The sequence below is a fragment of the Streptomyces sp. NPDC001100 genome, assembly GCF_053598575.1.
On record NZ_JBSFKO010000004.1, the window covers coordinates 31841 to 88711 of the forward strand.

The window sequence follows — 56871 nt, forward strand, 5'->3', positions numbered from 1 at the left end:
GTGCCCCTTTGGGGTGCTGTCGGGCTGGTCGCGCCCGCACGGCGGGGCCGCACATGGATACCGTCCCGTGCCCCTTTGGGGTGCTGTCGGGCTGGTCGCGCCCGCACGGCGGGGCCGCACATCGATGCCGACCCGCGCCCCTTTGCGGCGTTGTCGAACCGCAGTCGGATCGGTCGGGCACCCCCGTCGGACGGCCGTTCGAGGTGCGACCCGTGAGGGTCCCTCGATCGGGTTAATGCCCCGCTTTCTTGCTCAACGCCCCTTAAATGGACCGGGTGACCACGACCGACCGCCGTACGGCGTTGCGTGCGGGTGCCGGGCTCGTCGCCGGGGGCGCTCTCGCCGCCGGATGTGCCACGACCGGCCCCGCCGCAGCCCCCGCCGCGCCCGCCCGCGCCCCCGCCGCCAAGGCGACCCCGCTCCCCGCCCCCGCCCCGCGCGCCTTCTCCCGGCAGCCCGCGCAGATCACCCACGGACCCCGCGACCGACCCCGGATCGCGCTCACCTTCCACGGCCAGGGCGACCCCAAGATCGCCACCGCGCTCCTCACCGAGGCGGAGAAACACGGCGCGCGCGTCACCGTCCTCGCCGTCGGCACCTGGCTCGACACCCACCCCGAGATGGCCCGCCGCATCCTCGACGGCGGCCACGACCTCGGCAACCACACCCAGCGGCACATCGCCGTCAACACCCTGTCCGAGGCCGAAGCGCTGGCCGAGATCACCGGCTGCGCCGACCGCCTCAAGCGGCTCACCGGCTCGATCGGCACCTGGTTCAGGCCCTCGCGCGCCCCGGCCGCATCCCCCCTCGTCCAGCGCCTGGCCCACCGCGTCGGCTACCCGCACGTGCTGTCCTACGACGTCGACTCCCTCGACTTCACCGAGCCCGGCGCCCCGGCCATCACCCGCAAGGTGCTCGCCGAGGTCCGCGACGGCTCCGTCGTGAGCATGCACTTCGGGTACGCCGGCACGGTCGCCGCGCTCCCCGCCGTACTGCAAGAACTCGACCGCCGCGGACTGCGCGCGGTGACGACCACGGAGCTGCTGAGCTGATGCGACCCACCCCCCTCACCCGCGCCCTGGTCACCGGCGCCGCCCTCGCCGCACTGGCCGCCCTCGCCGGCTGCGGCTCGCAGAACCACGCCGACGAGGCCCTCGGCACCAAGGCCGCCCTCCAGCCGCAGCAGGAGAAGAAGGCGGTGGCGCAGGGGCTGCCCGGGATGCCGCCGGTGCTCGACCCGGCCGACGTGTACGCGGCCGACCGGCCCAACAGGCTCTCTCCGGTGGTCAGGGACTTCCCGTCCCGGGTCTACGTTCCCAACACCGGCTCCAACACGGTTTCGGTGATCGACCCGAAGACGTACAAGGTCATCGAGACCATCCCGGTCGGGGTCCAGCCCCAACACGTCGTCCCCTCCTGGGACTTGAAGACCCTGTGGGTCAACAACGACCGGGGCAACACCCTCACGCCGATCGACCCGCGAACGGGGAAGGCGGGCAAGCCCGTCGACGTGCACGACCCGTACAACCTGTACTTCACGCCCAACGGCAAGTACGCGATCGTGATGGCCTCCCTCGACCGGCAGTTGGTGTTCCGCGACGCGCACACGATGAAGACGGTGAAGGCGGTCCCGGTCAGCTGCTACGGCGTCAACCACGCCGACTTCTCCACGGACGGCCGCTACTTCATCGTCTCCTGCGAGTTCAGCGGCGAACTGCTCAAGGTCGACACCGAGAAGATGAAGGTGATCGGGCAGCAGAAGTTGCCGTTCCACGGCTCGATGCCGCAGGACGTCAAGATCTCGCCCGACGGCAAGCGGTTCTACATCGCCGACATGATGGCCAACGGCATGTGGGTGCTCAACGGCGACACCTTCGCCAAGCCGGACTTCCTGCCCACCGGCAAGGGCTGCCACGGTCTGTACATCAGCCGGGACTCGCGCGAGATGTACATCTCCAACCGGGGCGAAGGCTCCATCTCCATCTTCGACTTCACCAAGAACAAGCTGACGAAGAAGTGGCATCTGCCGCACGGCGGCAGCCCCGACATGGGCGGTGTCTCCGCCGACGGCAAGGTCCTCTGGCTCTCCGGCCGCTACAACTCCGAGGTCTACGCCATCGACACCCGCACCGGCACCCAGCTCGCCCGCATCAAGGTCGGCGGCGGCCCGCACGGCCTCGCGGTCTACCCGCAGCCGGGCCGCTACTCGCTCGGCCACACCGGCATCTTCCGCTGAAGTCGGATTGAAATGCGGTCAGTTGGACACGCCCTGTACGGGTGATGATCCACAGTCCGCCGCCGTGGAACCGGGATCGTGCCCCGCATGATCACCCTGCATCTGCGGCGGCGGGCCGCTGCCGCCGTCCTGTCCCTCGCGGCCGTCCTCGCCACCACCGCCGCGACCACCCCCACCCACACGGTCCGCACGCCGGTCCGGGCCGCCGCGCCCGCCTGCCCCCTGGTCGCCGACCCCGCGATGGCCGCCGCCGACGACCGCGTGGACATCTCCCGCATCACCCCGGACCCGGTCTGGCGCACCACCTGCGGCACCCTCTACCGCAGCGACAGCCGCGGCCCGGCGGTCGTCTTCGAGCAGGGCTTCCTGCCGAAGGACGTCGTCGACGGGCAGTACGACATCGAGAAGTACGTCCTGGTCAACCAGCCCTCGCCGTACGTCTCGACGACCTACGACCACGACCTGTACAAGACCTGGTACAAGTCGGGCTACAACTACTACATCGACGCCCCCGGCGGCGTGGACGTCAACAAGACCATCGGCGACACCCACAAGTGGGCCGACCAGGTCGAGGTCGCCTTCCCCGGCGGCATCAGGCGGCAGTACATCATCGGCGTCTGCCCGGTCGACAAGAAGACCAAGACCGAGATCATGAGCGACTGCGAGAGCAACCCGTACTACCAGCCCTGGCACTGACGCTCAGGGCGCGCCGAGCAGCAGCGCCTCCGCACCCACCGGACGGTAGCCCGCCGCCAGGAACGCCCGCATGCTGCGGGCGTTCCCCGGCGCGACCTGCGCCCACAGCGGCTCGTCGGCCAGCTGCCGCGCGGCGGCCACCAGCGCGCGCCCCAGCCCCCGTTGTCGTACGCCCTCCTCGATCTCGACCGAGACCTCAAGCCGCCCGGCGATCCCGCGCCCCATCACCACCACCCCGCCCTCCGTCGTCCACGCGCGCACGTCGTCGCGCCGGCCGCGGGCGTACACGATCCTCGGGTGGTCGCCGTCCGTGATCTCCTTCAGCGGGAGCGGGGGTTCGCCCGGCAGCGGGGAGCCCACGAGCATCGCGTCGACGGTCTCCGCCGTACGGCCCGTCCGGTCGAGCAGGGCCGCCAGGAACCGCGGGTTCATCGGCGCCGCGAGCGCGTCGCAGGGCACGGCGGCCAGGGTGTCGTGGACCCACCGCGGATCCTCGTCCGTGAAGACCACCGCGTGCGCGGTGAAGGCGAGCACCCCCGCGTCCCGCTCGGACGCCTGCGGCACGACGGTCGTACGGCCGTCCGGCGGTGGGAAGACACCCCGCGCCGCCGCGTCGAGAATGTCCCGGAGAGTCTCCATCACCGTGCTCCTCGCGCTCCTTGAGTCTCCACCCACTGGAAGGCCCACACTCACGACATGATCGACGACGGCACCGCACTGCTCACCATCGGGGAGCTGGCCAGGGCCACCGGACTGACCGTGCGCACCATCCGCTACTGGTCGGACGAGGGCGTCCTCACCCCGGTGACCCGCTCCGCCGGCGGCTACCGGCTCTACGACGCCGAGTGCGCCGCCCGCCTCGAACTGATCCGCACCCTGCGGGAGTTGGGCCTCGGCCTGAACGACGTACGCAAGGTGCTGGCGGGCGAGACGACGGTCGCGGAAGTGGCCGCCGCCCATGTGGTGGCGCTGGACGCGCAGATCCGTGCGCTGCGGGTGACCAGGGCGGTGCTGTCGACCGTGGCGCGACGCGGTTCGACCGCAGAGGAGATGACGCTCATGAACAAGCTGGCGCGGCTGTCGGCAGCCGAACGCAGGCGGATCATGGAGGAGTTCGTGGACGAGCTGTTCCACGGCCTCGACACCGTGGATCCCTCCATCGAGGAGCGGATGCGCACCATCGCGGTGGACCTGCCGGACGATCCGACGCCCGAACAGGTCGACGCCTGGGTGGAGTTGGCGGAGATGGTGCAGGACCCGGAGTTCCGGGCGCAGATGCGGGCCACCGTCGAGTTCAACGCGTCGGACCAGGAGCGCGCCGCCGTGCGCGGCCGGTCCACCTGGTTCCCCATGCGCCTGGTGCAGCTGGGTGCGGAGGCCCGGCAGCGGGGCATCGCCCCCGAGTCGCCGGAGGCGGAGGCGATCGTACGGGAGGTGCTGGGGGACGGCGGCGATCCGGCCGTCGTGCTCGAACGGATGGAGTCGGCGGCCAACCACCGGCTCGCCCGGTACCGGGAGTTGCTGTCCACGGTGAAGGGCTCCGGGCCCGCGGGGGCGCACCGCGAGGAGTTCGCGTGGGTGGTCGCCGCACTGCGTGCTCGGGCGGCCGGTTAATCTGGCCTCCGTCAACAGGCAGTAAAGCGTTACGAAGGGGCGGATCCGGTGGCGGACATCGAGGAAGCACGCAAGCATTTCCAGCGGATCGACACGGACGGTGACGGCTTCATCACCGCGGCCGAGTTCAAGACCGCCCTGGCACAGGGAGGCGACTGGAACGTGACCGAGTCGGTCGCCGAGGCCATCATCAAGACGCGGGACCTCAACGGGGACAAGGTCCTGTCGTTCGACGAGTTCTGGGCCCACCTGAACAAGTGACCCGGGAGTGACCCGAGCAAAAGGGGCGCCCGTCCTTCGGTGGACGGGCGCCCCTTCCGTTTTCCGCCTGTTAGCGTGCGCCGATGGAAGATCTGGGATCCGTGCCCTGGCCGCCCGAGCCGATCAGGACCGAGAGGCTGCTGCTGCGTGAGTCCGAGGCGCGGGACCGGGCGGTGTTCGTCGAACTGCTCGCCTCGCCGGAGGCGCACACCTATCTCGGCGGTGCCCGGCCGCGGGCCGAGTTGGAGCAAGAGGTGCCGGCGATCCCCGCCCGGTGGCCGGGGGCCTTTGTCGTCGAACTCGACGGGGTGATGATCGGGCACATCCTCCTCAGGCGAACGACGGCGACGGGGCACAGCCGGCCGGCCGCCGTGGGGAAGGCCGACCTCGGCTATCTGTTCCTGCCGCGGGCATGGGGATTCGGCTACGCGGCCGAGGCGTGCGCGGCGGCACTCGACTGGCTCGACGGCGTGCTTCCGGGCGAGCCGGTGATGCTCACCACCCAGACCGCCAACGCCCGCTCGATGCGGCTCGCGGCGAAGCTGGGGTTCGTGGAGGTGGAGCGGTTCGAGGCCTGGGACGCCGAACAATGGCTCGGTCTGCGGCCTCCGGTCGTCCCGTCCGGTCACCCGTACGGCGGCGGGCCGGAATAGCGGGCGGCCACCCGGAGTTCTCGCACCCAGAAGCATGCGTGTGCATGGATTCCGGATCGGCGAAGGGTCTGTCATGAAGATCGGCATCATCGGCGCGGGCAACATCGGCGGCAACCTCACCCGGCGGCTCACCGCACTCGGACACGACGTCTCCGTCGCCAACTCGCGCGGCCCGCAGACACTCACCGCACTGGCCGAGGAGACCGGCGCGACCCCCGTACCGGTGGCGGAGGCGGCGCGCGGGGCCGAGGTCGTCGTGGTCACCGTCCCGCTGAAGGCCGTACCGAACCTGCCGAAGGGCCTGTTCGACGACGCGGCCGAGAACGTCGCCGTCATCGACACCGGCAACTACTACCCCGGCCGCGACGGCAGGATCGCCGCCATCCTCGACGACGGCCGCACCGAGAGCCGCTGGACGGCGGAGCAGATCGGCCACACCGTCATCAAGGCCTTCAACGGCACCTACGCCCAGGACATCCTGGACCGGCACCGCCCCGCCGGCGCCCCCGACCGCCTCGCGCTCCCGGTCGCCGGCGACGACGAGGCGGCGAAGCGCGTGGTCAGGGCCCTGATCGACGACCTCGGCTTCGACACGGTCGACGCGGGCAGCCTGGACGAGTCCTGGCGCCAGCAGCCGGGGACGCCGGTGTACGGCCTGCGGGAGGGCGTGGACGGCGTCACGAAGGCACTGGCGGACGCGTCACCGGAGCGGACGGGCGACTTCGGGGGCTGACAACTCCCCATGTCCTCTACGGTTGTTGCCGGACCGCGGTTCGGAGCCGAGGGAGGACCCGGTGGAGGCCGATGCGCTGCCCCGTGTCGACGAGCACGCGACGGTGGTCGCGGCGGGCGTCGACGAGGTCTGGCGCGCCCTGACCGAGACGCTGGACCGCACCTTCTCCCGCCCTGGGCCGGCCCGTTACGCGCGGCTGGTGGGGTGCGCCGACCGTACGGCCTCCGGGCCGCGCCCCTTGGCCGAGGGCTCGGTGTTTCCCGGCTTCCGGGTGGTCGGCGCGGTTCCGGGCCGGGAGCTGGTGCTGCGCGGCTCCCACCGGTTCTCGGCCTACGCCTTCGTCTTCCGGCTCGACGAACTCGCCCCGGGGCGAACCCGGTTGACGGCCGAGACCCGAGCGGTGTTCCCGGGTCCGGCCGGCGCCGTCTACCGCCTTCTCGTCATCGGTAGCGGCGGCCACGCGGCCGGTGTGCGCCGCCTGCTGGCCGGGATCCGCCGCCGGGCCGAGTGAGCCTCAGGCGCTCTTGGCCCACGCCTGGAGGGCCGCCTTGCTCGCGAAGTCGGCCACGTCCTTGTCGTGCGGGTCGGAGGTGTACTGGTGGAACTTCCAGTCGGCCTCGATGCGGGGCTTGCCCGCCGTCGTGTAGTCGGCGATCCACAGGCCGTCGCCCGCGTAGGAGGTCTTGTCGATGTTCAGCCAGAAGTTGCGGTTCGTGTAGAGGACCACCCGGTTGTCCGGCCGCAGTGCCTTCACCTTGCGGATGAAGCTGTCCTTCTCCGCGTTGGAGGCGTGGGTGCCGTCGCCGGTGGTCTCCCAGTCGACGGCGAGCAGGTCGCCTGCCTTTTCGGGGGCCTTGCTCACGAAGTACTCCGCCTGGGCCGTGATGTCGCCGGGCCAGAGGAAGTGGTAGAAGCCGACGACCAGTCCCGCGTCACGGCCCGTCTTCGTCTGGGCGGTGAGTCTCGGGTTGACGTACGAGCGGCCCTCCGTCGCCTTGATGAAGACGAAGGAGGAGCCGGTCGTGCTGTACGCCGTGGACTGGTACGCGCTTACGTCGATGCCATGCAACATAGGGGGACTTGTGCCCTGTCCCCGGCATCCGGAACCTCAGCTTCTGGTGGCCACCGACGACAGGACCGAGGCCGATTTCGCCGACCAGTCAGAGGTGATCACACTTGCGTGATCGGCGGCCAACAGTGCCAATTTCGCGGCTGCTTCCGCGTCCGTGGGGGCCGTCGAGGAGATCGCCGGAGCCACCGCGTACGCGTCCGTCATGATCAGGATGTAGTGGTTCGTGGAGTAGAACGACGTGTCGTAGCCGTTGTTGACGTACGTCGCCGCGTCCCCGTCGAAGAACACGAACCAGGGGCGGATCGAGGTGTCCGAGGTCCAACGGGTCGATCGCGGATCGCCGTTCGCCGCGCCGAGTACGGCGGGGAAGGCCTGCGCCTGGGAGATCGTGCCGGCCGCGTACAGGTCGCGCAGATGGTCGCCGTACTCCTGGTCGGTCCAGTAGTGGTCGAAGGGGTTGGCCTGCTCGACCGTGCCCGGGATCAGTTCGAAGATGAACTTGCCCCTGAGGTCGTCACGGGAGGGCCACGCGTTCGCCTTGGCGGCCGCGTCGAGCGTGGAGTACGAGGAGCCGAGCAGGTCGGAGGGCTTGTAGACGCTGCTGCCGAGCTTCTGCGAGACCAGGGTGTCGAACGCGGTCGGGCCCAGGCCGATGGTCTGGTTGAAGCCCACCTTCATCTCGACCTTGACGATGATCGGCGCGTGGTCCGGGTGCAGGGCGTTCCAGGCGGCGATGTTGTCCAGGCAGCTGCCGAGATCCTGGTTGCGGTCCTTGCTGTACAGGTCGGCCGGTGTGCTCGCGTACTCGCAGTTGTTGTCGTTGGCGAACAGGTCGCTGTGGCTGACCCGCCACCGCTTGCTCAGACTGTCGACGTAGACGTCGAGTTCGAGCAGCGAGGCCCCGGAGTCCAGCGCCTGCGCCCAGTACGTGTACTTGTCCTTCTCGTACGCGTTGTGCGTGCCGATCGTCGTCGTCTCCGAGAACTTCGGCGCCGCCGCGTGGGCGTTGCCCGCGGCCCCGGTCATCAGCAGCCCGGCCACGCCCAGCAGCGCCGCCAGCCGTCTTATCGCCTTCATGGGTCAAGTCCCCTTCGCCGTCGCCTAGTTGGAGCCTTGGTGGCGGCAGCAGCGTAGGGCGAAGCGGTTACTCCCGGGTAGCCCCGGGAGGAACATCGGCTTCCGCTGGGGCGGGAAGGATGGTTATCGTCCCTCGGGTATTGTGTTCTTGCATGCGAGAATCATATTCTCGCCGGATGAATCGTCCTGGCCTGGAGTTCGCGCTTCGCTTCGACTTCCGCAATCCCGAGTCGGCCGGTACGTCCATGGCGGACCGGTACGCGGCGGCCCTGGACATGGCCGAGTGGGCCGACGGGCTCGGGTGTACGCGGATCACCGTGTCCGAGCACCACGGTTCGCCGGACGGCTATCTGCCCAGCCCGGTCCAGATGCTCGCGGCGATGGCCGCCCGCACGGAGCAAGTCCGTTTCCTGGTCGCCGCGTTGATCGCGCCCTTCCACGATCCGCTGCGCCTGGCCGAGGAGTTGGCGGTGCTCGACAACATCAGCCGGGGGCGCGTCGATGTGATCGTCGCGGGTGGTTATGTGCGCGAGGAGTTCGCGATGTTCGGGGTGCCGATGAACGAGCGGGCCGGGCGGGTCACCGAGGTGGTGACGACCCTCAAGTCGGCGTTCACCGGGGAGCCGTTCACCTACCGGGGACGCACGGTGCGCGTCGCGCCGGTGCCGTACCGGCCGGGCGGTCCCGCCGTGCTGCTGGGCGGCAGCAGTGAACCGGCGGCGCGGCGGGCGGCCCGTATCGCCGACGGGTTCGTGCCCTCCGTGCCCGAGGTGTGGGAGCACTACCGGGACGAGGTCGGCAGGTTGGGCCGGCCCGACCCCGGGCCCAGTCCCATCGGGCCGAACCCGGTGGTCGCCCTCGCCGAGGACTCCGACGCGGGCGGGGAGCGGATGGCGCCGTACTTCCCGCACGAGACCAACGCCTACGGGGTGTGGCAGGCCCAGGACGACGTGGTGGCGCCCTTCCGTACGGCAGAGGGGGCGGCGGAGTTGCGGCGCGGCGAGCAGTACCGGGTGCTGACGCCCGAGGTGTTCGTGCGTGAACTGAAGGCCGCGCCAAGGCGGTTCACCCAGTTCCATCCGCTGTGCGGGGGCATGCCGATGGAGTTGGCGTGGTCGAGTCTGCGGTTGTTCGAGGGGGAGGTGCTGCCGGCCTTCGGTTAGGGAGCCGTGGCGGATCGTGCGCCGGGGCGACAGTGGGTCGGTGCGGGTCGGTGCGGGTCGGTGCGGGTCGGTGCGGGTCGGTGCGGTGCGGGCGGTCGATCCGTGCTGCCCGGCCCGATCAGTCGCCCTCTTCTCCTCGGCAACCGATCCCGACGCCGAGGGCGACGACTCCTGGCGCGGAACAGTGTCGCTGCGCTGGGTCCTCATCCACATGGTCGAGGAGTACGCCCGCCACAACGGCCACGCGGACCTGCTCCGCGAGTGCGTCGACGGCGCGATCGGCATGTGAGGCCGGGACAGCCGCAGAACTAGGGCGCGGTGCTTTCGCGGAGGGTCCGGCGGTCGGTGTGTTCGGTGAGGACCTCGGTGAGCTGCCGGGTGGTCGCGCGGGCGACGCGGGGTTCGGTGGCCGCGTAACTCGTGTAGGCGTTCAGGCCGGTGGCCAGGGCCCAGCCCATGCCGCGGGTCCAGGTGGCGTCGTCCAGGCCGAGAACGGAACGGAAGACCGGGCGGGTGGTGGCCGACAACAGGGTGTAGGCGATGACCAGGTCGCAGGCTGGATCGCCCATGCCCACGCCGCCGAAGTCGATGACGGCGGAGAGGCGGCCGTCGACGGTGAGCAGGTTGCCCGTGTGGAAGTCCCCGTGGCACCACACCGGTTCGCGGTCCCACGCGGGCGCGCTCAGCGCGTTGTCCCAGACCTCGGTCATCGCGGCGGCGTCGAACACCCCGGCCACCGCCTCGATCGCCGCACGGGTCTCCTCGTCGCGGTCGGCCAGCGGGGCCCGGACCAGCTCGGAGTGGACACCGGGGACCAGTTCCCCGGCAGGCGGGATCTCGTGCAACGCCCGGAGGAATTCGCCCAGTTGACGGGCCGTCAGTTCCGGGTCGCTGAGGTCTTCGGCGCTCGCCGTGGTCCCGTCCAGCCAGCGGGTGACGGACCAGTGCCACTGATAGCCGCAGCCCGGCGTGCCGAGCCCCAGCGGTTCCGGGACGGGCAGGGGCAGATGCGGGGCCAGCCGCCGGAGCCAGATGTGCTGCTTGGCGGCCTCGCCGTCGGCCCAGTCGCTGCGCGGCAGCCGTACGGACATCGTCTCGCCGAGGCGGTGGATGACGTGATCCGCGCCGCCCTGCTCCACCAGGGTCAGGGGCAGATCGGCCCACTGCGGGAACTGCGCGGCGAGCAGCCGGCCGACGAGTGCGGAATCGATGGTCATCTTTCCCCCGAGTGCAAGTGCCGGTTGATCGCCCCACGTTACCGATCGACTCGGCGGTGGCAGCCGAGAGTCATGACAGGTCCCCTGGCGGGTACCCGGAGCACGGGGAACCCGTACAGAAGGAGTGGGAGCCATGCTGCACGCAGCGGATGTCAGGGAGTGGCGCGAGCGCGATGTCGTGGACGCGGAGTCCCACAGGATCGGTGTGCTGGAGGCCGTGTACGTCAACACCGCCACCGACGAGCCGGCCATGGCCACGGTCCGCACCGGACTGCCCACGCGGCACCGGCTCACCTTCGTCCCCCTGGACGACGCGATCCTGGGGCCGGACTACGTCAAGGTCGGCTACCCCAAAGCCCTGGTGAAAGAGGCTCCTTCGATGGGCACCGACGACGTGCTGCCCGCCGACCGGGAGGAAGCGATCTTCAAGCACTACGGCCTGCCCTACAGCCCCGGCGCAGGCGGCGAGCGCCAACTGGCGCGCCGCTGACGCCACCTGGCGCCGGGGGGTTTCAACTCGGCTTTCCGGGCCACTCGTTGAGCATGTCCACACGCTACGGCGGAAGCCCCGCGGGGACGGTCATCTCCGTCATCGCGGACATCGCGGCACTGATCCTGATCCTCTGGATCGGCCTCTACCTGTTCGACGCCAACACCGCGAACAGCACGGTCGACTGGGTCCACCACGCGGCCAACTGGCTATCCGGCTGGTCGCACAACCTCTTCACCATCCACTCGGCCGACTGGCGCACGGTGGTCAACTACGGCCTGCCCGCGCTGATCTACCTCTTCATCGGCCACGCGGTGGCCGCCGGCGTCAACCGGAGCTAGATCCGCCGCGTGCGGGTAGACGGCCGAACGGTGCTGGAAGGAGAGGATCTTCGGGTTCTGGACGACTCCGTCCCGGATCTCGATGGCCTTCCGGACCGTGACGTCCTTGTCCCACGCCGTGGGTCCGCTCATGACCTTGCGCAGATACGGCAGGAGCGCCTCGCTGATCTCCCAAGTGGCGGAGTTCCAGAGGTGGGAGGGGCTGTGGTCCACCGCGTAGTAGTGGCAGCCGTTCCCGACCGTGGCCATCGGGTCGCCGAAGCCGCTCGGGCGGGCCCAGGCGAAGCCCATGCCCTCGTCGCAGGCCACGTCGACGAAGAAGGTACCCGGCCGGAACAGGGCGAGCTCCTCGTCGTTGACGAACATCAGCGGCGCGTCGGTGTCCTGGAGCACGCAGTTGACGACGATGTCGAACCCGGCGAGGTACTGCGCCAGCGGCACCGGCCCGAGCCCGGTGACGGCCTCCAGGCGCGAGGGATCGTCCTCCCGTTCCTGGAAGTGCCCCATCACGACCGACGGCATCGGTGAGGCCACGGCGGCGGCGGCCCGCTGGGTGAGCACCGTGACGTCGGAGACGCCCATCGCGCCCAGGCCGGTGACCGCGCCGCGCGCCGTGGCGCCGAAGCTGATCACACAGGCCCGCAGCCGGCGGCCGTAGCTGCCGGTCAGTCCGCCGAGCTGGAGGGCGTGCAGCACCGAGCAGTAGCCGGCGAGCTCGTTGTTCTTGTGGAACACATGGACGCTGAAGGCACCCGTCGACGTCCAGTGGTTCATGGCCTCCCAGGCGATCAGGGTCAGCCGTCGGTCGATGCCGATCTGCGTCATCTTCTCGTCCTGCACACAGTGCGGCCAGCCCCACAGCACCTGGCCCTCGCGCAGTTCGGCGACGTCGTCGTGCATGGGCTTGGGCAGCAGCATGACGTCGCACTCGGCGACCAGCCGCTCACGGGATCGCAGTCCCGCCACGAGTGGTCGCAGCGCGTCGTCGGCGACGCCGAACCGTTCGCCGTAGCCCTCTTCGAGGTAGATCCGCTTCCGGAGGTCCGGGGCGATCCGTTCGAGGTGGCTGGGGTGCAGGGGCAGACGGAACTCGTTCTCCTTGCGGGAGGAGGCGAGGACTCCGAGACTCAACAGACTCATGGGGCGGCTCGTTTCCGGCCGGACACGTAGACGTTCCGGCCTTGCCGTTCCCCGAGGGCGACGCCGAAACGGCTGACGGCGTGCGAGGTGCGCTCGGTACCGCCAACCGTACTCCGTCCCTGGCGGGGCGGGATTCCCCCGCCTACGCGCCGTCCCGCCTGCGGATCAGGTCCCGGTACAGGGCCGCCTGCTCCTCTTCCGTCTTCGCGTTGGCCAGTGCGGACTTCCAGTCCTTCTCCAGGTCCTTCAGCCGCTGCATCCAGTCGCCGAACCTCGTGAGATCGACGAGGCGCTGGTTCTTGTCGAGGGGAGCCTTGCCGCCGAGCTTGTCGTCCTTGTGGCCGCCGACCTGGCTCACGGGGTTGCTGTTCTTCTCGCTGCTCGTCAGGCCGTGCTTGTAGCCGTCGGGAGTCTGTCCCCCGGGCCCCGCGGTCTCGATGCCGACCTGCAACGCCCCGTCCCGCTTGTGGGTGGGCGGCTTGTACCCCATGAACATGTGCCCGTACGACTCGTTCGGCAGGATGGTGTCGCCGTGGTAGTCGGTGTTCCCCATGCCGCCGAGGGCCATCGGCAGGCCGTAGAGGTGGCTGTGGGGATCGCCCCAGTTCCGCAGGGTCGCGCCGATCTCGCCCTTCTCCACGAACTCGCCCCGTGTGCCGTCCGCGCTGTTGTCGCCGATCTTCATGTGATGCGTGGCGAACGCGCGCCGGTACACCGGCTTTTCGGGCGTCGACCTGGGCTCCCAGGGCTTCCGGTTCTCCTTGGTGATGTGCAGCCACTGCGGCAGCTCGTAGCCGTGCTGGCCGTCGGCGAGCTGCGGGACACGGATGTTGACGCGTCCGCCGTAGGCCAGGGCGTGCGCGATGTCGCCCTCGAAGTCCTCGTGGATGCCCGCCTCCGGGTTGTAGACCTCCAGCAGCTCCTTCAGGATCAGGAAGATCTTGGTCAGCACCTCGGTACCGCGCTCGACCCGCTCCCGGTGCTTGCGGGCGTCCGGCACGGCGTCGTCGATACCGGGCGGGAGCATGGTGTCGACGACGGTCCGGAAGATCTGCTCGTTCCGCTCCCCGGTGAGCCGGTCCTTCTCCTCCTGCGGGGTGGCATCGTCGTGCATGGCCATATGGCGGCCGAGCTGGTAGTCGGAGCGGGTGGGCTTGTCCGGGTCCTTCCCCTCGCCGAGCTCCTCGATGCTCTGCTGCCAGCGCAGGGTCGCCACGAGCAGCCGTATGCCCTCCGGCTGCTTCAGCCAGCCGCGGAAGTCACCCGCCTTGAGGTACGCCAGCGCATCGGCGCGCGTGCACATCCCCACGGTCTTCAGCCACTTGGGGTCCTCGGCCTCCACCGCCCCGATCGCCTGGAGCTCCTCCTCCGAGAGACTCGGCCCACTGCGCACCCGCTTGTGGATGACGTCCCGTACGTCCTTGTTCCGGAACGGCTTGCCCTCCCCGACGATCAGCTGCGCGAGCCGGGCGACGGCGGGGGGTGAGGCGGAGGGCGGGGGCGAGACGGCGGTCGCGGGACCGGGGCGGTCCGCCCGCTGCACGGGGACATCGCCGTCCGCGCTGCGCTGCACCGCCCCGGCCGGTACGGCGGCCCCGGGCAGGGCGAGGTCGGGGGCGGCGCCCCGGGCCAGCTTGCGGCCGTTGGCGCCGGCGCTCCGCTCGAACGGGTCGTCGGGGTGGGAGACCTTCTCGCCCGTGCCGGTGAGGGTGCCGGGCACGGGCCCCAGGGCCTGCTGGCGGACGTGGTCGACCTCCTCGTACATCACCTCGTCGTCCACCCGGCCGCCGCCGAGCACGATGTGGGAACCGGTGGTGTAGGCGAGGGCGCCGAGTTCCTCCGCCGAGCGTTGGGCGACCGGCCCGCTGTGCACGCGTACATGACCGAAGTCCATGCGGTAGGCCTGCTCGGCGCGCTGGAGGATGCGGGGTTCCAGGGGGCGGCCGGGGGAGCCCACGGCGTCCGGGACGGACGACCGCCGCTGAACCGGCACGGCCGCCCCGGTCCCCGCACCTTCCGGCTCCACGGCGTGCTCCTCGTCCCGGGCCCGCTGGATCGCGAGGGCCACCGCGGCGTTTCCGGCGGCCCGTTGGAGCGCGGCGAGGGGAGGCAGGGCGGCGGCCGGCCGGGGCGCGGGGCGACCGCCGGCCCGGTCGGCGCCGGAATGGTTCTCTCCCTGGATGCGCATGCGCGGTTCCCCTTCGCTCGACGGGTGCCCTTCCCTCTTACCGGACGGGGGCCGGGCGGTGGGAAGTCCGCAGGGGCAGAACGGGGGGCAGACTTCGCGGCGCCGTGGGCGCGGGCGATCTTCGGTGGGGCGCGCTCGGGTTGGTGTGGGGTCCCTCGGGCCGGTGTTCAGGTTCCGGTGGCGGCTTGGGCGGTCTGGGTGGGTGTGGTGGGCGGGCGGTGCCGGGGCGGATTCTCCGGCGTTGTGGGCGTTGTGGGCGTTGTGGGCGTGTGGTTGTGGGTGGGGCGCGCCGGGTCGGTGTGGGGTCGCCTCGGGCCGGGTGTCCAGGTTCCGGTGGCGGCTTGGGCGGTCTGGGTGGGTGTGGTGGGCGGGCGGTGCCGGGGCCGACTCTCCGGTGTCGTAGACGTGTGGTCGTCGGCGGGGCGCCCCGGTCAGTGCTGAGTCGCCCAGGCCGGTGTCCAGGTTCCGGGGGAGTGGTGGGCGGTCGTCGTGGTGGCGAGGTGGGTGCGGAGGGCGGGGAGCGCCGGGTGGGGGTTGTCGCGGTGCCAGAGGAGCGAGTGCGGGTACACGGGTGTCGGGTCGGTCACCGGGATGCGGCGCAGGTCGTGGCCGGCGGGCCAGACTAGGCGGGTCCGCGCGGTGGTGAGGGTCGCCAGGGCGGGGGTGTCGGCGATGGTGTCGAGGAGTGCGTCGGAGCCGAAGTTGGGGCCGGTCGCCTCGATGGTCAGGCCGAACTCGGCGACCAGGGCGTCGTAGTAGGCGGTCCACTCGGTTCCGGGGGCGAGGCCGGGCATCCAGATCCGGTGCCCGGTGAGCTGGGCGAGGGTCACCGAGCGGGCGTCCGCCAGCGTGTGGGCGGGGCCGGTGAGGAGCTGGTGCGGCTCGTCGAGCACCCGGACGGACTCGATGTCCTCGGGCAGGGGGTGGCCCGGCACGGTGACGGCGCGGAAGGACGCGTCGATCGCGCCGGACCGGATGGCGGCGACGGCCGTGTCGACGTCGGACAGCATCACCACGTCGAGGTCGGTCTCGGGGTGCGCCCGGTGGAAGTCGCGCATCAGGGCCGACGGCGCTACCCGCGAGGCGATCACGTCGACGCGCAGCGGACGGCGGTCGGAGCGAACGGACGCGCTCGCGCGCTCCGCGACGCGCAGCAGCTCGCGGGCGTGGGGCAGGAACGCCTGCCCGTGGATGGTGAGTTCGGCGCCGCGCGGGGTGCGCGTGAACAGCCGTACGCCAAGAGCGCGTTCCAGCGCGGCGACGCGTTTGGAGACGGCCTGCTGGCTGATCGACAGGTCGGCGGCGGCTTTCTGGAACTGGCCCGCTTCCGCGACGGCGACGAAGGTACGTACTGCTCCGAGGTCCACGGCGACCCACCTTAGGCAACGACACCACGTCAGTCGGTGACGAGGTCCTCCGGTGTGGAGCGGGCGAGTTCGGCGAGGGTGCCGAGGGCCCAGGAGAGGGTCTCCGGGTCGGGGGTGGCGAGGCCGAGGCGGACGGCGTTGGGGGAGTGGTGGGGGCCGACGGTGAACGCGGCGGCCGGTACGACCCCGATGCCGTGCCGCGCGGCCGCCGCCACGAAGGTGTCCGCGCGCCACGGGCGGGGCAGTCGCCACCAGCAGTGGAAGGAGCGGGGATCGCTCCGCACGGCGAACCCGGCGAGCTGCCGGGCCGCGATCCCCTGTCGTACGGCCGCTTCCTTCTGTTTGGCCGTGACCAGCGCCTGCACCGTGCCGTCCTGCTGCCATCGGTGGGCCACCTCCAGGGCGAACAGGCCCGGGGTGCAGCCGCCGGACCGCAGGGCGGAGGCGATCCCGCCCGCCAGGGCGCCGGGTGCCACCGCGAACCCGAGGGTCAGGCCGGGGGCGACGCGCTTGGACAGGCTGTCGATCAGGACGGTCAGTTCGGGGGCGTACGCGGCGAGCGGCGGCAGTTCGTCGCGGAGGAAGGCCCAGATGGTGTCCTCGATCGCGGGGACGCCCAGGCGGAGCAGTGTCCCGGCCAGCCGCTCGACGCGCTCGACGGGCATGGTGAGGGAGAGCGGGTTGTGCAGCCTCGGCTGGACGTAGACGGCGTGCAGCGGGGTGGCGGTGTGCGCCTCTTCCACGGCTTCCGGGACGAGTCCGGCGTCGTCCATGGCCAGCGGGACGAGGGTGATGCCGAGGCGGGCGGCGACGGCCTTGACGACGGGGTACGTGAGCTCCTCGACGCCGAGCCGGGCACCCGGCGGTACGAGCGCGGTGACGGCGGCCGCGATCGCCTGCCGTCCGTTGCCCGCGAAGAGGATCCGCGCCGGGTCCGGGCGCCAGCCGCCGCGGGCGAGCGTGTCGGCGGCGGACTCGCGGGCGGCCGGGAAGCCGGAGGTGCCGACCGGCCGCAGCGCGGACCCGAGGGCGTCGGGCCGCAGCAGACCGGCGAGGCCCTCGGCGAGGAGCGCACCCTGTTCGGGTACGACCGGGTAGTTGAGCTCCAGGTCGACGCGCCGGCCGTCGGCGGGTTCGGTGAGCGCGGGGGCGGAGCCGGCCGGGTCGGCGGATATCGCGCGGACGAAGGTGCCGCGGCCCACCTCGCCCACCGTCAGGCCCCGCCGGGCCAGTTCCCGGTACACGCGGGTGGCGGTGGAGTTGGCGATGCCGTGCCGCCGGGCGAACTCGCGCTGTGGGGGGAGTCGGTCACCGGGGCGGAGGGCGCCGGACCTGATCTCCCCGGCCACGGCGTCGGCGACGCTCTGGTAGTCCCGCACGGTTCTCCCGCCCTTCTCGATCGGGCGCCCATCCAATCACCACATTGCACCGAGTGCAATGTGAACATTGCATCGAGGTGTGGGTCTGGAATACGCTCCGAACGGCGCCCCGGGACGCCAACGCACCGACGACACAAGGGGTATTCATGGTCGAACCGAGCGGCATACTCGGCGTGACGGCGGTGGCTCTGGGCATGGTGCTCACCCCCGGCCCGAACATGATCTATCTCGTCTCCCGCAGCATCACCCAGGGCAGGCGCGCCGGGATGGTCTCCCTCGGCGGGGTCGCACTCGGCTTCATGGTGTACCTGCTCGCCGCGAACCTGGGCCTGTCGGTCTTCTTCGTCGCCGTGCCCGAGCTGTACTTCGCGGTGAAGCTCGCCGGTGCCGGATACCTCGCCTACCTGGCCTGGAACGCCCTGAAGCCGGGCGGGATCTCCGTCTTCGCCCCGCAGGACGTACCGCACGACTCGCCGCGCAAACTGTTCACGATGGGCCTGATGACGAACCTGCTCAACCCGAAGATCGCCATCATGTACCTCTCGCTCATCCCCCAGTTCATCGACCTGGACAGGGGGCACGTCCTCCTCCAGGGCCTCGTTCTCGGCTCGGTCCAGATCGTGGTCAGCATCGCGGTCAACCTCGCCATCGTCCTGGCGGCCGGCGCGATCGCCGTCTTCCTCGAACGCCGTCCCTCCTGGCTCAGGGTGCAGCGCTACGCGATGGGCACGGTTCTGGGCACCCTGGCCGTCTCCCTCGCCGTCGACAACTCGGGCCCGGCCAGGGCGAGTTGACGCCACGGCGGGCCGCCGCTCGCCTCACACCACGACCGGCAGGGAGGTGAGGCCGCGCGTCAACCGCGTGTGCCGCCAATCCAGTTGCTCCACGGGACGTGCCAGCCGTACGCCGGGGAAGCGGGCGAAGACGGCGCGGAGCGCCAGCTCGCCCTCCGCCCGCGCGAGCGGGGCTCCCAGGCAGCGGTGGATGCCGTGGCCGAAGGCGAGGTGTCCGGTGGCACCGCGGTCGAGGTCGAGCCGGTCCGGGCCGGGGAATCGCGCGGGGTCGCGATTGGCGGCGCCGGGCGCGATGAGTACCGGAGCACCGGCGGGGATGTCGGTCCCGCCGAGCGTGAGCGCTTCGGTGCTGTAGCGGAACGTGGCGATGCCGACCGGGGAGTCGAAGCGCAGCAACTCCTCCAGAGCCGTGTCGAACAGCTCCGGTTCGGCCTTCAACCGGGTGAGGGATTCCGGGTGTTGGAGTAGGGCCAGGGCCGCGTTGCCGATGAAGTTGGTGGTGGTCTCGTGGCCGGCCACGAGCAACAGCACGGCGAGCGACACGAGTTCGGCCTCGGTCAGCCGGTCCTGGCCGTCGCGCACCGCGATGAGGTCGTCGAGCAGACTCTCGCCGGGGGAGGCGCGCCGGGCGGCGACGAGGTCGGTCATGTAGGTGCCGACGGCCTGCGAGGCGGCGTCGATCCGCCGGGGATCTCCCGCGGTGAACAGCTCGCCGGACCATGTGTGCAGCAGCCCGCGGTCGGCTTCGGGTACCGCCAGCATCTCGCAGATGACGGTGACCGGCAGCGGTACGGCGAGGGCGGCGACGAGGTCCACCGGCCCGTGGTCGGGCCAGGCGTCGAGGAGTTCGTCGACGAGGCCGGCGATGTAGGGACGCAGCTTCGCCACGGCCCCGGTGCTGAACGCCTTCGTCACCAGGGCCCGTAACCGCGTGTGCTGCGGGGGGTCGGTGGCCAGCATGTTCTGCGAGACGGCCGGATGGAGGTCGCGGTCGGAGAGCCGGCCGGCGAAGAACCGCGCGGTGTTCTTGGAGAGCCTGGGGTCGGTGAACGCCTCCCGGGCCTCCGCGTAGCCCGTGACCAGATAACTGACACGCCCTGCCGAACCGGTGGGCACCGGCTGCACCGGGGCCGCGTCCCGCAGCCGGGCGTAGGTCGGATAGGGGTCGGCGAAGAACCGGGGGTCCTGCAACGGGTCGGTCATGCTCGCGAGTCCGTTCCTGCGGCGGCAGTTCGTCGGCGACGCTATCCGGGATCGCCTGCGCGTGGGTGCGGGTGCGGGTGCCGAGGGTCAGCTACTCGGTTCCGGCACGGAGGCCGCCCTCCCCGGCGGCGCCACCGGGGGGCCGGCGGCGCGATGTCCGCCAGCGACTCGCTCCCGGCCTTCTCCGCCTCTACGACGGCCCGCCGCACCGCGGTCCACCATCGCGTCTCCTTCCGGTGCGCCGACCAGGCCGCGTGTGGCGACGCCCCGGTCGCGGCAGCCGGTTGAAGGGCCGACTCCGCCCACCGCTTCTCCCACTGCACCGGATGGTGCTAGCGAGCGCCCTCGCGCAGCAGCATCCGGCGGATCAGGTTCTGCTCGGGAAGCGGGCGGGCCTGCTCGGTTCCTGCGGGAACATCCGGATGAAGTCGTCTGAAGTCGTCGTCGGCCGCCAGGACGTTCCGGGCGACGTCATGGGCGTGGCAGGGCCGGCCGGAGACGCCCTCGATCGCCGTCTGTCGGGCCGGGGCGACGCCGCTGCCCGCCGCCGGGTCCATGGGGAACGGCGGTTCGTAGCCCAGGGCGTAGACGTACAGGGCGGTGCGCTCGGAGACGTACAGCACCGGTGTGTCACTCCCGGACCCCCGCGAGTTCCACCGCCCGGCGGCGCAGGGCGATCGACGCGGGGACGACGGACGACACCACGGCGAGCACCGCGCTGGCGCCCACGGTCACGCCGATGGCCGTCCAGGGGAGCTCGATCGTGGTCCACACCGACAGCAGGCCCAGGGCGCTCCACATGCCCGCCAGGTTGAGGACGGCGACGAGGAGTCCCAGTACACCGCCGACCGCGACCACCGTCAGCGCCTCGGCGCCCACCAGCCGCAGCACCTGCCACCGGGTCGCCCCGGCCAGCCGCAGTACGGCGAGGTCGCGGACCCGGTCGGAGGTCGCCATGACCATGGTGTTGGCCAGGGAGATACCGGTGTAGAGGAGGGCGATGCCGAGCACCAGCAGGAAACCCGTCCGGGTCGTCCGGTTCGTCTCGGGGTAACTCGCCTTCACCCATTGGTCCTTGGTGCGGACCTGCCCGCCCGGGCCGCGCACGGCGGCCCGCAGTCCGGCGGCCGCGGCACCCGCGTCGGCGCCCTTCGTGAGGGCCACGTCGACCCGGTCGACGCTCGCGCCCACGGCGTTGCGCGGGGTGAGGTAGACGCCGTTGTTTCCGGTGCCGGTGGTCATCACCGCGGCGATCCGCAGGGTCTTGCGCGTGCCGTCGCCGAGCCAGACCCGCACCCGCTCGCCGACGGTGTGCCGCTGCCATTCCTCGTTGACGACGATCGAGCCGTCGTCGAGGTCGCCGATCCGTCCGGAGGTGATCGGCAGGTGTGTGGTGGCGGCCAGCGGGCCGGGATCGGCGGCGCGGGCCTCGCTTTTGACGAGTGCCACGCCGTCCTCCAGGACGTAGACGGTGCTCGACGAGCTCGCGGACACCTCGGTGCCGGGCACCGCGCGCAGCCCGCGCAGGGTCGCCGCGTCGAAGCCGGCGCCGCTCGCCGGAGTGACGACGAAGGCGGCGGCCGTCCGCTCACGGATCTCCGTGGCCCTCGCCCCGTTCAGCGTCGCGGTGGCGCCGAGCAGCGAGCCCGCGAGGGCGACCGTGACCAGGACGGGCGCGGCGATCGCGGCGGTGCGCCACACCCCGGCGGCGGCGTTCTCCCGCACCAACATGCTGCAGGCTCCCGGCAGTTGGGCCGGCAGCCAGGCGATCAGCCGGGTCAGCGGCCGCACCACGACGGGCGCGAGCAGCGCCACCGCGGTGATCAGCAGCATCGGCCGGCTCACATAGGTCTTGCGATGCAGCAGGTCGCCCGGGTCGCCGACCAGGGCCAGGCCCAGGGTCACGGCGGCGGCCAGCAGCAGCCCCGCGCCGAACAGCAGGCGGCCCCGGGTCATCGGCCCGCTGTCCACGGACGCCTCGCGCAGCGCCTGGGTCGGACCGGTGCGGCCCGCCCGCCAGGACGCGGCCACCGCACCGCACAGCGCGACCAGCAGACCGGTCCCGAAGGCCGCGCAGTACGGCCAGGTGGCGCCGCCGATGGCGAACCAGCCCGGGGCGAGCCCGCCGTCGACGACCCAACCGGCCAGCAGAGGAGCGCAGTTGGCGCCGAGTACACAGCCGGCGGCCGAGGCGAGCACGCCGACCGCGAGGGCCTCGACGAGGACCGTCCGGCGGATCTGCCCCGGCGTCGCCCCCGCCGTGCGCAGCAGCCCGAACTCCCGGCGCCGCTGCGCGACGGAGAACGCGAACGTCGACGCCACCACGAACACCGACACGAAGGTGGTGACCCCGCCCGCGGTGCCGAACATGGCGTTCATCGCGGCGAGCGCCTCGCTGTCCCGGTCCGGGTCGGCGTCGGCGTAGCGGCGCGCGGCACCGGTGAGGACCCGGACACCGGCGCTGCCGCGCACCGCCGCGCGTACGGCGGCCGGGTCCGCGTCCACGGCCAACTGGGTGCTGGCGGGCGCCAGTTGGGCCGCGCGTGGGTCGGCGTAGAACACGGCGTTCTCGAAGCCGCGCCCGGCGACGGTGCCGACCACGAGGACGGTGCCGCGATCGGTCCGCACCCGCTCGCCCGGCTTCGCCCAACCGCCGCTCACGACAACCTCGTCGGCGGTGCGGGGCGCGCGTCCCGCGGCGATCCCGTACGGCGCGAACGCGGCCGTCGACCAGGGGTGGCCCACCAGATCGCCGGGGCCGCCCCGCGCCCGTACGGCGAAGGACCGGTCCTCGACGACGGTGCCGAGCTTCCTGAGCTTCGCGACCACGGCGGCGGGTACGGCGCGCGGCCGGGCCAGCTTCCGCACCCGGTCGCCGTTCGGGGTGGGCACGCGCAGGGTGTCCGGGCCCTTCACCACGACGGGCGCCGCGGCGAACCGCTCCGGCTGCCGCGCGGGCGCGTGCAGCGACGAGGCGAGGGCCAGACCCATGACGGCGACCAGCGCGACCCCGAGCGAGAGCGCGACGAAGCTGCCGGCGAAGGTGATCCAGCGGCTGCGCAGGGTGCGCAGGGCGACGCTCAGCACGGCGCGGCCTCCAGCTCGGTCAGCCGGACGGCGATGTCGTCGGCGCTCGCTCCGGCCGTCTCGCCGTGCACCCGTCCGTCGACGAGGAAGACGACGCGGTCGGCGTACGAGGCGGCCACCGGGTCGTGCGTGACCATGACGACGGTCCGGCCGTCGGCGTCGACCATGCCGCGCAGCAGCTTCAGCACCTCGCGGCCGGTCCGCGAGTCGAGGGCACCGGTCGGCTCGTCGCCGAAGAGCACCTCGGGGCGGGTGATCAGGGCACGGGCGAGCGCGACGCGCTGCTGCTGACCCCCGGACAGCTCCGTCGGACGATGCCGCGCCCGGTCGCCGAGGCCGACCTGTTCCAGCACCTCGCGCACCCTGGCCCTTGCCGGGCGGCGGCCGGCGAGCCGCAGGGGCAGCGCCACGTTCTGCTCGGCGGTCAGGGACGGCAGCAGGTTGAAGGACTGGAAGACGAACCCGATGCGCTCGCGCCGCAGCAGGGTCAGCCCGGTCTCGGTCAGTTCCGTCAGGTCGGTCCCGCCCACGACGACCGCGCCCGAGGTGGGCCGGTCCAGCCCCGCGGCGCACTGCAGCAGGGTCGACTTGCCGGAGCCGGAGGGACCCATGACGGCGGTGAACGTGCCCTCCGGGAAGGCGAGCGAGACCTGGTCGAGCGCCGTCACCGCGCTGTCACCCGCCCCGTACCGCCTGCTGACGGAGCGCAACTGGATGGCGTCCTCGTTCATGTTCCCCCACTGTTCGATGCGATCGACCGGTACGTGACCGCTCCACGAAACCGCGCGGAAGCACCGCGCCGCAGTGCGGCAGAGGCGAGACCCGGGGTAGGGCCAGGCCTACCCCCGCCCGTCCCCCTGGCCCCATGGCACCGGCGGACCAGCAGCTTCTACGGTGACGGGTATGCACCCTCGGAACGTGTGGCAGGCCATGGCCGGGCCCGGCTTCCTGCTCTCGCCCTGGCCGTGGCGGTCCGTCGCCTACCTGCTCACCGGCGTGCTGACCGGAGTTGTCGCGCTCGTGGGCATCGCGGGCACGGCGTTGGCCGGCGGTGTCCTCGCCCTCGTGCTCGTGGGGATCCCCCTGCTCGTCCTGGTGGCCCTCGCCGGGATCCCGGTGGCGTGGGCGGACCGGCACCGGCTGCGTCTGATCGACCGCGACCCGGCCGCCGACCTGCACCGGGTACCGGCCGCCGAGGGGCTGTGGCCCTGGCTGACGACACGGCTGGGGGAGCGGACCACCTGGCGGGAACTCGGCCACGCGCTGCTGTTCGCCGGGCTGTTGTGGCCGGTCGACGCCCTCGCGCTCACGGCCGGCCTGCTCGTCCCGTCGTCGATGATCGCGACCCCGCTGGTGCTGGCGACGGCCGGCGACGGCCGGGAGACCAAGGTGCTCAAGGTCTGGACGGTCACCACCTGGCCCACGGCCCTCGGGGTCGCGGTCCTCGGACTTCTCTTCCTGGCCCTGGGCGGCTACCTGGTGGGGGTCGCGGCCGGCGCCCGGGCGGAACTGACGCGGCTGCTGATCGCGCCGCGCGAGAGCGATCTCGGGGCGAGGGTCGTGGAACTGACGCGCTCGCGCTTCCGGCTGGTCGACGCCTTCGAGGCGGAGCGGCGGCGCATCGAGCGCGATCTGCACGACGGCGCGCAGCAACGCCTGGTGGCCCTGTCGATGACCCTCGGCCTGGCCCGCCTCGACGCCCCGCCAGGACCGCTGGCCGACCAGCTCGCCAAGGCCCACGAGGAGGCGGGCGAGGCGCTCGCGGAACTCCGCGAACTCATCCACGGCATCCACCCCAAGGTCCTGGCGGACTACGGCCTCCAGGCGGCGGTCGCCGACGCCGCGGACCGTTCCGCGGTGCCCGTGGACGTCGAACTGGAGCTGTCCGGGCGGCTGCCCCAGGCGGTCGAGGCCGCCGCCTACTTCGTCGTGTGCGAGGCCCTCGCCAACACCGCCAGGCACAGCGGCGCCAAGTCCGCGGCGGTGACCGGGAGTTACCGCGACGGACGGCTGCTCCTCCAGGTGTCCGACGACGGCCGGGGCGGCGCGGTCGCCGGGGCCGGCAGCGGACTGACCGGACTGGCGGACCGGGTGTCGGTGCTGGATGGGACACTTCGCCTGTCCAGTCCACCGGGCGGACCGACCCTGCTGTGTGTGGAGTTACCTTGCGAACCGACCGACCGCTCCGCGTAGTTCTGGCCGAGGACAGTGTGCTGCTGCGGGAAGGACTCATCGGTCTGCTCACCCGCTGCGGCCACGAGGTGGTGGCGGCCGTCGGCGACGCTACGGCACTGACCGCCGCGGTCGAGGAGCACACCCCCGACATCGTCGTGACCGACGTCCGCATGCCCCCGGACTTCCAGGACGAGGGGCTGCACGCGGCGGTACGGCTGCGCGAGCAGCGGCCCACCCTGCCCGTGCTGGTGCTCAGCCAGTACGTGCAACGGACGTACGCCGCCGAACTGCTGGACTCCGGGGACGGAACGGGCGTCGGCTACCTCCTGAAGGACCGGGTCGGCCAGGTCGAGGAGTTCATGGACGCCCTGGGCGAGGTCGCCGACGGAGGCACGGTCGTCGACCCCGAGGTCGTACGCCAGCTGCTGCGCCGCCGCCGCGATCCGCTGGAGCGGCTCACCCCGCGCGAGCGGGAGGTGCTGGCCCTGATCGCGCAGGGCAGGTCGAACGGCGCCGTCGCCCGCGAACTGGTGGTGTCCGAGGCGGCCGTCGGCAAGCACATCGGCAGCATCCTCACCAAGCTGGACCTGCCACCCGCGACCGAGACCCACCGCAGGGTCCTGGCGGTCCTCGCCTATCTGCGGGCGTGACACCGGGCCAGGTCCGCCCGACCTGGTCGCAACCAATGTCCGTCCCCGTCACAAGAGGTCGATCAGCCCCGCCGTGAACTCGGCCGTCGTGGCCGTGCCTCCACGGTCCGGGGTGCGCAGTCGGGTGGTGGTCGTCCGGGGGCTGCCCTCAGCACTCGATGATGTTCACCGCAAGCCCGCCCCGAGCCGTCTCCTTGTACTTCACGGACATGTTTACGGCTTTTGATCATGGTGCTGACCTGCGGATTTGCTCTGGGAGGGGTCGCCTTGAGTCACGTCGGGGACTTTTCGGGGACTTTCTTTCCCAGGGCTGCCTACAAGGTATCCGACGGTGTGTGCCATGGCGGTGGGAGTGGATCTCTTGGTTCAGCGCGGGCGTCCGTTCGCTTCGTCGGGAAGTACGCGAGCCTCAATGATGACGGCGCGGCGGAGATTCCGGTGGGGGCGCTCGACGAGCCGGCCGGACTGGTGGACGTAGTCGCCGACCGCATCGAGACGGACGGGTGGAGCATCTGCCCTTGTGGTGACGATCGCGACCAGAGCGAAGTGGACGCCGGCTCTGTCCCGGTCATGCGCTCTTGTGCTCGCTTTCCGCTCCGCCCGAACTGTACTCCCTCAGCGTGCGATTCCGGCAAACCGCCTCGCGGTTGACGATCCCTGCTGCCGATCACGCCACCGGCCAGCACGAGCACTCCGTCCCTGACTCACACCAGCTCCGCGACCAGCAACTTCAAGTTGGAATCAGCTTTCGCCTACCGAGCGGCGGCCTTTGTGCTGCCGATCTCGACACGGACCGGGTCACCGACGCCTTCACGGACCGCTGGACCGGCAACGAAGGAGATTACCGATGCCGGGCGTCAACGGTGATTGGTGTGGCTCGTCCCTTGGACGTGATGAGCCATGCCAGTACCTGCACGGCCAACGGCCCTTTGTCGGGGCTCTCGTCCTTTCAGTACGCGCCGCCCCTCTCTGGGGATGGCGGCGGCCACCAGCGAGCACCGAGGTGTCCACAGGTTCGACGGGTGGTAGCGCAGCGGGTGTTCAAGCGCGGGATGGCGGGGTTGTCAAAGCCATACACGTCGCGGCGATGGTCTTGGTGACCCGGTTGGTGCCTTCTTCGGAACCAGCGTTGGTGATCCCAGCGTGCGGGAACGCAAGGATCTCTGACCACGATGCCTCGACGGTTGTGACCAGGCTCTGCAGTTCGTGAAGGTCGGTGTCGGCGCTTCGGCGGTAGAACCGGTACAGCACATCGCTGGCCTGTCCCCGGTCCGGGCGGTGGCGCGAGCAGGTCCAAGCGGTCTTCCTTGGCGTTCCGTTCCACTCAAGTGTCAGGCCTCTGCGCTGGGTACACACTTTCCGGGACGACAGGGGCAGGTCGACCGCACAATGACGTCGGGCGATAGGGGATGAAGTGGTCGAAGGCGCATCAGTGACTTCCTTCCTGGAGAGGCATCAGCGTGCCGACATACCGCGGCCCGCTCAGGCCCCCGTCCCGACAAGCCTGGTGAACGAAGTGCCCAGCAGGCACAGACACAGGCACCAAGTGGCGGGCAGATCTTATGGAAACCCGGGGGAAAAGAGACGTGGCGCAATCTTGGTTAGCGCTCCTCGTGGCGCTCGTCGGCGTAGTGGGCACCCTGAGCGCGGCGCTCGTCACCCAGGTCAGAGCCGACCGGGTCAAGCGGCTGGAGATCGACACGCTGCGCGGGCAGCACGCGGAGGATCGGGCACACGAGGAACGGATGCGCGCGCTGGAGGTGGCGGACGCCCACGAGCAGCGGGACGAGGCGCGCCGGGCTGAGGAACGTGCCCGGCTGCGCGCCTGTTACGTCGCCTTCAACGCCGCGGCCCGGCAGTACCAGACCACGCAGATCAATGTGTTGCATGTACTGCGCACCGGCACGGACGTAAACGATTGCGTCATGGCTATGGAAGAGGCCCGCACAGTGTTCCGCGTGAGCTACGCGGAAGCGCAGATGCTGCTGCCGGACCCGGTCCTTGACGCGGCGTCGGTGGTGAGCCGTAGGCTGAACGAACACTACGGCGCGTTGAAGAAGGCACTGGCCGACGCCCCCCGCGCTCCGGCCCCGCCCGAGTGTGAGCAGCGGATCCAGTCCGCCTGGGTGATGCTGAGCGCATTGCGCCGGACGATGCGTCGTGACCTGCGCGTCGATGACGCGGCGCCCTGAGCCGCCCGGCTCGACTACTGCCCGTGGTGGGCGAAGGCGGACCACACCTCCAGTTCGTCCATGCCGCGCTGTTCCGCCTCCCTGAACACGCCGCCGCACGCGGCGAGTTCGTTTGGCACGGTCCGCCGCGGGTCCAGCATCCATAATTGGGCGGCACGCAAAGCGTCTCCGGCCGGGTCCCCGGCGCGCAGCCGGTGGTGGAGGACGAGCATGAGCGCGGTGGTCCGCGGGTCGTCGGCCACGTCCCAGCGAGATCCGACCACCGCGGTGGCGCCGGCGCTGAGGAAGGCCGTGGCCAGGGTGAGCGCCTCGTCGTGGTCACTCACCGTCAGATCGCTGGTGCAGTTGGCGAGGACAACGGTCCCACCGGGCGTCCCGGGGTCGCGATCGACGGCCCCCGCGAGCACGTCCGCGACCGTGACGCACTGCCTGGCGGTGAGCCGGAGCACTGAGTCCGCGGGCGAAAGCCCGGTGTCCGCATGGCAGTTGACATGGAGTACGGCGGTCGGAACCCGGCTGTGGCCGGGCAGGAACGCTCTCAGGGAGTCCGATACGGGAGGCAGTGGCGGCGGCGCGTCGGTGAGGGCGTGTTCGCCGAGGCCGCCGACGACCTGTGTCCCCTTGTACAGCGAGCCGACCAACGCGGCTTCCCGGCGCATCCGCCAGGAGCCCTGCGGGTCGGCGACCACGGCCACCGAGCCCGCGTCCGGCCGGGCTCGGGGTCGGTCGGCCACCTCCATGAGCTGCCGGGCGGTGGCACAGTACTGCAGCGCGGCCCGCTGACACGCGTACGCGGCACCGGCCCGGCCGTCCGCACAGCGGGCCGCGTGCCAGGGCACCGCACCGAGCGCGCCCACTGGTGCCAGCACCAACCGGGGCGTACGGCCGTACCGGGTGCGGGCCGCGGACAGCACCGGGCCCATGGCCACCTCGCCCGCCCAGGAGCACAGCCCGTCGAGCGCGTTTCGCCACCGCTGTTCCAGGCGCGCGAGTCGGCGTTCGTAGTTGGTGTGCATGACCTCCGGATCTCCCGGAGCGGGCCGGTCGGCGCGGGCGGCGCTGCGGAAGGCCTCGGCGGCAAGGTCGTAGGCGCCGAGTGGGCTGTCCTCGGAGACGACGAGACCCGGCAGCGCGAGCGCTTCCACCGTGCCGGTGGCACCGACGATCACCGCGTGTCCGGAGGTTGCCATGGCACCGTCCGTCCCCGCGTCCTCGCCGGGCACGAGGTAGACCAGCGCGTCGCGTCCGAGACGACGTAGCGCCTGGCCGACCCGGCCCGGGTTCGGCGCGGACACCAGCCGTTTCTCGGCGGCGCTCCCGGCGAAGGCCTGGAGGACCTGGCGGCGCAGGCCGTCGGACACAACCTGCCGTTCGCCGCCGCCCGCCTCCTCCTCCCAGCGCCGGGCCAGCCCGTCGTGCCCGCCGTTGCGCAGCAGTTGCGGCACCGTGACGCCGACGGTGGCGGCGTTGAGGACGAGCCCGCGGCCGAGTTCCAGCGCCTCGTACGCCGTGCCGGGTTCCTCGTCCTCCAGGCTCCAGCGCAGGAGGCGGAGCATGTCTGAGGAGACCGCGCGGGCAGCCTCCAGGGCGTGTCCCGTGCCGGACTGGAGCAGGACCGCGCGGCCATGGGCGTTCAGCAGCGCCCGGGCGGTGTCCCGGGCGTCCCTGCGGTGCTCGGCGTCGGCTGGGCCATGGGCACGGTACGCGTCGGCGAGCGCCCGGAGGACCGCGCGGGCGAGCGGATCGCCGGGTGCGGTGTGCAGCACCGCCCACCGGTCGCGCAGCCCCCGCAGCGCCCGGTCGAGGTCGGCCGCGTCGCCGGTGCGCCCGTGGCGGGTCAGCAGCAGAACGCTCAGGCCGTACGCGCAGCGGCTGCGGGAGCCGTGGTAGCCGTGCGTGCCGTGCTCGGTCTCGGTGCCGAGCACGGTGACGGCGCGGTCGAGCAGGGCGTCGAGCGCTTGCTCGTGATCGTGATCGCGGTTGGGGATGGGGTGCGGGGCATCGGTGGCGGGGACCCGCGTGTCCCCCGTCCGGAGCAGGTCGCACAGGGTCGCGGTGGCCCTGAGGAGCAGGCTCGGGCGTTGCATGCCCTCCTCCGGGCAGGCGGCGGCCCCGTCGAGGAGTTCCTCGGCGGCGGCTCGCGCAGCCGCCAAGTCGTCCTTGGCAAGGGCCTGTTCGACCCTACGCCGCACTAGTTCGGCGTGCAGGGCCGGGCGCCTGGGGTGACCGTCCGGGAGCGCGCTGAGTGCGTCCGCCGGGGATGCGGAGACGTTCAGGCCTGTGTGCGCCACCGGTCCCGTGGAGATGACGGCGAGCAGTTCGGCGCGGAAGGGAGCCGTCCGCTGCGGAGGCGTCGGCCGGAAGAGGCGTGCGGGCACCCGGGGGTCACCGGCGGCCACGAGGAGTTCGCTCAGCGGGGGCAGCACCACGTCCCCGGAGGTGCGCTCGATGAGCGCGGCGTAGGCGCGGGTGGCGGCGTCGAGGTCGGTACGGTCGCCGAGAACGAGGTGCCGGTCCAGGAGCAGCCGGGCCAGGAACTCGGCGCAACGGTCCGCGAGGCCGGTCGCGGTGGAGACCGGGACGCCGGCCGTGCCGAGAGTGGCCACCGCCCTGCGCGCGAGGGCGACAGCGGTCTCCAGGTCCTCGCCGTCGCGGTCCCGCAGCCAGCGGTGATGGTGCAGCACGGCCAGGGTCGCGGCAGCGGGCGCGCTCAACGGCTCCTCGGCACCTACCAGTTCGGCTACCCGGGTGGCAGGGACCGCGAAGGGGTCGGGCGTACCGTCGCCGAGCAGGACGGCCGCGCCGAGGTCGAGCACCTGCACCGTACGGAGGGCGGCCGGGCCGGCGGACGGGTCCGGCCCGGTGCGGTCGTGCGCCGGCTGTCCGCTCCGCACATCGTGGACGCCTGTCGCCCGGGACCGGTACTCGGCCTCCCGCGTGTTCTCCTCCTTCGGTTCCTCCCGCGAGGTGCCCAGAAAGAGTCCGAGCAATTGCCGTACGTCGCCTGGACCTAGCCGCTTCAGTGCGGCCACCACGGGTGCGCGCAGCGGCGATTCCTGGGGGAGCAGGGCGATCGCCTCCTTGAGCGCGGACCGGGTGGCCTTCCGCTCGGCGTCGGTGGCCTCGCCCGCCTCCTCGACACGGAGCCCGAGGACGCCCGCGATACCCAGCATGATCGCCCTCAGGCCGGTCGCCTCGGCCTCCAGCTGGGGTGCGGCCCGTCGCAGCCGTTCCGACCAAGCCTGGGAATCGGCCACGGAGGGGGGAAAGTTCGGGGAACGCAGCAGCCGCACCATGACGAGGAGGAAGGCGAAGTAGGGCTCCTCCTCGTCGGAGGCGCTGAGCACCGCGTTGAGCAACTGCACGTCGTCCTCGACAGTCGGGAACCCAGACACGTCGGGCAGTGCCCGGCCGTTCGGGGAGGCCGCCGAGCGTACGAAGGGTTCCGCGTACCAGACCCGGTACATCAGGGCGATGAGGAACGAGCCCCTGAAGTCGGCGTCCCCCAGCCCGGCGCGCTCGGGCAGACGTTCCAGCGCCACCCGCATGCGGCGCAGCGCCTCGCCCAGCACCGTGGGCTCGGCCACGGGCAGCCGACAGGCGAAGTCCAGCAGCAGCGCCACACCGAGGAACCCCTGTGCGTAGAGGTGGAGTTCGTTGTCGTGCGGGTAGAGCCCCACCCCGGTGCGCAGCAGGTCGACGGCCTCGCGGACATCCCGTACGACGTCTGGCGCGGTGCGTTCGATGGCGATGACGGATTCCGGCCGGCCGGCCCTGACGGCCTGTTCGACGACACCGTAGGTCAGGGGCATCCCCCGTCGTACGGCACGCTGCCCGAGCACGATCGCGGCCTTGAGGACGACTTCGGCCCGGTCGTCGTCCTCCGGCCCGATGAGGGGTATGAGCTGCCGCGCGCACACCGCGAGCCGGTCGTGCTGCCGGTCGCCCAGTACGCCTTCCGACAAGTCCTGCCAGAGCAGTTGGACGAGGGTGTCGAAGTACGACACGAACTCGTCGTCCACCGCCGCACCGTGCACCGCGGAACTTCCACCCGCGCCGGCGGCACGCGCGGCGGAGTGCGTCGCGGGGTGCGCCGCCAACACCGCCTCCACCAGTTCTACGGCGGCCTCGCGGTCCCGCGCCGGGGTGGGGTCGCCGGCCCGCTGCGCGCTCCGGTTCTCCTCGGAGCGCGAGCACAGGGCGTGGAGCAGCCCCTTCTTCAGGCCGAGCGTGATCTCATCCGTCAGGCCGGGACGAGCGAGCGCCGCCCGGTACCAGTCGACGGCCCGGCCCTGATGCCGCTGGGTGGTGGAGAGTTCGAGCAGCAGATCGCACAGGAGCGTGCCCAGTTCCGCCGCGTTCTCCGGCTCGTCCTCGTCGAGCAACGCCGCCGTCAGGTCGAGCAGGGTGAGCGCCTCCTCGGCCCCGGCTTCGACCGTGGCGGGAGAGGGGTCGGCGCGGAAGCGGTCGTCGAGGTCGAGAGCGGAGAGCTGGACGAACTCGAAGGTTACGACGGGCTCCAGCGAGGTGTCGAGATCGTCGGCCGCCCGCGCGGCGGCGAGCAGCGCGATGGCGTTCCGGCGGTCGGCGAGCCGTGCGGGGTTGCGGTAGTCCGGGCAGCGCGAGCGGTCGGACAGGACGAGGCCGAGGACGGCTCGACACCGGGCGGGTTCGGCGACGAAAACGTGGTCGGGTCCGTCCAGCAGGTCGCCCAGCAGCCGGACGATCAGGTCCACGTCCGCGTCACGGGCCGCGCCGGGCTCGGCGCGGCTCAAGCGGTCCGCCACGTGGAAGGCCCAGGCGCAGGTCAGGTCGACCTTCGCGAGGCGCTCGGGTTCCGGTCCGCCGTCGCCGCACAGGTCGGCGGCGAGCGTGCACACGGTGGCGAACCGCTCGCGCAGCCGGTCGAGCCGATAGCCCGCCGGTTCTCGGGCACAGCGCATCGCCGCGGCGGTCAGGGACATCTCGTACACCACGAAGCGTTGCTGGGCGTCCGTGACCGTGGCGCACAGTGTGGCGAGCAGAGTCTCGGCCTCACCCAGGTCGGGCGGCTCGCGCCGAGCCTCCGCCGCCAGGGACCGCTCGGCGGCCTCCAACAACTCGGCCACCCGCTCCAGCAGCTCCTCCTGGCCGGTGCCGCCCATTGCGTTTCCAGTCATTCCCCACCCCGATTCGGCATATGCCATTTCCGCGCCCGACCGCTGCGCACGGCTCGCGGCGTTCCCCGCCGGACTTCAGGCCGAGGCTCCGGGGCGAACTTCCGGAATTCCGTCGGCCAGGCCCGCCGAATGCTATACAGCCACCCGATTATCAAGACCGGTCAATTGCCAAAAGTACGGTACCTCACTACCGTACGGATCCATCCCGATCCCAGAGGGGGGCGCATGGACGAGGACGAGGCACGACTCATCGGCGCGCTGACGAGAGATCGGCAGGGGATACGAGAGAAACTCACCCCGGAAGACCGGAACCAACTCGACGCATTGCTCGATCTGGCCGCCGAAGGGGGCGACGAGGGGCGGCAGCGGGCGGTGGCCCGTGCCGTCGCGGCCCATCTGCGCGCCGCGCTGCCGGAGGAGGAGGTCCGCGCGGTCGAGCGGCGGTTCAGCGGCACGCCGTCGCCCCTGCCGCACGTACTGCTGGCCTCGTTCGCCTCGTTCGGCGACCGGTCGGCGGGACCGTATGCGACCGGGCCTTCCGTGTCGGACGGTGTGCAGGATCAACCCTCGCCGTACGAGCGGCTGTTGGCGGAGCCCGCGCTCTCCGAGGACGACCTGAGGGACAACTTCGGTGTCGAGGCGACTGCCCCCGAGCTGATCCGCCTGCGGCGCTGCGACGGCACGGAGGGGCTACCGGCCTTCCAGTTCGACGGCTCCGGCCGGCCCCGGGACGTGGTCGTCGCCGTCAATCGCCTGTTGGGCGCCGCGGAAGATCCCTGGGGCGTGGCCGACTGGTGGCTCGGCCCCAACCCTTGGCTGGCCGCGCCCCCAGCGACCCTGCTGGGCAGGGGTCTGGACGGACAACTGCTCGCTGCGGCGAGCGTCGTGGGAGAGGAGGACTGACATGGCCCGAGGCGCACGACTGCCCGACAAAGGCACGGCCGAACCGAAGCGGGTCGACTGGGAGGCCGGCCGGGTCTTGTACAGGGTGCACTCGCGCAAGCGCGAGGCGGTCGAGTTCAACCCCACGCCCCAGGACCACCACTTCGGCGGCGGCCGGTTCGACGGCACCCCCAATGCCCCCTACTCCTACCTGTACGCGGCGCCCGAACCGACGACGGCGCTGGCTGAGAGGCTGCTGCGCGACATCAGCTTCGACGGCGCGAGTCCCACCCGTGTCCTGCCGCGCAGAGAGCTGGAGGGCAAGCGGCTCTCACAGGTTCGGCTGGCCGGCGACGTGGCGCTGCTCTCGCTGCACAGCCTGTTCGACCTCAATGCCGTTCAGCAGGAGGACGACTGGCTGGTGCGCTCCAAGCCCACGGAGTACGCCTTCACCCGTCGCTGGGCGCACTGGCTTCGCGCCGAGGCCCCCTGGGCGCAGGGCTTCCTCTACGGGTCGAGGCTCGCTTTCCCGGAGGTGTCGCTGGTGCTGTTCGACCGCTGCGCGCACAGCGATCTGCTGGAGGCCACCGACGAACCTGCGCGTGACCTCGACGACGCGGATGGCGTGCGGTGGGTCGATGAACTGCTGAAGCCTTTCCGGGTCAGGGTCGGGCCCCCGGACGCCCCGGACGGCACCGGGACCTGACACCGCCGGCCCGGCGGCCTGTCCTCGACTGGGCTTCGCGCTCGGGCTGGGCTTCGCGCCCGGCCCGAGGTGAAATCCGGGCGCCTTCCGGGTTCTTTCCGGGTATTTGGCCGAAACCACAGACCGACCGCCCACACACGTGCATACTTTTATCAGTAACTGCACGGGCTTGCACAACCGCACCTTTCGGCGCGTTCGATTCCGGACGCAATGACGTCCACTCGTCCTCCGCGCCGACATCACATTGCAGTCGGACAGAGAAACAGGAATGCGGGAAACGCGCCGTTCCCGTACGGCGGTTCTTCTGCCCATTTCCTCTTTTCCCTCTTCGATCACCGAACCACGTCAGGACAGGAATGTCTGCATTCTCGAACGTAGAACGCCCCGCCGTGTTTCCCGTCTGCCTCTGCATCGACGTCTCGTATTCGATGGCGGGGCCGCCCATGACCGCCGTCAACGAAGCCCTCCCCGAGATCAAGTCGGCGATCAAAGGCGACCCGGCCACCGGCGAGATCGCACGGCTCGCTGTGGTGACCTTCTCCGACCGGGCCGAGGCCGTTCTGCCCCTGACCGACATAGCGTACGCCGACATGCCCGTGCTCTCACCGCAGGGCGGCACCAACTTCGACGAGGGGCTGCGTGCCTCCGGTGACGCGCTGCGCGACGGCATCAAGGGCCTCGGCAAGGGCAGCGCCTATCACCAACCGGTGATCTTCTTCATCAGCGACGGCGAGCACAACGCGGGCGTCGACTGGACCCACACCCGGGATCAGGTCACCTCCAGGGACGACAAGTACGGGGCGCAGATCGTGAGCTTCGGCTTCGGTCAGGCGAACCGGGACGCGATCCAGCGGGTCTCGACGGGCTTCGCCTTCTTCACCGACGAGAGCGACCCGGGGACGGCCGTGCGCGAGATCCTGCGCACGGTGCTGAGGAGCATCCGGACCACCTCCAGCAGCTTCTCCTCGACCACCGGGGGCGCGCTCTCGGTGCCGCTCGACGGAACGAAGCTCACCCAACTCCCGCTCGACCAGCGCACGGTGAACTGAGCGTGACCCTCTTCAGCACACCCTTCGGCCGCCGCCGGGGCCGGCACGCGGCTCCAGAAGCGGGCGACGCCGGCGACCGGAGCCCCGTAGCAGACCACGAGGCCGCCGCCCCGGACGGGGAACTCACCACGACGGACACGGGGGATGTCCAGCCTAGGGGTTCCCGGCACGGCGCCCCCGGTGATCCGGAGACGGCGAGCAGGGGCCCGCTGCCCTCGGCCGGGCCGCCGATCCCCACGGGCCCGCCGACTGAGCCCGAGGCTGCCACCGTGGAGCACGTTCTCGCCCCCGGTCCGTCTGATGCCGAGACCCGCACCGACGCCTGCCCATCCGCCGGAGAGAGCACGGCGCCCCTCACTCTTCCGTCCGTCGCCCCACCCCGCACCCTGCCCACCGACGCACCGTGTGTGGGCGACCACCTGCAACCGCTTCCGCTCCCCCGCCTCGCGCCGCCCACGACCTCGCTGCCCGGGCTGCGGGCCGACGGCGGACTACTGGGCGACCGATGGCTGGGCGCGGCGAGCCTCGCCGGGCAGTCGCACCTGAACGGCGGCAGCACAGCACAGGACGCCTACCAGTTCACCCTCTCCGACGACGGCTCACTGCTGGTCGCGGCGGTCTGCGACGGCCTGGGCTCACGTCCGTCGACCTCGCAGATCGGGGCCACCCTCCTGTCCTCCCTGTTGTGCGAGACGGCCCGCACGGTCACTGCCGGACAGCTCGCGGCCGACCCGCGCGCCGTACTCGGCGGTGTCCTTGAGGCGGCATGCGCGCGGCTGGTGCCTTTTCGCACGGTGGGGAGCCTGGGCCTGACGGACAGGGACTTGTCCTGTACGGCCGTCTTGGTACTGCTCCCTGCCACGGGCACCGGCTGGGCTACCCGGGTCGGGGACTGTGCGGTGATGCGGCTGGCCGGGGCGGAGTGGGAGACCGTCTTCCCTCGCGACGGCGGACCGGTCAACCGGGTCTCCGCCGCGCTGCCCCACCCCGCTCCCGCGGAGCTGGCCGAGTATGCCTCGCTGGCTGAGGAGAGCCCGGGCGACTGTCTGATCCTGGCCTCGGACGGGCTGGCTGAGGACGCCTTCGGCTCACCCGCGGTGCGCGCCTGGCTCGCCGAACGCTGGGCACAGCCCTGCGACGCCGCCGCGATGGCGGACTCGCTGCGCTACCGGCGCCGCGGCTCGCACGACGACCGGACCGCTCTAGTGGTGTGGTCACGGCAGTCGTGGGACGGATGACCGATGCGCGCCATGAACAGTAGGCTCGGCCGCAGATACCATGTCGCGCCGCACCCCTTCAACAAAGACGGCGGCCAGGGGCTGCTGTACCACTGCACCGACCAGGACGGAGTGGAGCGGGTCTACAAGGAGTACAAGGCTCCCGTGTCCGCGACGTCCGAGGTCCACCGGCTGCACGAGTTGGCTCTCCTCGGCGAGGAGGCCGTGCGCCGCGCCGAGAAGGGCAAGGGCTCCGCTGTACGCGGAGGGCTCGCCACGACCGCCGAATCGTCCATCAACTGGCCCATCGACGTGATCCACGGCAAGGGCGGCAGTGTGGCGGGCGTCGTGCTGCCCCTCATCCCGCAGTCCTTCATGTTCACGGACGCGGACGGCCGTCAGGCGGCCCGTACGCTCGACTTCCTCTACCTGGCCCGGGCCGAGCCGACACCGCCCGAGGCCCGGGTACGCGTCGGTGTACTCCTGCGTGTGTGCGACATCTTCAAGGAGCTGGAGGATCTCAAGCTCACCCACGGGGACCTGTCCGCGAAGAACCTCGTGTGGCGCGGACAGGACACACACGCATATCTGATCGACTGCGACGGGCTGACCTCGTGGAGCAAGCCGGCCACGCACGGGGTCGCCACGCAGGAGTGGACAGATCCCCGCCGCATCGCCGACGTGATCCCGGCACACGACCGGTTCAGCGACCGCTTCGCCCTCGCCCTGGCGCTCTACCGCGGCCTGTTCCTCAACCCGGGCGGTCCGCGCTGGCCGCAAGGCCCCCGGAAGGGGCAGTGGATCAAGCCCTCGGGATTCCCTGCCCGATTGGACCCGACACTACGACAGATGTTCGGCCGCGCGCTCGACGACCCGTTCTCGACGAGTACACGGCCCAGCGCGGCCGACTGGCATAACGCCCTGCACACGGCCTTCCTCACCTCCGGCCGCCCGCCCTCCTACCGCGACGACGCGCTGCGCGTCCTGGACGACTACGCCTCCCAGCACCGACGGGCGGCCCAGCACCAGCGGGCCGCCCCGCGACCGGGGCCGAGTCCGGCGAACGGCCTTCCGCTCCAGACGCCCCGGCCCCACCCTCGACCGCATGTGCAACCGCAGCCACAGAAACACGTCACGCCGCCCGCGCAGCCGGTGCCGCAGGTGGCCCCCCGACTTCAGCAGACGCCTGCACCCGCGCGCACCCGCCGACGCGGCAGCACACCGTGGCTCGTCACGGGGCTGGTGGTGGCGCTGGCGGTGATCGGCGGCGGCGTGTTCTGGTTCATGAACAACTCCGCCGATCCGTCCACCGCGCTCCCGCTCAGGGCCGGACCACCTTGCCCCGCCACCGTGGCCGCCCACATCCCGGACGGCGCCGGAGCGACACTGCTGCACACCTACACGACAGAATCGAACCTCATCCGGCTGTGCCAGACCGTGAGCGGAAAGATCTACTACAACGGCACCTGGCTCCACCAGGACGCCCGCCACAAGAAGTCCGAGCAGATCACCGTCCCCGCCGAGCCCACCACAGACGGCTACCGGGCGAGCAATCACGGCTACCTGTACGTCATCAAGGACGGGTGGGTCATCATCCACCTACCCAAAGGCGAGACAAAGAAATACCGCCTCACCGAAGCCGACTGAGCATGCCGTCCCCAGCCGTCATGGCCATCACCGTCGCACCGCCCGGCTCACCGGCGTCGGGCGGCGAGTGCGTCCAGTACGGCGGCCGCGCTGACGGCGTTGCGTGTCACCAGGTGCACCGACCAGTCGGGGTCGGTCGCAAGGGCGATCTCCAGCGCCCCGAGAACAGCCTCCGCACTCTCGCGCGCGGCAAGGCCGCCGCGCCCCGCGCCGAACAAGGGCAGCGCGACGGCCCGCAGCGGGAGCCTGCCGGATTCTCGCTCCTCACCCGCCAGCCTGAAGACACGCAGGACCGCCTGGGCGACGGCTTCCGGCGCTGTCTCGTAGCCGTTCCCGGTCGCGGACGGAGTGGTGACCGCCGCATGGAAGATTCTGCGCACCCCGCGCGCCGCCAGTGCGCCCGCCGGGGTCACCGCCACCGTGCCGGGGGCCACGGGCAGCCCGGACGGCACCGAGCGCTCGCTCCAGGACTTCAACTGACGCGCGATCACATCGTCCACGATCCGCCCGCCGGCGTCCTTCGTCGCCCCCGCCCGGCGCAGGCTCCCGGAGACCGTGCGGCGGAACGTCTTGGACATCTCGAAGTAGATGTTCTCCGACGACACCAGAACATCGACGTCCTCGATCAGCTCGATGGGCGCGACGTGCAGGGTGATCGTCACTTCGCCATGCGGAAAGCGCGTGGCCACCCGATGCCGCCCCGTCCGCAAGGGCGCAGGCGGTCCGGACGACCCGGGCGCGGGGTACGCCTCAGGCGTTTCGACCACCGGCCACGGTGTCGGGGCGGGCACGACGGTCCCCGGCCCGGCCGCGTCACCGTTCGTCACCGGCGCGCCGACTCCCACAGCTTCGGCTCCGGCCAGGATCGCCTCGGCGACCTGACGGATGAGCAGCTTCTCGTGGTGCTTGCGAAAGCGATCGAAGCCGACGTCCGCCAGCTCGGCAGCCCTGTCCCGGCGCTCCTTGCCCGGCAGAGCACGCGTGCGTGGCAGCAGACCGAAGGTCATCAGGCCCACCTCGCGCTGTCCGGGGTCGAGCCCGTCGACCGCGCGCCGCAGTGCGTTCTCCACCGCGACCGTGTCGACCTCCCCCTCCCTCGGTCCCGGCCGCCCGTCCGTACCTGTGGATCGCGCGAGCACTCCCGGCAGCTCGACGAGGCCCGCCTCGTGCAGCCGCAGCATGCCGAGGGCGCGAATCCTGTGGAGCTCCTGACTCAACACGTCCACCATCGCTGCGTGTGGCCTTGGCACATCCCCCAGATCCATGTCCGAAAGCATGGCGGTACGACTCACGCCCAGCAACGGAATCGGCCGAACTCGCTTTCCAGAAAAGGACGAAGAGGCGTGCCTACCGGCTGAGCCTCCGAAACCTCCGCACCACCAACAGCAGGAACACAACGTCGCCGCTGGTCACACCCCCGCCAGCAGCAACGCATGCTTCGCCGGCCGGGACGGCCCCTGTCCCGTCGGTGCGCAGAAGAGCATTCGCGTGGCGCTGGCCGTGGAGGAGAGGGGGTGCCAGAGGGTGGCCTGGCCCAGCCAATGGGGCATCTTCTGTGGGGAGACGTAGATGCTGGAGATCAGCGTCAACGGGAAGACGATCGCGAACAGGCCGCCCACCGGCTCGGGCCCGGCAGCAGCAACCCCATCCGGACTCCTACCCGGATAAGCGCGAAGCGCACGGACGGGAGCAGGGCGACCGCTTTCGCGAAGTCGAGATCCGAGCCGGAGCCAACTCGGGGCGCCAGCCCATGCTGTAGGCCGCCATCATGATGCCCAACTCCTCACAGGTGACGCGTATCGCACCCCCGTGTCGCACCGTCCAAAGGCGTCCGCGCTCCCCTTGCGCTCTCCGCTCCTCGGCAAGGCAATGATTCGACCTACACAGCTCCCTGTCTGAGCCATCATGCCAAGCCATCATCTCGCCTGTGGACCGGCTGTTGCGGCGAGTCAGGTTGCACAGGCGGTTGTAGACGCGGCCGGCCGTGGTGTCGCGCGCCGGGTTGGCCGTCAGGCGAGCACCGCCTCTACGGCAGGACGGATGACGGAGAGGGTATCCAACCCGCGCGCGATGTGCTGGAGTTCGCCGACACGGTTGCGGTGGCGCATCGCGTCGACGACGCTGCGGGCTGCGTTGTATACGGGGATGGTCTCTCCCGGGGCTGCTTCGAACCGCTCGGCTCCGAGGGGGAAGGTCTTCGAGGCATACTGCGCCACCACGGTCGGCGGGTAAGAAATCGTGGGGCGGTGTGTACCGCGCGGCACGGCGATGTGCACTGCCGTGGGGATGTCGTCGATCAGCTCGTTCAGGGCCAGGGCGGACTCACCACCCACGGCAGCGTGAGGAGCCCGCGCACACGGCGAGGTCTGAATGTGCGGTCTCCGGGGCGTCTGCCCGCCGGTACACCCCACGGGACAGTTCGTCTATCTTCCCCCCTGCCACCAAGGACGCCAGATCCCGGGGGAGAGCAGGTCTGTCGGTCTCAAGGGATCGATTTGATACGTCCTGACGACGGTCGGCGGTCAGGCGGATGGGAAGCGAGATCGCGGATTCGTGAACCCTAGATCGTACGCTCATCCCGTGAGATTTCCTGGGGACTTTTCGGGGACTTTCAAGCCTGTCCCAGGGACTTCTCGGGGATTTTCCGCCGAGTAAGCAGGGAAGGCCCCGACAGCACTGAAAGACACGAACGTGCTGGTCAGGGACCGCTGCCTCAGCACTCGATGATATTGACCGCCAACCCACCCCGAGCCGTCTCCTTGTACTTCACGCTCATGTCCGCCCCCGTCTCCTTCATCGTCTTGATGACCTTGTCGAGGGACACCTTGTGGGACCCGTCCCCCCGCATCGCCATGCGCGCGGCGGTCACCGCCTTCACCGCGGCCATGCCGTTGCGTTCGATGCAGGGGATCTGGACGAGGCCGCCGACGGGGTCGCAGGTGAGGCCGAGGTTGTGTTCCATGCCGATCTCGGCGGCGTTCTCGACCTGCTCCGGGCTGCCCCCCAGCACCTCGGCCAGGGCGCCCGCCGCCATCGAACACGCCGAGCCGACCTCGCCCTGGCAGCCGACCTCGGCTCCGGAGATGGACGCGTTCTCCTTGAAGAGCATGCCGATGGCGCCGGCCGCGAGCATGAAGCGGACGACCCCGTCCTCGTCGGCGCCGGGTACGAAGTTGATGTAGTAATGGAGGACCGCCGGGATGATGCCGGCCGCGCCGTTCGTGGGGGCGGTGACCACCCGCCCGCCCGCCGCGTTCTCCTCGTTCACCGCCATCGCGTAGAGCGTGATCCACTCCATCGCGTGCGCCAACGGGTCGCCCTCCGCCCGGAGTTGGCGTGCCGACATGGCGGCCCTGCGGCGGACCCTGAGGCCGCCGGGCAGGATGCCCTCCCGCGACATGCCCCGCGACACGCACGCCCCCATCACCCGCCAGATCTCCAGCAGCCCGGCCCGGATCTCCTCCTCCGTGCGCCAGGCCCGCTCGTTCTCCAGCATCAGCGCGGAGATCGACAGACCGGTCTCCTGGGTGAGGCGCAGCAGCTCGTCGCCGGTGCGGAAGGGGTACTTGAGGACCGTGTCGTCCAGCTTGATCCGGTCGGCGCCGACCGCCTCCTCGTCGACGACGAATCCGCCGCCCACCGAGTAGTACGTCTTGGACAGCAGCTCGGCGCCCGCCGCGTCGTACGCCCACAGCGTCATGCCGTTCGCGTGGTACGGCAGGGCTTTACGGCGGTGCAGCTTCAGGTCGGCGTCGAAGTCGAACGGGATCTCGTGCTCGCCGAGGAGCCGGATGCGTCCGGCGGCCTTGATCTGCTCGACCCGTTCGTCGGCCCCCTCCACGTCCACCGTGCGCGGCGACTCGCCCTCCAGGCCGAGCAGCACCGCCTTCGGGGTGCCGTGCCCGTGCCCGGTCGCGCCGAGCGAGCCGTAGAGCTCGGTGCGGACGGAGGCGACGGAGTCCAGCAGCTCCTCGTTGCGCAGCCGGCGCGCGAACATGCGGGCCGCCCGCATCGGGCCGACCGTGTGGGAGCTGGACGGGCCGATGCCGATCGAGAACAGGTCGAAGACCGAGATGGCCACGGTGACTCCTCAGAACGCAAGACGTGCGGGGTGGTGCAAGGGATGGAGCGCCGCGCACACCTCCCAGTGTGCGCGGCGCCCCCGGTGGGCGACTACAGCCCGGCGGACCGGGCAGGGCCCGATACGCGGACTACAGACCCGGATACAGCGGGTACTTCTCCGCCAGCGCCGTGACCCGGGCCTTCAGGCCCGCCACGTCGTACGACGGCTTGAGCGTCTCCGCGATGACGTCCGCGACCTCGGCGAAGTCCTCGGCACCGAAGCCGCGGGTCGCCAGCGCCGGCGTGCCGATGCGCAGGCCGGAGGTGACCATCGGGGGCCGCGGGTCGTTCGGGACGGCGTTGCGGTTGACCGTGATGCCGACCTCGTGGAGCCGGTCCTCGGCCTGCTGTCCGTCGAGTTCGGAGTTCCGCAGGTCGACCAGGACGAGGTGCACGTCCGTGCCGCCCGACAGGACGTCGACCCCTACGGCCTTCACGTCGTCCCGCACCAGGCGCTCGGCGAGCAGCCTGGCACCCTCAACCGTACGCCGCTGGCGCTCCTTGAAGTCCTCGCCCGCCGCGACCTTGAAGGAGACGGCCTTGGCGGCGATCACATGCTCCAGCGGACCGCCCTGGAAGCCGGGGAAGACGGAGGAGTTCAGCTTCTTCGCGAACGACTGCCTGGCGAGGATGATCCCGCCGCGCGGGCCGCCCAGCGTCTTGTGGGTGGTGGAGGTGACGACGTCCGCGTACGGGACGGGGTTCGGGTGGAGGCCGGCCGCCACCAGGCCCGCGAAGTGCGCCATGTCGACCCACAGGTACGCCTCGACCTCGTCCGCGATCCGGCGGAACTCGGCGAAGTCCAGCTGCCGCGGGTACGCCGACCAGCCCGCGATGATGACCTTCGGGCGGTGCTCCTTGGCGAGCTTCTCCAGCTCGGCCATGTCGACCAGACCGGTCTGCGCGTCCACGTGGTAGGCGACCACGTCGAACTGCCTGCCCGAGAAGTTCAGCCGCATCCCGTGGGTGAGGTGGCCGCCGTGCGCCAGGTCGAGGCCGAGGATGGTGTCGCCGGGCTGGGCCAGCGCGAACAGGGCGGCCTGGTTGGCGGAGGCGCCCGAGTGCGGCTGCACGTTGGCGTACTCGGCGCCGAACAGCTCCTTGACCCGGTCGATCGCGATCTGCTCGGCCACGTCGACGTACTCGCAGCCGCCGTAGTAACGACGGCCCGGGTACCCCTCGGCGTACTTGTTGGTGAGGACGGAGCCCTGCGCCTCCATGACCGCGACCGGAGCGAAGTTCTCCGAGGCGATCATCTCCAGCGTGGACTGCTGACGGCGCAGCTCGGCGTCGACCGCGGCGGCGATGTCCGGGTCGAGCTCGTGCAGGGGCGTGTTCAGGACGGACATGGTTCTGCGACTCCTCAGCCGGCGGTGAAGGCGGTGTACTCGTCGGCGGAGAGCAGGTCGCCGGGCTCCTCCGTGATCCGCACCTTGAACAGCCAACCGCCCTCGAAGGGCTCGGAGTTGACCAGTGCGGGTTCGTCCACGACGGCCGAGTTGATCTCCACGACCTCACCGGTGACCGGCGCGTACAGGTCCGACACCGACTTGGTCGACTCCAGCTCGCCGCAGGACTCGCCCGCGGTCACCGTGGTGCCGACCTCGGGGAGCTGGGCGTAGACGACGTCGCCGAGCGCGTTGGCCGCGTACTCGGTGATGCCGACGGTCGCGACACCGTCGACGGCGGCCGTCAGCCACTCGTGTTCCTTGCTGTACCGCAGATTCTCGGGGTGGTTGCTCATGGCGTGAATTCTCCTGTACGCGGGGGAGTGCTGGTGAAGGGGGGAATGCGGAAGGGATCGCCGAACAGGGGGAACAGAGGCGATCCGCCCGGTCACGGACTCGACGCTACGACGACTGTCACTTCCGGCGCTTGTAGAACGGCAGCGCCACGACCTCGTACGGCTCGTGGCTGCCCCGGATGTCCACGCCGACACCGGCCGTGCCCGGCGCCGAGTGCGCGGCGTCGACGTAGGCCATCGCGATGGGCCTGCCCAGCGTGGGGGAGGGGGCGCCGGAGGTGATCTCGCCGATCACCCGGCCGTCGGCGACGACGGAGTACCCGGCGCGCGGGACCCGGCGGCCCTCGGCGATCAGGCCGACCAGGACGCGCGGCGGCTGCTCGGCGGCGCGCTCGGCGGCGGCCTCAAGAGCCGTGCGCCCGACGAAGTCGCCGTCCTTCTCGAACTTCACGACCCGGCCGAGCCCGGCGTCGAACGGGGTGAGGGCGGTCGACAGCTCGTGGCCGTACAGCGGCATGCCCGCCTCCAGGCGGAGCGTGTCCCGGCAGGACAGGCCGCAGGGGATCAGCCCGGCCGCGGCTCCGGCCTCGGTCAGTGCCTCCCACAGCTTCTCCGCGTCACCGGGGGCGACGAACAGCTCGAAGCCGTCCTCGCCGGTGTAGCCGGTGCGCGCGATCAGCGCGGGGACACCCGCGACCGTGCCGGGCAGACCGGCGTAGTACTTGAGGCCGTCGAGGTCGGCGTCGGTGAGCGAGGCGAGGATGCCGGGGGACTCGGGGCCCTGGACGGCGAGCAGCGCGTACGCGTCACGGTCGTCGCGGACGTCGGCGTCGAAGCCCTCGGCTCGCTCGACCAGCGAGTCCAGGACAATCTGGGCGTTGGACGCGTTGGCGACGACCATGTACTCGGTCTCGGCCAGCCGGTAGACGATGAGGTCGTCGAGGATGCCGCCGTCGGCCTGGCAGATCATGGTGTAGCGGGCGCGGCCGACGCCCACGGAGGCGATGTTGCCGACGAGCGCGTAGTTGAGGAGTTGGGCCGCGTCCGGTCCGGTGACCGTGATCTCGCCCATGTGCGAGAGGTCGAAGAGGCCGGCCTTCGTGCGGACGGCGAGGTGTTCGTCGCGCTCGGAGCCGTAGCGCAGCGGCATGTCCCAGCCGGCGAAGTCGGTCATCGTCGCACCGAGCGAGCGGTGCAGCGCGTCGAGCGCGGTACGACGGGGGGCGGCGGTACTGCTCATCGGTCGGTCTCCCAAGGCATGACGGCGAGGTCGTTCCTCCCCATCTGTCATCGGAACCTGAGAGGTTCGCCATGACCGCGCGGGACACGCACGGGTCACGGGTTGCACCTTGGGTGGGACCACCGGCGACGGCGGTCCGCTTTTCAGATGTGCCTCGCCCGCGCGGTAACTGGGCCTGAGAGATTCAAGGGAGGGACTTGCTCCTTCGGCGCCCCGAGCGTCGTACGACTGACGACGTACGACCGGGGACTCTCCCGCGCGGATTCAAGCGGCCGGTATGCAGTTAGGCGCGCACATCATCGCACAGGCTTTGTAACAGGCCTGTGGCCGGAAGCGAACGGAACCGCGAGACACCGTGCATTACCTTCTCTTTACGTTCGTTGGGGAGAATCTTTCCTGACCCCGCAGGGAGGACGATCACGGTGACAAGGACCACGGTGTACGCCACGACCTCGGCCGTAACGCTGCCCGAGCAGCCCTCGGCCCCGGCCGGGGAGGCATGCCCGGCCCGCCCGGCACCGGTCGTCCGCGACCTCCGCGAGCGCGCCGGCCGCAGCCCGCACGGACTCCGCTTCGGCCGCCGCGACCTGGTCGTGGTCACCGGCCTGCCCGGCAGCGGCAAGTCCACGCTGATGCGGCGCGCGGTCAGCGGCGACGGAGCCCGCGTCGACAGCCAGGACGCGAGGGACCGCTGGGAGACTCGGGCGTCCCGTATATCTGGCCTCCTCCCGTACGCGGTCTACCGCCCCCTGGTCCGCCTCGCCCACTACGCCGGACTGCGCCGCACCCTGCGCTCCGCGTCCGGAGCCGTCGTGCACGACTGCGGCACCCAGACCTGGGTGCGCGGCTGGCTGGCCCGCGCCGCCCACCGCCGCGGCGGCACCCTGCACCTGGTGTTCCTCGACGTCAGCCCGGACACCGCGCTCGACGGCCAGCGCGAGCGCGGCCGGGGCGTCTCGCGGTACGCGTTCCTGCGCCACCGCCGGGCCGCCGCCCGCCTGTTGTGCGCCGTGGAGCGCGGCGACCTGCCGCACGGCGTGGGCTCGGCGGTCCTGCTGGACCGGGACGCGGCGGACGTGCTGCGCCGGATCGACTTCGCGGACTGAGCCGCTAGCCTTTTCCGTCACAGCACGTTTACAGCAGGCGGTTTCACCAGCAGGCGGTAGGTAGATGGACTTCCCGGCGGACTTCCCCGGTCAGGCGTACCCCCACCCGCATCCGCACGGCGGATGGCCCGGCAACGAGCTGGAGGAGGTGCTCTCGGTCTCCCTCGGCCTGCCCTCGGCCGGCGGCCGGATCATCGAGGTGCTGTCCCGCAGCTTCGTCTGGGTCCCGCTGCCCAGCGGCGGCGGCCCGCACAGCGGACCCCTGGACCTGCCCACGCTGGACATCGACGGGCAGGCCTTCGTCCCGGTCTTCAGCTCCGAGGAGCAGTTCCGCCAGGTCGTCGGCTCGCATCTGTCGTTCACGATCGCGCCCGCGGTGGAGTTCGCCCGCGGGCTGCCCCCGCAGGTGGGCATCGCGGTGAACCCGGACGGCGTGGTCGGCATCCCGCTCCCGCCCGCCGCCGTGGCCGAACTGTGCCGCATCGGCCGCAGCGCCCTGGACGGCCCCACCAGCGGCGGCCGGGTCCGCCTCTTCGAACCCGACTGGCAGGACGACCCGGTCGACTTCCTCGCCGCGGCCTCCGCCGAGTTCGCCGCCATCGGCGTGGTCGGCACCGCCCGCCGCTGCCTGGCCGCGATCGAGACCGCCGACCCGGTCATGTTCGTGGGTGTGGAACTGACCAACTGGGACGGCGACCTGAGGGCGGCCCCCATGGACGCCCTGTCCCGCGCCCTCACCAGGGCCGAGGTCAAATGGCCGGTCAACCTGGTCCTCCTCGACGTGACACAGGACCCGGTGGCGGAGTGGATGCGCCAGACAGTGCGTCCTTTCTATACACAGGGTCACTAGCAATCGCCGTTGAGGGCAGCTGGCCCGGGGGCGCGGGGCTGTGTCGATTTGCGGCTCTGCCGCAGGGCGCGACAAGCCACGACGCACCCGCACTCGCCAACGGACACTGAGCCCCCACCCATTGGGCGCTTAAGCTGGACCCCAACGCAGGCCAACCACCAGAAGGGGCGGTACACGTGAGCGCCAGCGGCACCGCGACCGGCCAGGTCGAGCACATGCTGCGCCAGGTGACGCCCGGGCGCTACGACGCCTACGAGGCGCTCCTGCGCGCCCTCGCGACCCCCCACTCCGGCCAGATCTGGATGCTCCTGTGGCACGGCCAGTCCGGCTCCCCGGACGCCCAGTACGGAAACATGCACGTGGAGGGCTACGGCTACGCCCCCTGCGTGACCTCCGCCCAGGAGCTCTCCGCCAGCGGCTGGAACCGCTCCTACGAGGTGGTCGACGGCCTGGACGTGGCCCGCACCCTCTACCCCGACCACTTCGGCCTCTGGCTCAACCCGCACGCCCCCGGCGGCGGCGTCGGCATCCCCTGGCTGGACCTGCGCCGCATCGCCACCGGCCTGGAGCGCCAGCCCGCAGGGCCCCTGCGCCTGACGGAGCCGGCGATCGAGGTCCCGCAGTTCTACGGCCTGCTCACGCAGAACGCCCACCGTACCCCGGCGGTCCGCACCCTCCGCCGCGCCTGGGTGCAGCCCGCGCTCGGGGCGCCGTATCTCGCGATCGGTCTGGATGTCTACGACACCAGTCCGCCCGCCGTGGACTCGGTGCGCGCGATGATGCAGCAGTCGATCGGCGCGGTCCCGGACGGGCTGCCGGTGTCGACCGTGGCGATGTCCGACGACTACGACCCGGTGGCCCTGTGGCTGCGGGCGAACGCCCGCCCGTTCTACGACCGCGAGGCCCAAGCGGCGCCCGCCCAGGCGGGCGGGTACGGCTACCCGCCCGCCCGTGGTGGATACTGACCCGGCGAGTCCTCTTCCCCGCTTCTCCGCAGGATTTACGTCGACGACACATTTCTTCGCGCGTAGATCGCGGTCTGGTGCCCCAAAAAGCGCCGAATCGGTGATCTGTCCCAACTGCCCCGCGTCCGGGGGGCGTTACCCGTTGTCCGTATAACGGAACCCTCCAGCCCGCATCACGTTTACGCATCCATTCACCGTCAAGTCTGGCAGCAGATCACCAAAGCGTTGAAGACTCCCGCACCAGGGGCCGTTCGCCCCGATGTACTACGGACTGATCATGGCCGCCACAGCGGCAAGTGTGGGCCGGCTACCGCCGGTTGAGAGGGGTCCCTGCCAGATGACGGCACCATTGCACGAGCCGACTGCGGAAACGGCCCCGAGCGCGGCCGAGGAAGCGGCGGTAGTGAGCGCCGAGACGAAGGGCGTTCAGGGCCGTTCCCTGGGCCGGATCGCCTGGGAACGGCTGAAGCGCGACAAGCTCGCCCTGACGGGCGGCATCGTCGTGCTCGTCCTCATCCTGCTCGCCCTGCTCGCGCCGGTCATCACCAACCTGCTCGGACAGGACCCCGACGTCTACCACGAGAACCTGATCGACCCGCTGTTCAGCACGCCCACCGGTTCCCTGGGCGGCATCAGCGGCGATCACCTGCTGGGCGTCGAGCCGGTCAACGGCCGCGACATCCTCGCCCGCATCCTCTACGGCGCCCGGATCTCGCTGCTGGTCGGCTTCATGTCCGCGGTCGTCGCCGTGGTCCTGGGCACCGTCCTCGGCATCCTCGCCGGCTTCTTCGGTGGCTGGGTCGACTCCGTCATCAGCCGCGTCATGGACGGTCTGCTCGCCTTCCCCCAGCTGCTCTTCATCATCGCGCTGGTCTCCGTGATGCCGAACGACCTGCTCGGCCTGTCCGGGTCGAGCGTGCGCGTCTTCGTGATGATCCTGGTCATCGGCTTCTTCGGCTGGCCCTACATCGGGCGCGTGGTGCGCGGCCAGACGCTCTCGCTGCGGGAGCGCGAGTACGTCGAGGCGGCCCGCTCGCTGGGCGCCGGACGGGCGTACATCCTGTTCAAGGAACTGCTGCCCAACCTGGTGGCGCCCATCGTCGTCTACTCGACGATGATGATCCCCACCAACATCCTCACCGAGGCGGCCCTCAGCTTCCTGGGCGTGGGCGTCAAGCCCCCCACCGCCTCCTGGGGTCAGATGCTGTCGAGCGCGATCGACTACTACGAGTCCGACCCCATGTACATGGTGGTCCCGGGTGTGGCGATCTTCATCACCGTTCTTGCCTTCAACCTCTTCGGCGACGGCGTGCGGGACGCGCTGGACCCGAAGGGCTCTCGCTGAGCCGCCATACCCAAGTGTCCCGTGGCACCAATCACGGGGTCTCTCATCAAAATTCCGGAGGATCCGAGATCGTGACTACCCAACGCACCTCAGGGCGGCGTAAGCAGGCGTTTGCCGCTGCTGCCGCGGTCGCCGCACTGCTGACCACGGCGGCGTGCGGCGGCAGCAACAGCGACGACAAGGGCTCGAGCACCGGCGCCGCGGGCTTCAACGCCGCGAACGAGAAGGTCGCTCAGGCTTCGCTGGCCAAGAAGGGCGGCACGCTGAAGTTCGGCGGCGCCCAGGACGCCGACTTCTGGGACACCACCCGCGGCTACTACGGCTTCATGTGGAACTTCGCCCGCTACTACAGCCGCACGCTCGTCACGAACAAGGCGGCGCCGGGTGCCGAGGGTGCCCAGCTCACTCCGGACCTCGCCACCGGTCTCGCCAAGGTCACCGACGGCGGCAAGACCTACACGTACACCCTGCGTGACGGTTCCACGTGGGAAGACGGCAAGGCGATCACGTCCCAGGACATCAAGTACGGCATAGAGCGCGTGTGGGCGCAGGACGTGCTGTCCGGTGGTCCGACGTACCTGAAGGACGTCCTCGACCCCAAGGGCGAGTACAAGGGCCCCTACAAGGACACGACGAAGGACCATCTCGGTCTGAAGGCGATCGACACGCCGGACGCCAAGACCATCGTCTTCCACCTGCCGAAGGCCAACTCGGACTTCGAGGACATGCTGTCCCTGGTCTCCGCCTCGCCGGTCCGGCAGGACAAGGACACCAAGGCCAAGTACACGCTGCACCCGTTCTCCTCGGGCCCGTACAAGTTCCAGTCCTACACGCCGGGCAAGGACCTCACCCTGGTCCGCAACACCGCGTGGAAGCAGTCCTCGGACCCGGTCCGCAAGGCCTACCCGGACAAGATCACCGTTCAGTTCTTCTCGGACGCCAACCAGCTCGACCAGCGTCTGCTCAACGGTGACATCGACCTCGACATCAACCAGACCGGCATGTCGCCGCAGGGCCGCACCACCGCCCTGAAGCAGCACAAGGCCAACCTGGACAACCCGACCTCGGGTTACATCCGCTACGCGGTCTTCCCGCAGAGCGTCGCGCCGTTCGACAACATCGAGTGCCGCAAGGCCGTGATCCTCGGTGCCGACCACGTGTCGCTGCAGACCGCGCGAGGCGGCCCGGTCGCCGGTGGTGACATCGGCACCAACATGCTGCCGCCGTCCATCCCGGGTGGCGAGGGCCAGAAGTACGACCCGTACGCCATCGCCGGTGCGGACAAGAACGGCAACATCGCCAAGGCCAAGGAAGCCCTCAAGGCCTGCGGCAAGCCGAACGGCTTCTCCACCACCATCGCGGTCCGCAACAACAAGCCGGTCGAGGTGGCCACGGCCCAGTCGCTCCAGGCCTCGCTGAAGAAGATCGGCATCAACGCGCAGATCGACCAGTACGACGGCTCGCAGACCTCCGGCATCATCGGTAGCCCCACGAACGTGAAGAAGAAGGGCTACGGCATCATCATCATGGGCTGGGGCGCCGACTTCCCGTCGGTCCAGGGCTTCGGTCTGCCGCTGTGGGACAGCAAGTACATCGCGCAGAGCGGCAACAACAACTACGCGCTCATCAAGGACAAGACCATCGACGGTCTGTTCGACTCGTACACCACCACCCTTGACGACGCCGGCAAGGCCAAGATCGCCACGGAGATCAACCACAAGGTGATGGAGGGCGCGTACTACCTGCCCTTCACCTTCGAGAAGTTCATCAACTGGCGCTCGGACAACCTGGCGAACGTCTACACCAGCGCGGGCACGAACGGCACGTACGACTTCGTGAACCTCGCCCTGAAGAACCCGAAGAAGTAAACCCGGCACACCCGCCGAACGGCACGAAAGGCAGGTGAAGGCCGGCGCGGCGTGATCGCGGGTCACCGGACAATCTCCGGTGGCCCGCGGTCCGCAGCGGGCCGAGAGCTGTGCTCGCTTACCTCATCAGGCGGTTGTTCGCCGCCGCAGTGATGCTCGTGGTCATCATCATGGTGGTCTTCGGCATCTTCTTCCTCGTCCCCAAGTGGGCGGGCGTCGACATCGCCTTGAGCTTTGTGGGCAAGCAGGCCGACCCCGCGGCCATCGAAGGCGTGCGGGAGAAGCTGGGTCTGGCCAGTCCCATCTACGTCCAGGTCTGGGACTTCTTCAAGGGCATCTTCGTCGGCCGTACCTACACCGGCGGCGGGGACACCATCCACTGCGCGGCCCCGTGCTTCGGGTACTCCTTCCGCAGCGAGCAGGCCATCTGGCCGGTGCTCACCGACCGCTTCCCGGTGACCCTGGGTCTCGCGCTCGGTGCCGCCGTGCTCTGGCTGATCTTCGGTGTCGCGGCGGGCGTCCTGTCCGCCCTCAAGCGCGGCAGCCTGTGGGACCGCGGTGCGATGCTCGTCGCGCTGTCGGGTGTCTCCCTCCCGATCTACTTCACCGGCATGATCGCCCTGTCGATCTTCGTCTTCGGGCTGAACTGGTTCGACGGGCAGTACGTGCCCCTGGACCAGAGCTTCACCGGCTGGCTCGGCGGGATGATCCTGCCGTGGATCACCCTGGCCTTCCTCTACGCGGCGATGTACGCCCGGATCACCCGCGCCACCATGCTGGAGATCCTCGGCGAGGACTACATCCGCACCGCCCGGGCGAAGGGCCTCACGGAGAAGGTCGTCATCGGCAAGCACGCCATGCGCTCGACGATGACCCCGATCCTGACCATGCTCGGCATGGACCTCGGTGCCCTCATCGGCGGCGCGATCCTCACCGAGACGGCGTTCAACCTGCCCGGCCTCGGCCAGGCGGTTCTCCAGGCCATCAAGAACCAGGACCTGCCCGTCATCCTGGGCGTCACCCTGATCACCTCCCTCGCGGTACTCGTCGCCAACCTCGTGGTGGACATCCTTTACGCCGTGATCGACCCCCGAGTGAGGCTCGCATGACCGACCTCAGCAAGACCGGAGCGGCCGTGGGCGAGCCCACCCCCGCCTCGCCGCCGCCGACCGCGTTCCTCGAAGTGCGCGACCTCAAGGTGCACTTCCCCACCGACGACGGCCTGGTCAAGTCCGTCGACGGGCTCTCCTTCCAGCTGGAGAAGGGCAAGACCCTCGGCATCGTGGGCGAGTCCGGCTCCGGCAAGTCGGTGACCTCGCTCGGCATCATGGGCCTGCACACCGCCGGCCAGTACGGCAAGCGCAAGGCGCAGATCTCCGGCGAGATCTGGCTGGACGGCACCGAGCTGCTGTCCGCCGACCCCGACCACGTGCGCAAGCTGCGCGGCCGTCAGATGTCGATGATCTTCCAGGACCCGCTCTCCGCGCTGCACCCGTACTACACGATCGGCGCGCAGATCGTGGAGGCGTACCGGATCCACCACGACGTCGACAAGAAGACCGCCAGGCGCCGCGCGGTCGAGATGCTCGACCGGGTGGGCATCCCGCAGCCGGACAAGCGGGTGGACAGCTACCCGCACGAGTTCTCCGGCGGTATGCGCCAGCGCGCGATGATCGCGATGTCGCTCGTCAACAACCCCGAGCTGCTGATCGCGGACGAGCCGACGACCGCCCTGGACGTGACCGTCCAGGCGCAGATCCTCGACCTCATCCGGGACCTGCAGAAGGAGTTCGGCTCCGCGGTCATCGTCATCACCCACGACCTGGGCGTCGTCGCCGAACTGGCCGACGACATCCTGGTGATGTACGGCGGCCGCTGCGTCGAGCGGGGACCGGCCGAGGACGTGTTCTACGAGCCCCGCCACCCCTACACCTGGGGCCTGCTCGGTTCGATGCCGCGGCTCGACCGTGAGCAGCAGGACCGCCTGATCCCGGTCAAGGGCTCCCCGCCCTCGCTGATCAACATCCCGTCCGGCTGCGCCTTCAACCCGCGCTGCCCGTACGCGGACCTCCCGAAGGACAACGTCACCCGCACCGTCCGCCCCGAGCTGGCCGAGGTCGGCACCCGGCACTGGGCCGCCTGCCACCTGGGCAAGGAACAGCGGGAGCGTATCTGGACCGAAGAGATTGCGCCGAAGCTGTGAGTGACGACGAGAAAGCGGTGACGATTCCCGCGCAGGCCGACGAGCCGAAGATCCAGGGCGGGACCCTCACCAAGGAGACCGCCCCCGGCGAGGTCCTGCTGAAGGTGACCGGGCTGCAGAAGCACTTCCCGATCAAGAAGGGTCTGCTGCAGCGGCAGGTCGGCGCCGTGCACGCGGTCGACGGCCTCGACTTCGAGGTCAGGTCCGGCGAGACGCTGGGCGTGGTCGGCGAGTCGGGCTGCGGCAAGTCGACGATGGGCCGGCTGATCACCCGGCTGCTGGAGCCGACCGGCGGAAAGATCGAGTTCGAGGGCAAGGACATCACGCACCTCGGTGTGAGCGGTATGCGTCCGCTGCGCCGCCATGTGCAGATGATCTTCCAGGACCCGTACTCGTCGCTGAACCCGCGCCACACCATCGGCACGATCGTCGGCGCTCCCTTCAAGCTCCAGGGCGTCGAGCCCGAGGGCGGCATCAAGAAGGAAGTGCAGCGGCTGCTGGAGGTGGTCGGTCTCAACCCCGAGCACTACAACCGCTATCCGCACGAGTTCTCCGGCGGTCAGCGCCAGCGCATCGGCATCGCCCGCGCGCTCGCCCTGAACCCGCGGCTGGTCGTGGCGGACGAGCCGGTCTCCGCGCTCGACGTGTCGATCCAGGCGCAGGTGGTGAACCTGCTGGACGACCTCCAGCAGGAGCTCGGCCTGACGTACGTGATCATCGCGCACGACCTCTCGGTGGTCCGGCACGTCTCGGACCGGATCGCGGTCATGTACCTCGGCAAGATCGTCGAGCTGGCCGACCGTGAGCTGCTGTACAAGGCGCCGATGCACCCGTACACCAAGGCGCTGATGTCGGCGGTGCCGATCCCGGACCCGCGGCGCAAGAACGCGAAGAGCGACCGCATCCTGCTCCAGGGCGACGTACCCTCGCCGATCTCACCGCCGAGCGGCTGCCGTTTCCACACCCGGTGCTGGAAGGCGACGCAGATCTGCACGACGACCGAGCCGCCGCTCCTTCAGCTGGTGCCCGGCCAGCAGGTCGCCTGTCACCACCCGGAGAACTTCGCGGACCAGGCCCCGCAGGACACGGTCCTGCTGACGGTCGCGAAGGAGGCCGAGAAGCTGCTCGGCGAGACGGCGCTGCAGGAGTCGGCGGAGACGTCGGCCGCGGTGGCGGCCACGCTCGCCGAGGAGACGGCCGAGTCCGCGGAAGCCGCCGAGCCCGCTGCGGAACCTGCCGAGCCCGCTGCCGAGTCCGTCGGCCCGACCGAGCCGGAAGCCGGCCCCGGCGAGGCGAAGTAGGCGGCAACTGGCCATCCGTACGCCCCCGTTGACCGATCCCGGTCACCGGGGGCGTTCGCATGCCGCGGTCGGTCAGGGTCAACTACTCTGTGACGCATGACAAGTTGGTAAAGTCATGCCCATGACATGTGCAGTGAGGGCAGAGTCGAGCGTGTCCGACTGATCGGAAACGCACCCGAAGGGACGACTCATGGCACTCTCCCGTTCGGCACGTCTGGGGGCCCTCGCTACCGCGGCGGCCTCTTTTCTTGTCATAGCCGCCTCCTCCGCCCCCACCCCCGGCGCCGACGGCATCGGTGACAGCTACTTCCCCCAGCTGGGCAACGGCGGCTTCGACGCCCGGCACTACGCCCTCGACGTGGCCTACAACCCCGACACCGACCGCCTCGACGGCCGTACGACCCTCACTGCCCGCGCCACCCAGAACCTCTCCTCCTTCGACCTGGACCTGCAGAAGCTGGAGGTCACCAAGGTCGAAGTGAACGGCAGACGGGCCCAGTTCACCCGCACCGGCGACGAACTGCGCATCACGCCCAAGGACTTCCTCCGCAAGGGCAAGGACTTCACGGTCGCCGTCACCTACGGCGGTGTGCCCGAACCCCTCAACGGTCCCATCGTGTTCGGCTCCGACTACGGCTGGATGAAGACCGCCGACGGAGTCTTCGTCGCCTGTGAACCCAACGCCGCCTCCACCTGGTTCCCGTCCAGCGACCACCCGTCCGACAAGGCGACCTACGACATCCGCATCAAGGCCCCCAAGGGTCTGACCGGAGTCTCCAACGGCCGTCTCGTCTCGACGTACGACAAGGGCGACTCGACGTACGCCCACTGGCGCGAGAGCAAGCCGATGGCGACCTATCTCGCCACCGCCACCATCGGGAAGTTCGACGTCAAGACGGGGACGACCCCCGGCGGCACCCCGATCTACGTCGCCATCGACCCGGTCCTCGCCAACAGCAACAGCGTCGACGTGTACGCCGTGACGGCCGCCGCCACCGACTACTGGTCGCAGGTCTTCGGGCCGTACCCCTTCGAGGAGACCGGCGCGATCGTCGACGACATGCCGGAGGCGGGGTTCTCGCTGGAGGTGCAGAGCAAGCCCGCCTACTCGGCCGTGCGCAGCGAGACGACGATCGTGCACGAGCTGGCCCACCAGTGGTTCGGCGACTCGGTGTCGGTCGCGCACTGGAAGGACATCTGGCTCAACGAGGGCTTCGCGACCTACGCCCAGTGGCTGTGGGCCGAGCACCAGGGCACCCGCACCGCGCACGACTCGTTCCTGGCCGGCTACAACTCCCGCCCCGCCGAGAGTGCCTTCTGGCAGACCGTCGTGGCCGATCCGCAGCGCGACACGATGTTCGCGTCCGCGGTCTACCAGCGCGGCGCGATGACCCTCCAGATGCTCCGCGAACGCATCGGCGACACCGCGTTCTTCAAGCTCCTGCCGACCTGGACGAAGCTGCACCGCTACGGCAACGCGAGCACCGAGCAGTTCATCGCGCTCGCCGAGAAGATCAGTGGCCGGCAGCTGGACGACCTGTTCCAGACCTGGCTCTACACACCGGGCAAGCCCACCCTGTGACGGCCCTCGGGTAACAATGTGGGGTGCTCCAGCAACTGTTCAGCCCCTCCGTCCAGCACACGCTCGACCTCGTCGGCATCTTCGTGTTCGCCATCTCCGGCGCGCTGCTGGCCGTCCGCAAGAACTTCGACGTGTTCGGCATCGCCGTGCTCGCCGA

Annotated in this window: 50 protein-coding genes, 2 pseudogenes and 2 riboswitches (1 of these 54 running past the window's edge); of the genes and pseudogenes, 32 read left to right on the forward strand and 20 right to left on the reverse strand. The window is 70.6% G+C overall.

Annotation, left to right across the window (positions count from 1 at the left end; genetic code table 11):
* Window positions 1-266 precede the first annotated feature (266 nt).
* From ACWDEW_RS06540 to ACWDEW_RS06550, 3 genes are all read left to right on the forward strand, one after another.
* The gene (locus tag ACWDEW_RS06540; RefSeq protein WP_450510222.1) at window positions 267-1052 is read left to right on the forward strand and encodes a polysaccharide deacetylase family protein; all 786 of its coding nucleotides are present in this window, start codon (window positions 267-269) and stop codon (window positions 1050-1052) included.
* Window positions 1052-2236 carry a YVTN family beta-propeller repeat protein gene (locus tag ACWDEW_RS06545; RefSeq protein WP_450510224.1) on the forward strand — a complete coding sequence of 395 codons (1185 nt, stop codon included), beginning with the start codon at window positions 1052-1054 and terminating at the stop codon, window positions 2234-2236. Before ACWDEW_RS06540 ends, ACWDEW_RS06545 begins: the two co-directional genes overlap by 1 nt.
* Before the next feature lie 87 nt (window positions 2237-2323).
* Window positions 2324-2932 carry an ADP-ribosyltransferase gene (locus ACWDEW_RS06550; RefSeq protein ID WP_450510226.1) on the forward strand — a complete coding sequence of 203 codons (609 nt, stop codon included), beginning with the start codon at window positions 2324-2326 and terminating at the stop codon, window positions 2930-2932.
* A gap of 3 nt (window positions 2933-2935) precedes the next feature.
* Here ACWDEW_RS06550 and ACWDEW_RS06555 read toward each other — a convergent pair whose 3' ends face one another.
* Window positions 2936-3571, reverse strand: a complete 636-nt coding sequence (locus ACWDEW_RS06555) for a GNAT family N-acetyltransferase (RefSeq protein ID WP_450510228.1) — start codon at window positions 3569-3571, stop codon at window positions 2936-2938.
* Window positions 3572-3628: 57 nt separating this feature from the next.
* On the opposite strand from ACWDEW_RS06555, the gene ACWDEW_RS06560 reads away from it, so the two are divergent.
* From ACWDEW_RS06560 to ACWDEW_RS06580, 5 genes are all read left to right on the forward strand, one after another.
* A complete protein-coding gene (locus tag ACWDEW_RS06560; protein ID WP_450510230.1) occupies window positions 3629-4546 on the forward strand; it encodes a MerR family transcriptional regulator in 918 nt (305 codons plus the stop codon).
* Between the two features lie 48 nt (window positions 4547-4594).
* The gene (locus tag ACWDEW_RS06565; RefSeq protein WP_200715263.1) at window positions 4595-4807 is read left to right on the forward strand and encodes an EF-hand domain-containing protein; all 213 of its coding nucleotides are present in this window, start codon (window positions 4595-4597) and stop codon (window positions 4805-4807) included.
* Window positions 4808-4890: 83 nt separating this feature from the next.
* Window positions 4891-5460: a GNAT family N-acetyltransferase gene (locus tag ACWDEW_RS06570; protein ID WP_450510232.1), complete on the forward strand. Its 570-nt coding sequence runs from the start codon at window positions 4891-4893 to the stop codon at window positions 5458-5460.
* Between the two features lie 73 nt (window positions 5461-5533).
* Window positions 5534-6193 carry an NADPH-dependent F420 reductase gene (locus ACWDEW_RS06575; RefSeq protein WP_450510234.1) on the forward strand — a complete coding sequence of 220 codons (660 nt, stop codon included), beginning with the start codon at window positions 5534-5536 and terminating at the stop codon, window positions 6191-6193.
* A gap of 61 nt (window positions 6194-6254) precedes the next feature.
* On the forward strand, window positions 6255-6704 hold the full coding sequence (locus ACWDEW_RS06580; protein WP_450510236.1) for a hypothetical protein: 450 nt from the start codon (window positions 6255-6257) through the stop codon (window positions 6702-6704).
* A gap of 3 nt (window positions 6705-6707) precedes the next feature.
* Here ACWDEW_RS06580 and ACWDEW_RS06585 read toward each other — a convergent pair whose 3' ends face one another.
* Together ACWDEW_RS06585 and ACWDEW_RS06590 are read right to left on the reverse strand one after the other, a co-directional pair.
* Window positions 6708-7265, reverse strand: a complete 558-nt coding sequence (locus tag ACWDEW_RS06585; protein ID WP_450510238.1) for a glycoside hydrolase family 25 protein — start codon at window positions 7263-7265, stop codon at window positions 6708-6710.
* Window positions 7266-7301: 36 nt separating this feature from the next.
* Window positions 7302-8342 carry a phosphatidylinositol-specific phospholipase C domain-containing protein gene (locus tag ACWDEW_RS06590; RefSeq protein ID WP_450510240.1) on the reverse strand — a complete coding sequence of 347 codons (1041 nt, stop codon included), beginning with the start codon at window positions 8340-8342 and terminating at the stop codon, window positions 7302-7304.
* 176 nt (window positions 8343-8518) lie between these two features.
* Here ACWDEW_RS06590 and ACWDEW_RS06595 point away from each other — a divergent pair, with 176 nt between their 5' ends.
* A complete protein-coding gene (locus ACWDEW_RS06595; RefSeq protein ID WP_450510242.1) occupies window positions 8519-9505 on the forward strand; it encodes an LLM class flavin-dependent oxidoreductase in 987 nt (328 codons plus the stop codon).
* A gap of 112 nt (window positions 9506-9617) precedes the next feature.
* Window positions 9618-9794: pseudogene (locus tag ACWDEW_RS06600) on the forward strand (mycothiol transferase); the annotation flags it as partial.
* Window positions 9795-9813: 19 nt separating this feature from the next.
* On the opposite strand, the gene ACWDEW_RS06605 reads toward ACWDEW_RS06600, so the two are convergent.
* Window positions 9814-10722, reverse strand: a complete 909-nt coding sequence (locus ACWDEW_RS06605) for an aminoglycoside phosphotransferase family protein (RefSeq protein WP_450510244.1) — start codon at window positions 10720-10722, stop codon at window positions 9814-9816.
* A 133-nt stretch (window positions 10723-10855) separates the two neighbouring features.
* Here ACWDEW_RS06605 and ACWDEW_RS06610 point away from each other — a divergent pair, with 133 nt between their 5' ends.
* Window positions 10856-11212, forward strand: coding sequence for a PRC-barrel domain-containing protein (locus ACWDEW_RS06610; protein ID WP_450510246.1), 357 nt, complete (start codon window positions 10856-10858; stop codon window positions 11210-11212).
* A 53-nt stretch (window positions 11213-11265) separates the two neighbouring features.
* Window positions 11266-11553: a hypothetical protein gene (locus tag ACWDEW_RS06615; protein WP_450510248.1), complete on the forward strand. Its 288-nt coding sequence runs from the start codon at window positions 11266-11268 to the stop codon at window positions 11551-11553.
* Here the strand turns inward: ACWDEW_RS06615 and ACWDEW_RS06620 are convergent.
* From ACWDEW_RS06620 to ACWDEW_RS06635, 4 genes and pseudogenes are all read right to left on the reverse strand, one after another.
* Window positions 11545-12693 (reverse strand): annotated as a pseudogene (locus ACWDEW_RS06620) (N(5)-(carboxyethyl)ornithine synthase); the annotation flags it as partial. The gene ACWDEW_RS06615 and the pseudogene ACWDEW_RS06620 overlap by 9 nt on opposite strands.
* A gap of 142 nt (window positions 12694-12835) precedes the next feature.
* Window positions 12836-14881: an eCIS core domain-containing protein gene (locus ACWDEW_RS06625; protein ID WP_450510250.1), complete on the reverse strand. Its 2046-nt coding sequence runs from the start codon at window positions 14879-14881 to the stop codon at window positions 12836-12838.
* A 431-nt stretch (window positions 14882-15312) separates the two neighbouring features.
* Window positions 15313-16248, reverse strand: a complete 936-nt coding sequence (locus ACWDEW_RS06630) for a LysR family transcriptional regulator (protein WP_450510252.1) — start codon at window positions 16246-16248, stop codon at window positions 15313-15315.
* A 29-nt stretch (window positions 16249-16277) separates the two neighbouring features.
* The gene (locus ACWDEW_RS06635; protein WP_450510254.1) at window positions 16278-17627 is read right to left on the reverse strand and encodes an aminotransferase-like domain-containing protein; all 1350 of its coding nucleotides are present in this window, start codon (window positions 17625-17627) and stop codon (window positions 16278-16280) included.
* 146 nt (window positions 17628-17773) lie between these two features.
* On the opposite strand from ACWDEW_RS06635, the gene ACWDEW_RS06640 reads away from it, so the two are divergent.
* Window positions 17774-18421, forward strand: a complete 648-nt coding sequence (locus ACWDEW_RS06640; protein WP_450510256.1) for a LysE family translocator — start codon at window positions 17774-17776, stop codon at window positions 18419-18421.
* Window positions 18422-18445: 24 nt separating this feature from the next.
* Here ACWDEW_RS06640 and ACWDEW_RS06645 read toward each other — a convergent pair whose 3' ends face one another.
* A complete protein-coding gene (locus ACWDEW_RS06645) occupies window positions 18446-19624 on the reverse strand; it encodes a cytochrome P450 family protein (protein ID WP_450510258.1) in 1179 nt (392 codons plus the stop codon).
* 153 nt (window positions 19625-19777) lie between these two features.
* Between ACWDEW_RS06645 and ACWDEW_RS06650 the strand changes: the two genes are divergently transcribed.
* Window positions 19778-19912 (forward strand): hypothetical protein, encoded by a 135-nt coding sequence (locus tag ACWDEW_RS06650; protein WP_450510260.1) that lies wholly within the window; start codon window positions 19778-19780, stop codon window positions 19910-19912.
* Window positions 19913-19956: 44 nt separating this feature from the next.
* Here ACWDEW_RS06650 and ACWDEW_RS06655 read toward each other — a convergent pair whose 3' ends face one another.
* From ACWDEW_RS06655 to ACWDEW_RS06665, 3 genes are read right to left on the reverse strand one after another with little or no spacing between them, the layout of a single operon-like run.
* On the reverse strand, window positions 19957-20247 hold the full coding sequence (locus ACWDEW_RS06655) for a hypothetical protein (RefSeq protein ID WP_450510262.1): 291 nt from the start codon (window positions 20245-20247) through the stop codon (window positions 19957-19959).
* Window positions 20248-20254: 7 nt separating this feature from the next.
* Window positions 20255-22711: an ABC transporter permease gene (locus ACWDEW_RS06660; RefSeq protein WP_450510263.1), complete on the reverse strand. Its 2457-nt coding sequence runs from the start codon at window positions 22709-22711 to the stop codon at window positions 20255-20257.
* Window positions 22705-23442, reverse strand: coding sequence for an ABC transporter ATP-binding protein (locus tag ACWDEW_RS06665; RefSeq protein WP_450510265.1), 738 nt, complete (start codon window positions 23440-23442; stop codon window positions 22705-22707). The genes ACWDEW_RS06660 and ACWDEW_RS06665 overlap by 7 nt, the downstream gene beginning before the upstream one ends.
* A gap of 199 nt (window positions 23443-23641) precedes the next feature.
* On the opposite strand from ACWDEW_RS06665, the gene ACWDEW_RS06670 reads away from it, so the two are divergent.
* Both ACWDEW_RS06670 and ACWDEW_RS06675 read left to right on the forward strand, forming a co-directional pair.
* Window positions 23642-24904, forward strand: coding sequence for a sensor histidine kinase (locus ACWDEW_RS06670; protein WP_450510736.1), 1263 nt, complete (start codon window positions 23642-23644; stop codon window positions 24902-24904).
* Window positions 24877-25536 (forward strand): response regulator, encoded by a 660-nt coding sequence (locus tag ACWDEW_RS06675; protein ID WP_450510267.1) that lies wholly within the window; start codon window positions 24877-24879, stop codon window positions 25534-25536. Before ACWDEW_RS06670 ends, ACWDEW_RS06675 begins: the two co-directional genes overlap by 28 nt.
* 1041 nt (window positions 25537-26577) lie before the next feature.
* Here the strand turns inward: ACWDEW_RS06675 and ACWDEW_RS06680 are convergent.
* Complete coding sequence (locus ACWDEW_RS06680; protein ID WP_450510269.1) at window positions 26578-26892, reverse strand: transposase; 315 nt, start codon at window positions 26890-26892, stop codon at window positions 26578-26580.
* Window positions 26893-27122: 230 nt separating this feature from the next.
* On the opposite strand from ACWDEW_RS06680, the gene ACWDEW_RS06685 reads away from it, so the two are divergent.
* Window positions 27123-27728, forward strand: coding sequence for a hypothetical protein (locus tag ACWDEW_RS06685; protein WP_450510271.1), 606 nt, complete (start codon window positions 27123-27125; stop codon window positions 27726-27728).
* A 14-nt stretch (window positions 27729-27742) separates the two neighbouring features.
* On the opposite strand, the gene ACWDEW_RS06690 is transcribed toward ACWDEW_RS06685, so the two are convergent.
* Window positions 27743-32887, reverse strand: coding sequence for a CHAT domain-containing protein (locus tag ACWDEW_RS06690; RefSeq protein ID WP_450510272.1), 5145 nt, complete (start codon window positions 32885-32887; stop codon window positions 27743-27745).
* A gap of 225 nt (window positions 32888-33112) precedes the next feature.
* Between ACWDEW_RS06690 and ACWDEW_RS06695 the strand changes: the two genes are divergently transcribed.
* The 5 genes from ACWDEW_RS06695 to ACWDEW_RS06715 all read left to right on the forward strand — a co-directional run bounded on the left by ACWDEW_RS06695 (window position 33113) and on the right by ACWDEW_RS06715 (window position 38388).
* Complete coding sequence (locus ACWDEW_RS06695; protein ID WP_450510274.1) at window positions 33113-33790, forward strand: DUF3168 domain-containing protein; 678 nt, start codon at window positions 33113-33115, stop codon at window positions 33788-33790.
* Between the two features lies 1 nt (window position 33791).
* Window positions 33792-34475, forward strand: coding sequence for an RES family NAD+ phosphorylase (locus ACWDEW_RS06700; protein ID WP_450510276.1), 684 nt, complete (start codon window positions 33792-33794; stop codon window positions 34473-34475).
* A gap of 356 nt (window positions 34476-34831) precedes the next feature.
* Window positions 34832-35524 carry a vWA domain-containing protein gene (locus ACWDEW_RS06705; RefSeq protein WP_450510278.1) on the forward strand — a complete coding sequence of 231 codons (693 nt, stop codon included), beginning with the start codon at window positions 34832-34834 and terminating at the stop codon, window positions 35522-35524.
* A gap of 2 nt (window positions 35525-35526) precedes the next feature.
* Complete coding sequence (locus tag ACWDEW_RS06710; RefSeq protein WP_450510280.1) at window positions 35527-36762, forward strand: protein phosphatase 2C domain-containing protein; 1236 nt, start codon at window positions 35527-35529, stop codon at window positions 36760-36762.
* Window positions 36763-36774: 12 nt separating this feature from the next.
* On the forward strand, window positions 36775-38388 hold the full coding sequence (locus ACWDEW_RS06715) for a hypothetical protein (RefSeq protein ID WP_450510282.1): 1614 nt from the start codon (window positions 36775-36777) through the stop codon (window positions 38386-38388).
* Between the two features lie 47 nt (window positions 38389-38435).
* Here the strand turns inward: ACWDEW_RS06715 and ACWDEW_RS06720 are convergent, their stop codons facing one another.
* The 6 genes from ACWDEW_RS06720 to gcvT all read right to left on the reverse strand — a co-directional run bounded on the left by ACWDEW_RS06720 (window position 38436) and on the right by gcvT (window position 45494).
* Window positions 38436-39605: a macro domain-containing protein gene (locus ACWDEW_RS06720; RefSeq protein WP_450510284.1), complete on the reverse strand. Its 1170-nt coding sequence runs from the start codon at window positions 39603-39605 to the stop codon at window positions 38436-38438.
* Window positions 39606-40397: 792 nt separating this feature from the next.
* Window positions 40398-40721 carry a type IV toxin-antitoxin system AbiEi family antitoxin domain-containing protein gene (locus ACWDEW_RS06725; protein ID WP_450510286.1) on the reverse strand — a complete coding sequence of 108 codons (324 nt, stop codon included), beginning with the start codon at window positions 40719-40721 and terminating at the stop codon, window positions 40398-40400.
* A 380-nt stretch (window positions 40722-41101) separates the two neighbouring features.
* Window positions 41102-42469 (reverse strand): L-serine ammonia-lyase, encoded by a 1368-nt coding sequence (locus ACWDEW_RS06730; protein ID WP_450510288.1) that lies wholly within the window; start codon window positions 42467-42469, stop codon window positions 41102-41104.
* A gap of 130 nt (window positions 42470-42599) precedes the next feature.
* Window positions 42600-43859, reverse strand: coding sequence for a serine hydroxymethyltransferase (gene glyA, locus ACWDEW_RS06735; protein ID WP_450510290.1), 1260 nt, complete (start codon window positions 43857-43859; stop codon window positions 42600-42602).
* Between the two features lie 14 nt (window positions 43860-43873).
* Window positions 43874-44254, reverse strand: a complete 381-nt coding sequence (gcvH, locus tag ACWDEW_RS06740; protein ID WP_450510292.1) for a glycine cleavage system protein GcvH — start codon at window positions 44252-44254, stop codon at window positions 43874-43876.
* 118 nt (window positions 44255-44372) lie between these two features.
* Window positions 44373-45494: a glycine cleavage system aminomethyltransferase GcvT gene (gene gcvT / locus ACWDEW_RS06745; protein WP_450510294.1), complete on the reverse strand. Its 1122-nt coding sequence runs from the start codon at window positions 45492-45494 to the stop codon at window positions 44373-44375.
* A gap of 34 nt (window positions 45495-45528) precedes the next feature.
* A riboswitch (glycine riboswitch) is annotated at window positions 45529-45647 on the reverse strand.
* Window positions 45648-45761: riboswitch (glycine riboswitch) on the reverse strand.
* 149 nt (window positions 45762-45910) lie between these two features.
* Here gcvT and ACWDEW_RS06750 point away from each other — a divergent pair.
* From ACWDEW_RS06750 to ACWDEW_RS06795, 10 genes are all read left to right on the forward strand, one after another.
* The gene (locus ACWDEW_RS06750; protein ID WP_450510738.1) at window positions 45911-46600 is read left to right on the forward strand and encodes an AAA family ATPase; all 690 of its coding nucleotides are present in this window, start codon (window positions 45911-45913) and stop codon (window positions 46598-46600) included.
* A 64-nt stretch (window positions 46601-46664) separates the two neighbouring features.
* On the forward strand, window positions 46665-47450 hold the full coding sequence (locus tag ACWDEW_RS06755) for an enhanced serine sensitivity protein SseB (protein WP_450510295.1): 786 nt from the start codon (window positions 46665-46667) through the stop codon (window positions 47448-47450).
* 176 nt (window positions 47451-47626) lie between these two features.
* Window positions 47627-48415: an enhanced serine sensitivity protein SseB C-terminal domain-containing protein gene (locus tag ACWDEW_RS06760; protein WP_450510297.1), complete on the forward strand. Its 789-nt coding sequence runs from the start codon at window positions 47627-47629 to the stop codon at window positions 48413-48415.
* 337 nt (window positions 48416-48752) lie between these two features.
* Window positions 48753-49760 carry an ABC transporter permease gene (locus ACWDEW_RS06765; RefSeq protein ID WP_450510298.1) on the forward strand — a complete coding sequence of 336 codons (1008 nt, stop codon included), beginning with the start codon at window positions 48753-48755 and terminating at the stop codon, window positions 49758-49760.
* Between the two features lie 71 nt (window positions 49761-49831).
* Complete coding sequence (locus tag ACWDEW_RS06770; RefSeq protein ID WP_450510300.1) at window positions 49832-51628, forward strand: ABC transporter substrate-binding protein; 1797 nt, start codon at window positions 49832-49834, stop codon at window positions 51626-51628.
* A gap of 110 nt (window positions 51629-51738) precedes the next feature.
* A complete protein-coding gene (locus ACWDEW_RS06775) occupies window positions 51739-52737 on the forward strand; it encodes an ABC transporter permease (RefSeq protein WP_450510302.1) in 999 nt (332 codons plus the stop codon).
* Complete coding sequence (locus ACWDEW_RS06780) at window positions 52734-53831, forward strand: ABC transporter ATP-binding protein (protein ID WP_450510304.1); 1098 nt, start codon at window positions 52734-52736, stop codon at window positions 53829-53831. The genes ACWDEW_RS06775 and ACWDEW_RS06780 overlap by 4 nt, the downstream gene beginning before the upstream one ends.
* Window positions 53828-55132: an ABC transporter ATP-binding protein gene (locus ACWDEW_RS06785; RefSeq protein ID WP_450510306.1), complete on the forward strand. Its 1305-nt coding sequence runs from the start codon at window positions 53828-53830 to the stop codon at window positions 55130-55132. Before ACWDEW_RS06780 ends, ACWDEW_RS06785 begins: the two co-directional genes overlap by 4 nt.
* 190 nt (window positions 55133-55322) lie before the next feature.
* Entirely contained in the window at window positions 55323-56714 is a 1392-nt protein-coding gene (locus ACWDEW_RS06790; RefSeq protein ID WP_450510308.1) for a M1 family metallopeptidase, read from the forward strand.
* 23 nt (window positions 56715-56737) lie between these two features.
* Window positions 56738-56871 carry the beginning of a trimeric intracellular cation channel family protein gene (locus ACWDEW_RS06795; RefSeq protein WP_450510310.1) on the forward strand. Its footprint extends 538 nt past the window's final position, so 134 of the gene's 672 nt are visible here — the first part of the coding sequence; it begins with the start codon at window positions 56738-56740; the stop codon falls past the right edge of the window.

Excerpts from the sequence above, each read along its gene's own strand:
- ACWDEW_RS06540 (WP_450510222.1), top strand. The coding sequence starts at position 267 with ATGGACCGGGTGACCACGACCGACCGCCGTACGGCGTTGCGTGCGGGT.
- ACWDEW_RS06545 (WP_450510224.1), top strand. The coding sequence starts at position 1,052 with ATGCGACCCACCCCCCTCACCCGCGCCCTGGTCACCGGCGCCGCCCTC.
- ACWDEW_RS06550 (WP_450510226.1), top strand. The coding sequence starts at position 2,324 with ATGATCACCCTGCATCTGCGGCGGCGGGCCGCTGCCGCCGTCCTGTCC.
- ACWDEW_RS06555 (WP_450510228.1), bottom strand. The coding sequence starts at position 3,571 with ATGGAGACTCTCCGGGACATTCTCGACGCGGCGGCGCGGGGTGTCTTC.
- ACWDEW_RS06560 (WP_450510230.1), top strand. The coding sequence starts at position 3,629 with ATGATCGACGACGGCACCGCACTGCTCACCATCGGGGAGCTGGCCAGG.
- ACWDEW_RS06570 (WP_450510232.1), top strand. The coding sequence starts at position 4,891 with ATGGAAGATCTGGGATCCGTGCCCTGGCCGCCCGAGCCGATCAGGACC.
- ACWDEW_RS06575 (WP_450510234.1), top strand. The coding sequence starts at position 5,534 with ATGAAGATCGGCATCATCGGCGCGGGCAACATCGGCGGCAACCTCACC.
- ACWDEW_RS06585 (WP_450510238.1), bottom strand. The coding sequence starts at position 7,265 with ATGTTGCATGGCATCGACGTAAGCGCGTACCAGTCCACGGCGTACAGC.
- ACWDEW_RS06590 (WP_450510240.1), bottom strand. The coding sequence starts at position 8,342 with ATGAAGGCGATAAGACGGCTGGCGGCGCTGCTGGGCGTGGCCGGGCTG.
- ACWDEW_RS06595 (WP_450510242.1), top strand. The coding sequence starts at position 8,519 with ATGAATCGTCCTGGCCTGGAGTTCGCGCTTCGCTTCGACTTCCGCAAT.
- ACWDEW_RS06605 (WP_450510244.1), bottom strand. The coding sequence starts at position 10,722 with ATGACCATCGATTCCGCACTCGTCGGCCGGCTGCTCGCCGCGCAGTTC.
- ACWDEW_RS06610 (WP_450510246.1), top strand. The coding sequence starts at position 10,856 with ATGCTGCACGCAGCGGATGTCAGGGAGTGGCGCGAGCGCGATGTCGTG.
- ACWDEW_RS06615 (WP_450510248.1), top strand. The coding sequence starts at position 11,266 with ATGTCCACACGCTACGGCGGAAGCCCCGCGGGGACGGTCATCTCCGTC.
- ACWDEW_RS06625 (WP_450510250.1), bottom strand. The coding sequence starts at position 14,881 with ATGCGCATCCAGGGAGAGAACCATTCCGGCGCCGACCGGGCCGGCGGT.
- ACWDEW_RS06640 (WP_450510256.1), top strand. The coding sequence starts at position 17,774 with ATGGTCGAACCGAGCGGCATACTCGGCGTGACGGCGGTGGCTCTGGGC.
- ACWDEW_RS06645 (WP_450510258.1), bottom strand. The coding sequence starts at position 19,624 with ATGACCGACCCGTTGCAGGACCCCCGGTTCTTCGCCGACCCCTATCCG.
- ACWDEW_RS06650 (WP_450510260.1), top strand. The coding sequence starts at position 19,778 with ATGTCCGCCAGCGACTCGCTCCCGGCCTTCTCCGCCTCTACGACGGCC.
- ACWDEW_RS06665 (WP_450510265.1), bottom strand. The coding sequence starts at position 23,442 with ATGAACGAGGACGCCATCCAGTTGCGCTCCGTCAGCAGGCGGTACGGG.
- ACWDEW_RS06670 (WP_450510736.1), top strand. The coding sequence starts at position 23,642 with ATGGCCGGGCCCGGCTTCCTGCTCTCGCCCTGGCCGTGGCGGTCCGTC.
- ACWDEW_RS06690 (WP_450510272.1), bottom strand. The coding sequence starts at position 32,887 with ATGACTGGAAACGCAATGGGCGGCACCGGCCAGGAGGAGCTGCTGGAG.
- ACWDEW_RS06695 (WP_450510274.1), top strand. The coding sequence starts at position 33,113 with ATGGACGAGGACGAGGCACGACTCATCGGCGCGCTGACGAGAGATCGG.
- ACWDEW_RS06700 (WP_450510276.1), top strand. The coding sequence starts at position 33,792 with ATGGCCCGAGGCGCACGACTGCCCGACAAAGGCACGGCCGAACCGAAG.
- ACWDEW_RS06705 (WP_450510278.1), top strand. The coding sequence starts at position 34,832 with ATGTCTGCATTCTCGAACGTAGAACGCCCCGCCGTGTTTCCCGTCTGC.
- ACWDEW_RS06715 (WP_450510282.1), top strand. The coding sequence starts at position 36,775 with ATGAACAGTAGGCTCGGCCGCAGATACCATGTCGCGCCGCACCCCTTC.
- glyA (WP_450510290.1), bottom strand. The coding sequence starts at position 43,859 with ATGTCCGTCCTGAACACGCCCCTGCACGAGCTCGACCCGGACATCGCC.
- gcvH (WP_450510292.1), bottom strand. The coding sequence starts at position 44,254 with ATGAGCAACCACCCCGAGAATCTGCGGTACAGCAAGGAACACGAGTGG.
- gcvT (WP_450510294.1), bottom strand. The coding sequence starts at position 45,494 with ATGAGCAGTACCGCCGCCCCCCGTCGTACCGCGCTCGACGCGCTGCAC.
- ACWDEW_RS06755 (WP_450510295.1), top strand. The coding sequence starts at position 46,665 with ATGGACTTCCCGGCGGACTTCCCCGGTCAGGCGTACCCCCACCCGCAT.
- ACWDEW_RS06765 (WP_450510298.1), top strand. The coding sequence starts at position 48,753 with ATGACGGCACCATTGCACGAGCCGACTGCGGAAACGGCCCCGAGCGCG.
- ACWDEW_RS06780 (WP_450510304.1), top strand. The coding sequence starts at position 52,734 with ATGACCGACCTCAGCAAGACCGGAGCGGCCGTGGGCGAGCCCACCCCC.
- ACWDEW_RS06790 (WP_450510308.1), top strand. The coding sequence starts at position 55,323 with ATGGCACTCTCCCGTTCGGCACGTCTGGGGGCCCTCGCTACCGCGGCG.